Annotated in this window: 57 protein-coding genes and 2 pseudogenes (2 of these 59 only partly in view); 29 read left to right on the top strand and 30 right to left on the bottom strand. The window is 65.0% G+C overall.

Translation table 11 applies throughout. The features are described 5' to 3' along the window. Positions 1-1,119, bottom strand: the 5' portion of a protein-coding gene (locus QN413_RS11900; RefSeq protein WP_323496814.1) for an FAD-binding oxidoreductase. It extends 303 nt beyond the left edge of the window; the window shows 1,119 of its 1,422 coding nt (coding positions 1-1,119); the start codon lies at positions 1,117-1,119; its stop codon lies off the left edge, out of view. Positions 1,120-1,188: 69 nt separating this feature from the next. Here QN413_RS11900 and QN413_RS11905 point away from each other — a divergent pair, with 69 nt between their 5' ends. After that, positions 1,189-1,785, top strand: a complete 597-nt coding sequence (locus QN413_RS11905; protein WP_323496815.1) for a cob(I)yrinic acid a,c-diamide adenosyltransferase — start codon at positions 1,189-1,191, stop codon at positions 1,783-1,785. Here the strand turns inward: QN413_RS11905 and QN413_RS11910 are convergent. Continuing rightward, the gene (locus QN413_RS11910; protein WP_323496816.1) at positions 1,782-3,026 is read right to left on the bottom strand and encodes a D-amino acid dehydrogenase; all 1,245 of its coding nucleotides are present in this window, start codon (positions 3,024-3,026) and stop codon (positions 1,782-1,784) included. The two genes, QN413_RS11905 and QN413_RS11910, sit on opposite strands and share 4 nt — an antisense overlap. 186 nt (positions 3,027-3,212) lie before the next feature. Here QN413_RS11910 and QN413_RS11915 point away from each other — a divergent pair, with 186 nt between their 5' ends. Then, complete coding sequence (locus QN413_RS11915; RefSeq protein ID WP_323496817.1) at positions 3,213-4,109, top strand: transporter substrate-binding domain-containing protein; 897 nt, start codon at positions 3,213-3,215, stop codon at positions 4,107-4,109. 211 nt (positions 4,110-4,320) lie between these two features. Next, positions 4,321-4,431, top strand: a pseudogene (locus tag QN413_RS27340) (RcnB family protein); the annotation flags it as partial. 45 nt (positions 4,432-4,476) lie between these two features. Here QN413_RS27340 and QN413_RS11925 read toward each other — a convergent pair. From QN413_RS11925 to QN413_RS11955, 7 genes are all read right to left on the bottom strand, one after another. Further along, on the bottom strand, positions 4,477-4,731 hold the full coding sequence (locus tag QN413_RS11925; protein WP_187053792.1) for a hypothetical protein: 255 nt from the start codon (positions 4,729-4,731) through the stop codon (positions 4,477-4,479). 148 nt (positions 4,732-4,879) lie between these two features. Beyond that, positions 4,880-5,833 carry an ABC transporter permease gene (locus QN413_RS11930; protein WP_323496818.1) on the bottom strand — a complete coding sequence of 318 codons (954 nt, stop codon included), beginning with the start codon at positions 5,831-5,833 and terminating at the stop codon, positions 4,880-4,882. Then, positions 5,830-6,942, bottom strand: a complete 1,113-nt coding sequence (locus QN413_RS11935) for an ABC transporter permease (protein WP_323496819.1) — start codon at positions 6,940-6,942, stop codon at positions 5,830-5,832. The genes QN413_RS11930 and QN413_RS11935 overlap by 4 nt, the downstream gene beginning before the upstream one ends. Then, positions 6,935-8,467, bottom strand: a complete 1,533-nt coding sequence (locus QN413_RS11940; protein ID WP_323496820.1) for an ABC transporter ATP-binding protein — start codon at positions 8,465-8,467, stop codon at positions 6,935-6,937. Before QN413_RS11940 ends, QN413_RS11935 begins: the two co-directional genes overlap by 8 nt. Before the next feature lie 19 nt (positions 8,468-8,486). Continuing rightward, positions 8,487-9,575 (bottom strand): BMP family ABC transporter substrate-binding protein, encoded by a 1,089-nt coding sequence (locus QN413_RS11945; protein ID WP_409050846.1) that lies wholly within the window; start codon positions 9,573-9,575, stop codon positions 8,487-8,489. Between the two features lie 69 nt (positions 9,576-9,644). Further along, the gene (locus QN413_RS11950) at positions 9,645-10,031 is read right to left on the bottom strand and encodes a VOC family protein (RefSeq protein WP_323496821.1); all 387 of its coding nucleotides are present in this window, start codon (positions 10,029-10,031) and stop codon (positions 9,645-9,647) included. Between the two features lie 13 nt (positions 10,032-10,044). After that, positions 10,045-11,046 carry an isopenicillin N synthase family dioxygenase gene (locus QN413_RS11955; protein WP_323496822.1) on the bottom strand — a complete coding sequence of 334 codons (1,002 nt, stop codon included), beginning with the start codon at positions 11,044-11,046 and terminating at the stop codon, positions 10,045-10,047. 150 nt (positions 11,047-11,196) lie between these two features. Between QN413_RS11955 and rutR the strand changes: the two genes are divergently transcribed. Next, positions 11,197-11,964 (top strand): HTH-type transcriptional regulator RutR, encoded by a 768-nt coding sequence (gene rutR, locus QN413_RS11960; protein ID WP_323496823.1) that lies wholly within the window; start codon positions 11,197-11,199, stop codon positions 11,962-11,964. Positions 11,965-12,005: 41 nt separating this feature from the next. On the opposite strand, the gene rutF is transcribed toward rutR, so the two are convergent. The 9 genes and pseudogenes from rutF to minC form a co-directional block, all read right to left on the bottom strand. Next, positions 12,006-12,578, bottom strand: coding sequence for an NADH-dependent FMN reductase RutF (gene rutF, locus QN413_RS11965; RefSeq protein ID WP_323496824.1), 573 nt, complete (start codon positions 12,576-12,578; stop codon positions 12,006-12,008). A 4-nt stretch (positions 12,579-12,582) separates the two neighbouring features. After that, positions 12,583-13,173 carry a malonic semialdehyde reductase gene (locus tag QN413_RS11970; RefSeq protein ID WP_323496825.1) on the bottom strand — a complete coding sequence of 197 codons (591 nt, stop codon included), beginning with the start codon at positions 13,171-13,173 and terminating at the stop codon, positions 12,583-12,585. After that, on the bottom strand, positions 13,170-14,015 hold the full coding sequence (gene rutD / locus QN413_RS11975) for a pyrimidine utilization protein D (RefSeq protein ID WP_323496826.1): 846 nt from the start codon (positions 14,013-14,015) through the stop codon (positions 13,170-13,172). Before rutD ends, QN413_RS11970 begins: the two co-directional genes overlap by 4 nt. A 38-nt stretch (positions 14,016-14,053) precedes the next feature. Then, a complete protein-coding gene (gene rutC / locus QN413_RS11980) occupies positions 14,054-14,443 on the bottom strand; it encodes a pyrimidine utilization protein C (protein WP_323496827.1) in 390 nt (129 codons plus the stop codon). A 36-nt stretch (positions 14,444-14,479) separates the two neighbouring features. Further along, on the bottom strand, positions 14,480-15,232 hold the full coding sequence (gene rutB / locus QN413_RS11985) for a pyrimidine utilization protein B (RefSeq protein WP_323496828.1): 753 nt from the start codon (positions 15,230-15,232) through the stop codon (positions 14,480-14,482). A 48-nt stretch (positions 15,233-15,280) separates the two neighbouring features. Beyond that, the gene (rutA, locus tag QN413_RS11990) at positions 15,281-16,393 is read right to left on the bottom strand and encodes a pyrimidine utilization protein A (protein ID WP_323496829.1); all 1,113 of its coding nucleotides are present in this window, start codon (positions 16,391-16,393) and stop codon (positions 15,281-15,283) included. A 278-nt stretch (positions 16,394-16,671) separates the two neighbouring features. Beyond that, a pseudogene (minE, locus tag QN413_RS11995) lies at positions 16,672-16,923 on the bottom strand (cell division topological specificity factor MinE); the annotation flags it as partial. A gap of 2 nt (positions 16,924-16,925) precedes the next feature. Then, positions 16,926-17,741, bottom strand: a complete 816-nt coding sequence (minD, locus tag QN413_RS12000) for a septum site-determining protein MinD (RefSeq protein ID WP_323496830.1) — start codon at positions 17,739-17,741, stop codon at positions 16,926-16,928. A 25-nt stretch (positions 17,742-17,766) separates the two neighbouring features. Next, the gene (minC, locus tag QN413_RS12005; RefSeq protein WP_323496831.1) at positions 17,767-18,525 is read right to left on the bottom strand and encodes a septum site-determining protein MinC; all 759 of its coding nucleotides are present in this window, start codon (positions 18,523-18,525) and stop codon (positions 17,767-17,769) included. 225 nt (positions 18,526-18,750) lie between these two features. Between minC and QN413_RS12010 the strand changes: the two genes are divergently transcribed. Continuing rightward, entirely contained in the window at positions 18,751-19,140 is a 390-nt protein-coding gene (locus QN413_RS12010) for a hypothetical protein (RefSeq protein WP_323496832.1), read from the top strand. Positions 19,141-19,158: 18 nt separating this feature from the next. On the opposite strand, the gene QN413_RS12015 is transcribed toward QN413_RS12010, so the two are convergent. Beyond that, positions 19,159-19,614, bottom strand: a complete 456-nt coding sequence (locus QN413_RS12015; protein WP_323496833.1) for a hotdog fold thioesterase — start codon at positions 19,612-19,614, stop codon at positions 19,159-19,161. A gap of 84 nt (positions 19,615-19,698) precedes the next feature. On the opposite strand from QN413_RS12015, the gene QN413_RS12020 reads away from it, so the two are divergent. Beyond that, on the top strand, positions 19,699-21,018 hold the full coding sequence (locus tag QN413_RS12020) for a hypothetical protein (RefSeq protein WP_323496834.1): 1,320 nt from the start codon (positions 19,699-19,701) through the stop codon (positions 21,016-21,018). Positions 21,019-21,050: 32 nt separating this feature from the next. On the opposite strand, the gene QN413_RS12025 is transcribed toward QN413_RS12020, so the two are convergent. Genes QN413_RS12025 through QN413_RS12055 form a run of 7 tightly spaced genes read right to left on the bottom strand, consistent with a single transcriptional unit; the run spans position 21,051 to position 27,906 of the window. Continuing rightward, positions 21,051-21,752, bottom strand: a complete 702-nt coding sequence (locus tag QN413_RS12025; protein ID WP_323496835.1) for an ABC transporter ATP-binding protein — start codon at positions 21,750-21,752, stop codon at positions 21,051-21,053. Between the two features lies 1 nt (position 21,753). Next, positions 21,754-22,500: an ABC transporter ATP-binding protein gene (locus QN413_RS12030; protein WP_323496836.1), complete on the bottom strand. Its 747-nt coding sequence runs from the start codon at positions 22,498-22,500 to the stop codon at positions 21,754-21,756. A 13-nt stretch (positions 22,501-22,513) separates the two neighbouring features. Continuing rightward, on the bottom strand, positions 22,514-23,464 hold the full coding sequence (locus QN413_RS12035; RefSeq protein WP_323496837.1) for a branched-chain amino acid ABC transporter permease: 951 nt from the start codon (positions 23,462-23,464) through the stop codon (positions 22,514-22,516). Further along, positions 23,464-24,336, bottom strand: a complete 873-nt coding sequence (locus tag QN413_RS12040) for a branched-chain amino acid ABC transporter permease (RefSeq protein ID WP_323496838.1) — start codon at positions 24,334-24,336, stop codon at positions 23,464-23,466. The genes QN413_RS12035 and QN413_RS12040 overlap by 1 nt, the downstream gene beginning before the upstream one ends. Before the next feature lie 23 nt (positions 24,337-24,359). Beyond that, positions 24,360-25,538: an ABC transporter substrate-binding protein gene (locus QN413_RS12045; RefSeq protein WP_323496839.1), complete on the bottom strand. Its 1,179-nt coding sequence runs from the start codon at positions 25,536-25,538 to the stop codon at positions 24,360-24,362. Beyond that, complete coding sequence (locus tag QN413_RS12050; RefSeq protein WP_323496840.1) at positions 25,535-26,335, bottom strand: alpha/beta hydrolase; 801 nt, start codon at positions 26,333-26,335, stop codon at positions 25,535-25,537. Before QN413_RS12050 ends, QN413_RS12045 begins: the two co-directional genes overlap by 4 nt. Continuing rightward, positions 26,332-27,906, bottom strand: coding sequence for a benzoate-CoA ligase family protein (locus QN413_RS12055; protein WP_323496841.1), 1,575 nt, complete (start codon positions 27,904-27,906; stop codon positions 26,332-26,334). Before QN413_RS12055 ends, QN413_RS12050 begins: the two co-directional genes overlap by 4 nt. A gap of 132 nt (positions 27,907-28,038) precedes the next feature. Between QN413_RS12055 and QN413_RS12060 the strand changes: the two genes are divergently transcribed. From QN413_RS12060 to QN413_RS12120, 13 genes are all read left to right on the top strand, one after another. Further along, on the top strand, positions 28,039-28,968 hold the full coding sequence (locus QN413_RS12060; protein ID WP_323496842.1) for a helix-turn-helix transcriptional regulator: 930 nt from the start codon (positions 28,039-28,041) through the stop codon (positions 28,966-28,968). 147 nt (positions 28,969-29,115) lie between these two features. Next, positions 29,116-30,813 (top strand): 2,3-epoxybenzoyl-CoA dihydrolase, encoded by a 1,698-nt coding sequence (gene boxC / locus QN413_RS12065; RefSeq protein WP_323496843.1) that lies wholly within the window; start codon positions 29,116-29,118, stop codon positions 30,811-30,813. A 33-nt stretch (positions 30,814-30,846) separates the two neighbouring features. Then, positions 30,847-32,274, top strand: a complete 1,428-nt coding sequence (gene boxB / locus QN413_RS12070) for a benzoyl-CoA 2,3-epoxidase subunit BoxB (protein ID WP_323496844.1) — start codon at positions 30,847-30,849, stop codon at positions 32,272-32,274. Between the two features lie 6 nt (positions 32,275-32,280). Next, positions 32,281-33,579, top strand: a complete 1,299-nt coding sequence (boxA, locus tag QN413_RS12075; protein WP_323496845.1) for a benzoyl-CoA 2,3-epoxidase subunit BoxA — start codon at positions 32,281-32,283, stop codon at positions 33,577-33,579. 34 nt (positions 33,580-33,613) lie between these two features. Next, positions 33,614-34,057 carry a MaoC family dehydratase gene (locus QN413_RS12080; protein ID WP_323496846.1) on the top strand — a complete coding sequence of 148 codons (444 nt, stop codon included), beginning with the start codon at positions 33,614-33,616 and terminating at the stop codon, positions 34,055-34,057. Between the two features lie 97 nt (positions 34,058-34,154). Next, positions 34,155-36,170, top strand: a complete 2,016-nt coding sequence (locus QN413_RS12085) for an acetoacetate--CoA ligase (RefSeq protein ID WP_323496847.1) — start codon at positions 34,155-34,157, stop codon at positions 36,168-36,170. A 15-nt stretch (positions 36,171-36,185) separates the two neighbouring features. Then, positions 36,186-36,686 (top strand): ribonuclease HI family protein, encoded by a 501-nt coding sequence (locus tag QN413_RS12090; RefSeq protein WP_323496848.1) that lies wholly within the window; start codon positions 36,186-36,188, stop codon positions 36,684-36,686. 95 nt (positions 36,687-36,781) lie between these two features. Continuing rightward, entirely contained in the window at positions 36,782-37,858 is a 1,077-nt protein-coding gene (locus tag QN413_RS12095) for an ABC transporter substrate-binding protein (RefSeq protein ID WP_323496849.1), read from the top strand. A 9-nt stretch (positions 37,859-37,867) separates the two neighbouring features. Beyond that, the gene (locus tag QN413_RS12100; RefSeq protein WP_323496850.1) at positions 37,868-39,427 is read left to right on the top strand and encodes a sugar ABC transporter ATP-binding protein; all 1,560 of its coding nucleotides are present in this window, start codon (positions 37,868-37,870) and stop codon (positions 39,425-39,427) included. Beyond that, positions 39,424-40,341, top strand: coding sequence for an ABC transporter permease (locus QN413_RS12105; protein WP_323496851.1), 918 nt, complete (start codon positions 39,424-39,426; stop codon positions 40,339-40,341). The genes QN413_RS12100 and QN413_RS12105 overlap by 4 nt, the downstream gene beginning before the upstream one ends. Continuing rightward, positions 40,338-41,327, top strand: coding sequence for an ABC transporter permease (locus QN413_RS12110; RefSeq protein ID WP_323496852.1), 990 nt, complete (start codon positions 40,338-40,340; stop codon positions 41,325-41,327). Before QN413_RS12105 ends, QN413_RS12110 begins: the two co-directional genes overlap by 4 nt. Positions 41,328-41,366: 39 nt before the next feature. Next, positions 41,367-42,125 carry an alpha/beta hydrolase gene (locus QN413_RS12115; RefSeq protein ID WP_323496853.1) on the top strand — a complete coding sequence of 253 codons (759 nt, stop codon included), beginning with the start codon at positions 41,367-41,369 and terminating at the stop codon, positions 42,123-42,125. 41 nt (positions 42,126-42,166) lie between these two features. Then, positions 42,167-43,621, top strand: a complete 1,455-nt coding sequence (locus QN413_RS12120) for a coniferyl aldehyde dehydrogenase (RefSeq protein WP_416352173.1) — start codon at positions 42,167-42,169, stop codon at positions 43,619-43,621. Positions 43,622-43,669: 48 nt separating this feature from the next. Here the strand turns inward: QN413_RS12120 and QN413_RS12125 are convergent, their stop codons facing one another. Together QN413_RS12125 and QN413_RS12130 are read right to left on the bottom strand one after the other, a co-directional pair. Then, complete coding sequence (locus QN413_RS12125) at positions 43,670-44,056, bottom strand: phage holin family protein (protein ID WP_323496854.1); 387 nt, start codon at positions 44,054-44,056, stop codon at positions 43,670-43,672. A 49-nt stretch (positions 44,057-44,105) separates the two neighbouring features. Further along, entirely contained in the window at positions 44,106-44,816 is a 711-nt protein-coding gene (locus QN413_RS12130; RefSeq protein ID WP_323496855.1) for a 2OG-Fe(II) oxygenase, read from the bottom strand. Between the two features lie 162 nt (positions 44,817-44,978). Here QN413_RS12130 and QN413_RS12135 point away from each other — a divergent pair, with 162 nt between their 5' ends. The 4 genes from QN413_RS12135 to QN413_RS12150 all read left to right on the top strand — a co-directional run bounded on the left by QN413_RS12135 (position 44,979) and on the right by QN413_RS12150 (position 47,565). Beyond that, positions 44,979-45,692 (top strand): YebC/PmpR family DNA-binding transcriptional regulator, encoded by a 714-nt coding sequence (locus tag QN413_RS12135; protein WP_323496856.1) that lies wholly within the window; start codon positions 44,979-44,981, stop codon positions 45,690-45,692. A 113-nt stretch (positions 45,693-45,805) separates the two neighbouring features. After that, positions 45,806-46,660: an oxidoreductase gene (locus QN413_RS12140; protein ID WP_323496857.1), complete on the top strand. Its 855-nt coding sequence runs from the start codon at positions 45,806-45,808 to the stop codon at positions 46,658-46,660. Between the two features lie 78 nt (positions 46,661-46,738). After that, entirely contained in the window at positions 46,739-47,206 is a 468-nt protein-coding gene (locus QN413_RS12145) for an EVE domain-containing protein (RefSeq protein WP_323496858.1), read from the top strand. Further along, complete coding sequence (locus tag QN413_RS12150; RefSeq protein WP_323496859.1) at positions 47,203-47,565, top strand: acyl carrier protein; 363 nt, start codon at positions 47,203-47,205, stop codon at positions 47,563-47,565. The genes QN413_RS12145 and QN413_RS12150 overlap by 4 nt, the downstream gene beginning before the upstream one ends. Positions 47,566-47,601: 36 nt before the next feature. Here QN413_RS12150 and QN413_RS12155 read toward each other — a convergent pair whose 3' ends face one another. After that, a complete protein-coding gene (locus QN413_RS12155; RefSeq protein ID WP_323496860.1) occupies positions 47,602-48,504 on the bottom strand; it encodes a LysR substrate-binding domain-containing protein in 903 nt (300 codons plus the stop codon). A gap of 126 nt (positions 48,505-48,630) precedes the next feature. Between QN413_RS12155 and QN413_RS12160 the strand changes: the two genes are divergently transcribed. The 5 genes from QN413_RS12160 (at position 48,631) to QN413_RS12180 (ending at position 53,836) form a co-directional block, all read left to right on the top strand. After that, positions 48,631-49,830 (top strand): acyl-CoA dehydrogenase, encoded by a 1,200-nt coding sequence (locus QN413_RS12160; protein WP_323496861.1) that lies wholly within the window; start codon positions 48,631-48,633, stop codon positions 49,828-49,830. A 25-nt stretch (positions 49,831-49,855) separates the two neighbouring features. Continuing rightward, positions 49,856-51,088, top strand: coding sequence for a CaiB/BaiF CoA-transferase family protein (locus QN413_RS12165; protein ID WP_323496862.1), 1,233 nt, complete (start codon positions 49,856-49,858; stop codon positions 51,086-51,088). 2 nt (positions 51,089-51,090) lie between these two features. Beyond that, the gene (gene treF, locus QN413_RS12170; RefSeq protein ID WP_323496894.1) at positions 51,091-52,779 is read left to right on the top strand and encodes an alpha,alpha-trehalase TreF; all 1,689 of its coding nucleotides are present in this window, start codon (positions 51,091-51,093) and stop codon (positions 52,777-52,779) included. Between the two features lie 153 nt (positions 52,780-52,932). Continuing rightward, entirely contained in the window at positions 52,933-53,190 is a 258-nt protein-coding gene (locus QN413_RS12175) for a hypothetical protein (RefSeq protein ID WP_323496863.1), read from the top strand. A gap of 88 nt (positions 53,191-53,278) precedes the next feature. Next, complete coding sequence (locus tag QN413_RS12180; protein WP_323496864.1) at positions 53,279-53,836, top strand: DUF2867 domain-containing protein; 558 nt, start codon at positions 53,279-53,281, stop codon at positions 53,834-53,836. A gap of 37 nt (positions 53,837-53,873) precedes the next feature. Here the strand turns inward: QN413_RS12180 and QN413_RS12185 are convergent, their stop codons facing one another. Next, complete coding sequence (locus QN413_RS12185; RefSeq protein ID WP_323496865.1) at positions 53,874-54,365, bottom strand: hypothetical protein; 492 nt, start codon at positions 54,363-54,365, stop codon at positions 53,874-53,876. 37 nt (positions 54,366-54,402) lie between these two features. Here QN413_RS12185 and QN413_RS12190 point away from each other — a divergent pair, with 37 nt between their 5' ends. Beyond that, positions 54,403-54,865: the 5' portion of a DUF427 domain-containing protein gene (locus QN413_RS12190; RefSeq protein ID WP_323496895.1), read on the top strand. 83 nt of this gene lie beyond the right edge of the window; the window shows 463 of its 546 coding nt (coding positions 1-463); its start codon is at positions 54,403-54,405; the stop codon falls past the right edge of the window.

The raw sequence follows: 54,865 nt of genomic DNA on the forward strand, positions 1-54,865 counted from the left end.
CTCGGCCACCGACTCGAGCAGGCAGTCGGCCAGCCGGGAGATCGGCACGCAGGTATCGGTCGAAATCGCCCGACAGCCTGGCCGCGACTGAATCGCCGCGAAGTAGCTGTTGTGACGCGCCGCCCACAGCCGCGTGCGTTCTTCCGGCGTGCTGGCCCATTCGAAGGCATTGCCGCCGTGGCCGCTGGCGAGCTCCTGCACCGTCTCCGCCTGTTCTTTTACGCTGGCGGGGGAGCCATGAAATTCCATCAGCAGCAACGGCTCTTCGCGCAGCGTGAGCTTCGAGTACGCGTTGACCATGCGCACCGTGTTCACGTCGATCAGTTCGACCCGTGCGATCGGAACGCCCAGCTGGATGATCTCGATGGTCGTGCGCACAGCCGCCTCGATGCTCGGAAACGAGCAGATCGCCGCCGACACCGCCTCGGGCAACGGATAGATGCGTAGCGTGATTTCGGTGATGACGCCGAGCGTGCCTTCGCTGCCGACCATCAGGCGGGTGAGGTCGTAGCCTGCAGATGATTTCTTTGCGCGCGTGCCGGTACGAATGACCTCGCCACCGGCCGTGACCACTTCGAGCGCCAGCACGTTCTCGCGCATCGTGCCGTAGCGGACCGCGTTGGTGCCGCTGGCGCGGGTGGCGGTCATGCCGCCGATCGATGCGTCGGCGCCCGGGTCGATGGGAAAGAACAGGCCGGTGCTCTTGATCTCTTCGTTGAGCGCCTTGCGCGTGACGCCCGGCTGCACCGTCACCGTCAGGTCGTCAGCGTTGATCGAAAGCACCTTGTTCATGCGCGACACGTCGATGCTGATGCCACCCTGCACGGCGAGTAGATGGCCTTCGAGCGACGAGCCGACGCCGAACGGAATGACCGGCACGCTGTATTCGCTCGCGAGCGTGACTGCGTCGGCGACGTCCTGCGTCGATTCGGCGAACACCACTGCCGACGGCGGTGGCGCCTCGAACGACGACTCGTCGCGCCCATGTTGCGTTCGCACGGCGAGCGCCGTGGAACAGTTGGTGCCGAAGCGCGCCTTCAACGCGTCGATCAATGCGTCGGGTGTGTTGCGCAACGCCAATTCAGGCGTCAGATGGGCGAGGGCGGTGGGTGCGTTCATGGATGTCTCCGGAGGCGGTCTACCATTCTATGAACCTACCGCAAAACTCCACAGCAGAAAGACACGACCATGGGCAACCGCCTCACTCAGATCGCAACTCGCACTGGCGACGACGGCACCACCGGCTTGGGCGACAACACGCGCGTGCCCAAAGACCACCTGCGCGTGCACGCCATGGGCGACGTCGACGAGTTGAATTCGCAGATCGGCGTGCTGCTGTGCGAGGCGATGCCGGACAACGTGCGCGAACTGCTGGTCGACATCCAGCACCAGCTCTTCAACCTGGGCGGCGAGCTTTCGATGCCGGGCTACACGCTGCTGAAGCCGGAGGCACTGCTGCAGATCGACAACGCGCTGGTCGAGCACAACGCGGTGTTGCCACGATTGGCGGAGTTCATCTTGCCGGCGGGCACGCGCGCGGCCTCGCTGGCGCATGTGTGCCGCACAGTCGCGCGGCGCGCCGAGCGTGCGGTCGTTTCACTGGGTGCGGCAACCGAGATCAACGATGCGCTGCGGCAGTACCTGAATCGGCTCAGCGACCTGCTCTTCGTGCTGTCGCGGGTCTTGAACCGGATGGACGGCGGCGACGATGTCTACTGGAAGAGCGAGCGGATGGCGCGTGCGGCGGCGGATGGCGCAGCCGAAGATGGTGCGCCGACGGCTTAGCTTCTTGCCGCAGCCGCAGGAGACAGTCTCGACGCAAGTTCGGCCGCCGAGCCGAAAGCCAGCGTGAACCCCAACGCGCCGTGCCCGGTGTTGAAGAACATGTTGTCGGGTGCGCCGTCGACGCGGCCGATGATCGGCACGCCGGTCGGTGTAGCCGGGCGCATGCCGGTCCACGGCGCGAGTTCAAGAAAGTCGCTGCAGTGCGGGAACAGTGCTCTCGTCGCGGCGACCAGCATGTCGATGCGGCCTTCAGGAATGCGGCTGTCGTGGCCGACGATCTCCGCCATGCCGGCCACGCGCAGCCGTGAGCCGATGCGTGCGAACACCGTCTTGCGCGCGCTGTCGGTCACGTTCACTGTCGGCGCTGCGCCGGGCGAGTTGTCGACGTCGAGGGTGATGCTGTAGCCCTTCAGCGGGTACACCGGCAGGTAGGCGCCAAGCTGGCGCCCAAAGCGCGCCGAGGCGCTTCCCAGGGCCATCACGAAGGCGTCTGCCTGCACCGGGCCTCCGGCGGCTTGCACAGCCTGCACGCGGCCTTGCTGGCTCCCTCTATTCAGGTCGAAGCCTTCGATGTCCGCACCCAACGAGAAGACCACGCCACGCGCGCGAAGCACTTGTTCGAGCGCCCGGCATACCTTGAGGCAATCGGCCGCGCACTCACTGGGCGTGTGCACCGCCCCCGCGATTTGCCGGTGATAGCCCGCGAGCGCAGGCTCGATGGCGATGACCTCTTCGTTCGATACCAGCCGCTGTGGCGCCGAGCCCAAAGCGCGCTGCAGATCGATCTGGCGACGTGCGCCTTCGAGCGCATCTGCACTGCGGTACAGCACCAGCTTGCCGGTGGCAGAGAAGTCGATGTCGGCCGGCAACTCGGCGCGCACGCTGTCGAACACGGCGCGGCTCGCTGCGGCCAGCGCGAGCAGACGCGCAGTGCTGGCAGCGGCCATCGGGGCATTGCAGGCAGCCAGGAACGCGAGGCCCCAACGCCACTGCTGCGGATCGAGTTTCGGGCGCAGCTTCAGCGGCGACGAAGGCGAGAACAACAAGTGCGGCAACTGTCGCCAGATCGACGGATCGGCCAGCGGCGCCACATACGAGTAGCTCAGCTGCGCGCCGTTGCCGGCACTCGCGCCTTCGCCCGGCGCAGCACGATCGATCACCGTGACCTGATGGCCGTCGCGCTGCAGTTGCCAGGCCGTGGCCAGTCCGACGATGCCTGCGCCGAGCACGCAAATGTGCATGGATGTCCTCGTTCCTTCGTTCTGGAAAATGCCGATGCGCTCGACCTCGCGAGCTTGGCTAATGATGAGCTGCGACGCAGTGCGGATCTGGCGTGTGAAGTGTCACGGGACATGTTGGCACCCGCCTTGCGTACTGCCGAGCTCTTCCCAAGTTTCTTGTTCGTTCAATTTTCCAAAGAGGTCTCCATGAAACTTTCTGCCCTCACGACCGCCGTGCTGGCCGTTGCCGCCGCACTCGCCGCCACCACCGGCGCGCATGCTGCCGACACGCTTGCGAAGATTGCCGCAGCCAACAAGATGACTGTGGCCTACCGCGAATCGTCGGTGCCTTTCAGCTACCTCGACGGTCCTGAGAAACCCGTCGGTTTCTCGGTCGATCTGACGAACGCCATCGTCGCAGCGGTCAAGCAAAAACTGGGCAAGCCGAATCTGGAAGTCGGACTGATGGCGGTGACGTCACAAAACCGTATCCCGCTCATCACCAACGGCACGCTCGATCTCGAGTGCGGCTCCACCACCAACAACTCGGCGCGCGCCAAGGACGTCGCCTTTGCCATCAACCATTTCTATACCGGCACGCGGCTGCTCGTGAAGAAGGGCGCAGGCATCAAGGACTACCCGGACCTCAAGGGCAAGAAGGTCGCCATCACGACCGGCACGACCAACGTTCAGGTCGTGCGCAAATACAGCACCGACAAGAACCTCGACATCGACATCGTGATGGGCAAGGACCATTCCGATTCGTTGCTGCTGGTGGAGAGCGATCGCGCCACGGCTTTCGCGATGGACGACATCCTGCTCTACGGGTTGAAGTCGAACTCCAAAACCCCGGCCGACCTCGAAGTCGTCGGCGAAGCGCTGCAGGTCGAGCCGTACGCCTGCATGCTGCCCAAGGACGATCCGCAGTACAAGGCGCTGGTCGACGGCGTCATCACGGGCTTGATGAAGTCGGGCCAGTTCGACAAGCTCTACGACAAGTGGTTCATGCAGCCCATCGCGCCGAAGAACCTGCCCATCGGGCTGCCTATGAGCAAGGAACTGAAGGACAACATCAAGACGCCGAGCGACAAGCCGGCGACTTGACCGCGATCAGCAATACGAGCAACGGCAACGGCATCAGCCACGTGATCATTTCGACCGTCATGACGACGGCCGCTACGGACATCAGGACTATCGCCCCGGCAGCCAGTTCGATCGCGGCGGCTTCCCGCAGCCGCATGCCGACTGGCGTCGCGGTGGCCGCGTACCGACGGAGTACCGTGGCCGCAATTACGTAGTCAACGACTGGCGCGGCAACCACCTTAATGCGCCTCCGCGCGGTTACCAGTGGGTCGGTGTCGGCGGTGACTTCGTGCTCGCAGCCATCGCGACCGGGCTGATCGCGCAGATCATCTCGAATCAGTAGTCGCAACGGTGTGCGGGCAGTGGACCGTATCCACTTCAAGCTGCGCTAATCGGCGACAGCAGCCGGCGCCATCTGCGCGCAGACGTTCTTGCCGGTGATCGTCAGCCGGAGGCCGCCACCCTGCCACTCGAGCCAGTTGAGAGCGACGTAGGCTTCGATGTCGTCGACGTCGATCTGGTCGGCGTGCCGCTCACGGAGCATGGCGACAGTTGCCGGCAAAGCCAGCCTGAGACGGTCACGCCGGATGGTTTCGGCAGAAACGAAATCCTTCGGGGCAACGAGAGGGCGGCGCAGTGGCATGACGATCCATTTCGGGAGCAGTACTGTGTACCAATGTACGCTTGACTTAGCGGCTGACGCGGACTTATTTGGCGCTGCAGTGTCCGCAACGCGGCACTGTGCCAATGGGCCCACAGATCCCGTGATTCCATGTGATCTCTCGCGGTAGTCATCGTCTTTCTTCCCGCAAATAAGGCTCGCCCAATGCACCGGGTTCGCCATCGTTGGTCCCGCCGCCCTCGACACTTTTTTGTGCAACCGCGACCCAGATCATCACGGCGAGCGTGATGGCGTACGGCGTCATCGACACGAAGTACTGCGGCAGCTGCACCCCGGCCGCGGCGAGCTGCGGAATCAACGCTTCGATGCAGCCGAACAGCACCGCGCCAGCCAGCGCTTTCCATGGCGACCAGCGCGCGAAGATCACGAGGCCGACTGCGATCCAGCCGCGCCCACCGGTCATGCCGGCGATCCAGAGCTTGGTGCTCACGACAGAGATGTAGGCGCCCGCTAACCCGACCAGCGCCGCCCCAGAGAGCACCGCAGCGAAGCGCCATGCCCCGACGCTGATGCCGGCCGCATCGGCCGCCTGCGGGTTCTCGCCGACCGCGCGCATGCGCAGTCCGGCGCTGGTGCGCGTGAGGTACCAGACGACCGCCATGAAGATCGGCAGCGTGAGGTACACGACGATGTTCTGCGTGAAGAGCCGGCCCACCAGCGGCAGCTCCGACAACGGCCACAACGGCAGCGCACTGAAGCTGGTCACCGCCACATTGGTCCAGCCGAACAGCGTGCCGACGAGACTGGTCAAGCCCTGGCAAAAGAAGACCAGTGCCAGCCCGGCGATGACCTGGTTCACGCGCAGCAGGATCGTCATGGCGGCGAACAGGATCGACACCGCGCTCGCCGCCAGCATCGCAATGACGAGCGAAAGAGCGGGATGCCCGAAGGCGATCTGCGCGCCGATGCCGGCCAGCGCACCGACCAGCATCAAGCCTTCGGCGCCGAGCGACAGCACGCCCGATCGCTCGGTGAGAATGAGCCCGAGTGCGGCCAACGCATACGGCACTGCAAAGTCCGGCGCATTGCCTAACCAATTGGTGGCGATCGCAAAAGCACTCATCGAACGCGCCGTATCCGGTGTCGGATGAAGAAGTCCGACGAAGCCACGCAGATCACCACGATCGCCTGGATCAGCTGCACCATCGAGAACGGGATTTGATAGAACACCTGCAGGTTGCGCCCCGCCACGAAGAGCGCTGCGACCAGCACCGCAACCACCGTCGCGGCCAACGGATTGTTGCGCGCGAGGAAGGCGATCAGGATGCCGGAGAAACCGTAGCCCGCGTAGAAGGCCTGCGTCAGCCGGCCCTCCTGTCCCGCCACCACCACGAACCCCGCGATGCCCGACAGCGCGCCCGACACGAGCACCGCCGACAGGATCATCCGGCGCACCGGCACGCCCACCGCGTCGGCCATGCGCGGGTTGGCATAGACGAAGCGCAGGTACAGCCCCGCACGGCTGATGCCGACGAACCACCACGCCAGCACGGCAACGATCAGCGCGAGGCCGATCGCCGCGGTGCTCACATTGCCGAACCATTCGGGCAACCGCTCGAAGGCGCGGAACTGCTGCGAATACGGGAACGAATCCTTCGGGTCTTTCCATGCGCCGTAGACGAGGTGCAGCAGGAAGTAGCCGGCGATGTAGTTGAGCATCAGCGTCGAGATGATTTCGTTGACGCCGAGCTTCAGCTTGAGCAGCGCGGGTGCCACTGCCCACGAGAGCCCGAGCCCGATCGCCATGAGCAGCATCAGCGGCAAGCGCAGGGTCGGCGGCCCGAGGTCGAAGAACGAGATGGCCGTCGCACCGATGGCGCCCCAGATCATCTGGCCTTCGAGCCCGAGGTTCCAGAAGCGCGCACGAAACGACATCGAGGCCGCGATGCCGACGAGGACCATCGGCGCCGCCTGGAACAGCACCGCCATCAGGCTTTGCTTGTCGAACAGCGTCTGCAGCACGAACTCGTTGAGCAGCTCGTTCGCGGGCACGCCCGCCGCGACCAATATGGCCGCGGAGATGCCCATGCCGATGGCGAGCGACACAACGAGGATCGCGGCCTGCGACAGCCATCCCATCTGCTGCCGGCTCTCCAATGCGAAGCGCCGGCTTGCGAACGGCTGCCGTGCCACGGTCGTGGCGGTCGATGCGTCCACCGCGAGCTCAGCCATGGTCGACCATTGCCTGTCCCACGGCTTGCCGATCGGCCGGCTGATCGAACTCCGCCACGATGCGCCCGCGCGTCATCACGCCGACGCGATCGGCCAGCGCCAGCACTTCGTCCAGGTCTTCACTGATGAGCAGCACCGCTGCGCCGGCATCGCGCGCGGCCAGCAGCCGCGCATGCACCTCGGCACCGGCGCGCACGTCGAGCCCGCGGCTCGGGCTGTGCGCCAGCACGACGCGCGGCGTACGGCCGAACTCGCGCGCCAGCACGAGCTTCTGCGCGTTGCCACCCGAAAGCAATGCCGCCTTCTGGTCCAGGTTGCGGACGCCCTGCACGTCGAACTGTTCCACGGCGGCCTTCGCATCGGCTTGGAGTTGCGTGGTGTCGAGCCGCCACGGCGAGCCGTAGCGCCCGCCATGCACCTGGCCGATGCCGAAGTTCTCCGCCACCGACAAGGCGCCGGCCAATGCGAGCCCATAGCGATCGGCCGGGATGGCGGCGAACTGCAACGCGCGCCGTTGCGAATTCGAGGCGGCCTTCAAGTCGCCGAAATCCTCCAGCGTGATGTCGCCATCGATCGTCGAGTCGAGTCCCATCAACGCGGCGGCGAGTTCACTTTGACCGTTGCCGCCGACGCCGGCCAGACCGTAGATCTCGCCGGCGTGCAGCGTGAGGTCGACGCCATCGAGGGCAGGCCGCGCATCACTGACGACCTTGGCCGCAGCCGTGCGCAAGGCGCGCACGGTAAGCCGCGCCGCACCGGCCTGCGAGCGCTGCGGTCGCAAGGTCGAGTGCGCGATCGAGTCGCCGACGGTGAGCTGCACCAGCTCGGCCACCGCGGTCTGCTTCGGGTCGACGGTCTTCACCGTGCGGCCACCGCGCATCACCGTCACGCGGTCGGCATAGCGCCTCACGTCGGCCATCTTGTGCGTCACCAGCACGACGGCAGAACCGCTGCGCGCCAGCGCCTGCACCGTCGACAGCAAGCGTTTGGCTTCGCGGTCGGTCAGCACCGCGGTCGGCTCGTCGAGGATCAGGATGCGGGCGCCCGCGAGCAGCACTTTCAGGATCTCGACGCGCTGCTGTTCGGCGATCGACAGCCGCTCCGTGCATTGCCGCGGATCGATGGCGAAGCCGAGCTCGTCGGCCTTCGCGCGGATCTGCGCTTCGAGCATGCCGAGCCGCTTGCGATGACTGCCTTCACTCGATGCGAGCGGATGCCCGAGCAGGATGTTCTCGGCCACGGTGAAAGGCTTCACCAGCTTGAAGTGCTGGTGCACCATGCCGATGTGATGCCGCGCCGCATCGCGTGGGCCGTCGAGCCGCACTGCGTTGTCGTCGACCAGCAGCTGGCCCGACTCCGGCGCATAGAGGCCGGCCGCGATGTTCATCAGCGACGACTTGCCAGCGCCGTTCTCGCCGAGCAGCGCATGCACCTCGCCCCAGCGCGCGCTGAAGTCCGCGTCGATCAGCGCCTTGAAACCGTCGAACGATTTGCAGATGCCGGTGAGCTGCAGCGCGGTCGCCATGACGCTGAATGTCCTGCGCTTACTTTTGCGTGACCACACCCTTGACGTACCAGTCCATCTTCCACAGGTCGGCATCCGACAGCGTGCCGCCCGCAGCCACGCGCTCCTTGCCGTCGCGGTCTTTCAGCGGGCCGGCGTAGATCTGCTTGCCCTTGAGGATAGCGTCGCGCTCTGCCGTGATCATCGCGGCCTTGTCCTTGGGCACGCCCGCGCCGAAGCCTGCGATGTCGGTGCCGCCGTCCTTCATCTCGATGAAGGCGCCGTATTGCGAAGGCGTCCAGTTGCCGGCCATGATCTTCTTCAGCTCGGGCGTCAGGAACTTGTCCCAGACCCAGACCGACGAGCACAGCGTGGCCTTGGGCGCGAACTGGCGCAGATCACGATGGTGGCCGGTGCCGTACACGCCGCGCTCCTGCGCGACGATCTGCGGTGTCGGCGAATCCACGTGCTGGCCGATGACGTCGGCACCCTGGTCGATCAACGCCATGGCGGCCGCGCGCTCCTTCACCGGGTCGTTCCATGCGCCGGTGTAGATCACGTTGACGGTGGCGTTCGGGTTCATCTTTTGCGCACCGAGCGCAAAGGCGTTGACGGTCCAGTTCACCACGCCGAAGGGGTTGGCCGCCACGAAACCGAGCTTGCCCGACTTGGATGCCGCGCCGGCCGCCATGCCGCACAGGTACTGGCTCTCGTAGGTGCGGCCGTAGAACGATTCGAGGTTGCTGCCGTTGGTGGTGCCCGAGCCGTTGAGGAACGCGACGTCCGGGTACTTGGCAGCCAGTTCCTTGAAGGTGTCGGAGTAGCCGAAGGCGGTGCCGATGATGATGTTCGCGCCGCGCGAAATGAAGCGCTCGGCCGCCGGCTTGATGGCCGACGCGTCTTCGGGCACGTTCTCGACGAACTGGATCTTCTTGCCGGTCGCAGCCTCGACCTTGATGCGCGCCTCGTCGAAAGCCTGCGTCCAGCCGCCGTCGTTCTTGGGGCCGAAATAGATCATCGCGATCTTCGGCTCGCCCTTGAGCGTGAAGCCGTCGGCCATGGCCGGCGCGACGAGAACGGTGCAGGCGGTCAGCGCCACGAGGGCGTACGGGGCGGTTTTGCGGAACATGGTCAGGCCTTTGGTGATGAGCGTTGAAGACATCGAAAAGAGAAGAAGGGGACAGTCGCCGAGGGCGCGTCACATCATGAAGTTGATGCGGAAGACGTTGCCTTCCGGGTCGAGCAGCACCGACTGGTACCAGTGGTAGTAAGTGACGTAAGGCGCCTTGATCAGCGTCGCGCCGGCGGTTACTGCGATCGGCACCATGCGGTCGACATCGGCCTGGCTGTCGACGTCGATGTTGAGCAGAAACTTGACGCCGCGCGTGTCGGAGAACTCGGCTAGGTGCAGCAGCTCGTACGCTTCGAGCGCGTTGAAGCCGAGGCTCGATTTGCCGGTGTCGAGCCCACGAAAAATCGGCGAGCGAATCGCCTCGATTTCAGAGAAGCCGAAGACGCGTTGATAGAAGCCGCTGAGCGCGAGAACGTCTTTCGCAAAGACGTTGACGTAGGAAAGATGGGCCATCGAAACGTGTGCCTCAGGCCGCGACCTTGGTACCGCCGAAGGTCGTCTGTTTCACGAACTTCGACATCAGGTGGTCGCCTGAAGAAATGGGCGCGTACGTCGGCTTGGCGCCCGGTGCCAGACAGCTCGGCAGGCACTCGACCATCGCGTCGTAGTTGGGCTGGTGAAAGAACACCAGCGACTGGCGGCGGTTGGTGCTGGCTGCCTCGAAAGGTGGGTTGATCACGCGGTGCATGGTCGATACCCACTGGTCATTGGTCCACTGCATCATCAAGTCGGCGATGTTGACGACGAGGCCACCTTCGATCTGGGGCACGTCGACCCACTGGCCGGCCTTGTTGAGCACCTGCAGTCCCTTGTCGTCGGGCAGCACCACCGTCAGGCTGCCGTAGTCGCTGTGCGCACCGGCACGCAACTGGCCCGGCAACGGGGCTTCTTTCTGCGGCGGGTAGCTCAGCACGCGGAACATGCTGATGTGTTCGTCGATCTTGTCGTCGAAGAAACGCTCCGGCAGCTTCAGGCCCAGCGCGAAGATGCGCATCAGCGAGCGCGAGAGTTCGCTCATCGCCTCGAAGTATTCCTCGTACGCTTCGCGGAAGCCCGGGATGTCGGGCCAGCTGTTGGGCTCGAAGTGCGGGCCGGCCGCCTTGCCGCGGTGGTACTCGTCGTCCTGCACGTTCGACGGACCGACCGAGAACGACTCCTTCAAGTCGCCGGGTGTCGCTTCTTCCAGGCTGTACGACAAACCTTCTTCGCCGACCGCGCTGTAGCCGCGCACCGCGTCTTCGCGCGGCCGGTCGACGCGGCGCTTGTCGGCCAGCGGCAACGCGAAAAACTGGCGCGACAGCTCGGACACGCGTGCGATCAATTCGGGCGAAATGCCGTGGTGCGTGATGACCAGAAAGCCGATGCTGCGCGAAGCCTCGTCGACCTTACGTGCGACCTCGGCGCGGCCTTGTTCGGTGCCCTCGAAGTAGGGCGCGAGATCGATGATGGGTACGGTCAGCAGGGTCATGCTTCGAATCCTTTTGAAGAGCGCGAACCGGTGCGCTGCAGCGGCAGTGACATGCAACGTTTGTGCCAGTTGGACCAAATGGACAAATGCGGCAAACTGGCCCGCGTCATGCAAGCAGCACGGCATGCAGAAACAAGAAAGCAGCAGCCCATGCCGAAGACATCCGGAGGAGCGGTGAAGGCGGCCAATGCCAAGATGACCAAGACGGCCAAGGTCGTCAAGTCGACGCCCGCCACCAAGCCGTCGCAGCGCGGGCAAGCGCTGCGCACACCCGGCGTGCGCAGCGTGGCCGCGGTGAACCGCCGGCTGCGCCAGATCGAAGACAAGCGCAGCGTGATCCTTGCTGCCGCATTGGGGCTGTTCTCGCGCTTTGGCCTGCATGGCACCAGCGTCGATCAGGTGGCAGCGCGGGCCGATGTCTCCAAGAGCAATCTGCTCTATTACTTCGCCAACAAGGAAGAGCTGTACGTGAGCGTGTTGCGCGAACTGCTTGCCGTATGGCTCGAACCCTTGCGCGGTTTCAGCGCCGAGCAAGACCCGCGTGAAGCCATCGGCCACTACATCCGACGCAAGCTGGTGATCTCGCGCGATCAGCCCGACGCATCGCGGCTGTTCTGCCTCGAAATGATTCAGGGCGCACCGTTATTGCGCGACGAACTGGGGCGTGAACTGCGCGATCTGGTCGACCGCAAATCGGAGGTCATCAGGGCGTGGGTCGCGGCCGGCAAGCTGGCGCCGGTCGACCCGCATCACTTGATCTTCGCGCTGTGGGCGACCACGCAGCACTACGCCGATTTCGGAGTGCAGGTGCAAGCCATCACCGGTCGCACGCTCGACGATCCGGCGTTCTTCGAAGAGACGGTGGAGAACGTGCAGCGCATCGTGCTGCAGGGCATCCTGTCGGCCGCGAAGAACTGAACGGACGCGAAATCGGACTTGGCCTTTTGTCCCGAGCCGGCTCAGTGGGCCGGTGGCGTCACGATGTCGTGATAGCGACGATCGAAGTAGATGAGCCCATGCGCCGCTTCGCCCATCGCCACCGCCACGACCTCGCAGAACAGCACGTCGTGCGTGCCGACGCTGGTGCTGCTGGTGACGCGGCAGTCGAAGGACACGGAGGCGCCTTCGAGCACCGGCGAACCGGTGGCGCCTCGCTCCCACTGCGAGCCGGCAAAACGTTCGTCCATCGGCGTCTTGCCGCCAAAGACACTTGAGAGCGCTCGCTGTCCCGCGCCCAGTACGTTGACGCACAGCACGCCATTGGCCCGGAAGGCCGGGTACACCGAGGCGGTGCGATTGAGGCAGATGAGCAGGGTCGGCGGCTCGTCCGTCACGCTGCACACTGCCGATGCGGTGAACCCCGCGCGGCCTGCAGGGCCATCGGTGGTGATGATGTTCACCGCTGCGCCGAGCCGTGACATCGCATTGCGAAAGTCGCTGCGCTCGAGTGCTGCCTCGCGCTCGGACGGTGCTGGCACCTCGGACAAGGGCACGGGCACGGGCACGGGCACGGGCATGGTCGTGCAAGGCATGACGTCAGGCCAGCACGCAGGCTTCGTCGAACGCCAGGCGCGGCAAGCGGCCGAACACCTTGCTCGCATCACCGTGGCCGAGGTTGATCAGCAGGTTGACCGACCAGCTCGTGCCTTCGAAGAACGCGGCGTCGACCACGGCCTTGTCGAAGCCCGACATCGGACCGCAGTCGAGCCCGAGCGCACGCGCTGCCAATAAAAAGTAGCCGGCCTGCATCGAGGCATTGCGGAACGCGGTCTCGTGCGCGGCTTCGGCGCTGCCGGTGAACCAGGCGCGTGCATCGGCATGCGGAAACAGGGCAGGGAGCTTGTCGTAGAAAAGCTTGTCCCACGCACAGATCACCGTGACCGGTGCGCTCATCGTCTTGTCATGGTTGGCTTTGGACAACGACGGCGAGAGCTTCGCCTTGCCTTCGGGCGTGCGCACGAACACGAAGCGCGCTGGCGAGCAGTTGGCCGACGTCGGCGCCATGCGGGTCAGGTCGTAGACGCTCTTCAGCAACTCGTCGGACACCGGTGCGTCGGTCCAGCCGTTGTGGGTGCGGGCCTCGGTGAAGAGGGTGGCCAGTGCGGCGTGGTCGAGGGTCTGTGTCATTTGCGTTGTCCGCTGAAAGTCGCGTCAGGTTGGTTATGCGTTGGCTGTTCTTGCTGCTGCGTTTGTTGCGCGAGGAACTTCAGCAGCACCGGATTGAAGGCGTCGGCTTCGGTCACGTTGTGCGCGTGGCCGCCATGTACGACGCGCTCCATCGTCGCGTTCGGCAAGCCATCGGCCAGCCGCTGCGAGCAGGTCCACGGCACGAGTACGTCGTCGGTAGCGGTCGCGACCAGGGTCGGTACGCCGATGTCACCCAGCCGCGCATCCACATCGAACGCGCGCAACGCGCCGATGCGCGCAAGCAGGTTGGCGTCGCCCGGAAAGTTGTCGTAAGCGTGATCGACTTCGGCGGCCACGTGCTCCGCATGCGCCGCGCTCCATGCGGCCGGGTACAAAAAGATCGGCTGTGCTTCGACATAGGCGCGTCGGCCCGAGCCGGCGAGCAAGGCGATGCGGGCATCGAAACAACGCGCTGAATGTGGGTTCGGCTTCGACCACGCATTGATGAGCACCAGACTGGCGACACGCCCTGGCGCATCGAGTGCCAGCTGCAAGCCGACAAGCCCGCCGAGCGCATGCCCGACGAGGTGACAGCGTGCCGTGCCGCTGGCATCCAGCACCTCGACCACGTCGCGTGCCATGTCGGCGATGGCGTAGTCGTCGGGCAGCACACCGGGGCTGCGGTTGGTGCCGCGCTGGTCGTACACCACCACGCGCCAGTCGGCGGCGACCAGGCCGGGCAACTGCGGACGCCAGAAGCCAGCCGAACCACCGAGGCCGGACGACATCAGCACACTGGGTGCGTCCGAGTCGACGCCGTGGACTTCGAAGTGCAAAGTCATTTCAGGGGCATGGAAAATTCATGTGAGCCGGACGGCAGTCAGGGCTTGCCGACGTGCGCGATGGACGCGATCTCGATCAGCGCCTCCGGCTTGACCAGGCCGCACTGAATGCAATAGCGCGCTGGCTTCACGCCCGGAAAGTACTCGGCGTAGACCGCATTGACCTTGGCGTAGTCGGCCCAGTCCTTGATCATGATCATGTTGAAAGTCACGTCGTCCATCGTGCCGCCGGCCGTGCTGATCACGCTCTTGATGGTCTCCAGCACATGGCGCGTTTGCAGCGTAGCGTCGCCCACGTGGACCACGTTGTTGTCCTTGTCGAAGGGCAGCGTGCCCGACACGTAGACGATGCCGTCGGCCATGGTGCCGGGCACGAAAGGCGCGATCGGCGTGGTGGTGCCGGGCGGGATGATGGCTTGCTTGGGCATGGATGCTCCTGGGGATAAGTCGGATCTAAGGCACTCTCAGGCGCTGACGGTCTTGCAGAAATCTTCGACGGTGGAGACCCAGCCGAAGAAGGTCTCGACGTTGTAGACCGTCGCCTTCTGGATCGCCGCGCCGCCGAGTTCGTGCGTTGCGTCTTCCAGCATCACGCTGAAGTATTCGAGGTGGAAGGCGTCGCGCAAGGTCGACTCGACGCACACGTTGGTCGCGATGCCGGTAAACACCAGATTGCGAATGCCGCGAGCCCGCAGCGTGCTGTCGAGCGTGCTGTTGAAGAAGCCGCTGTAGCGTGTCTTGGGGATGACGATGTCGCCGGCCTGCGGCTTCATCGCGTCGATGAGCTCGTAGTCCCAGCCGCCTTTTGCAAGGAACTTGCCTTGCAACTCCGGCTTTTTGCGCATGGTCTTGAGTGCGTTCGATTTGTAGAAGTTGGGCGAGCCTGGACCACCCGCTTCGACGTAGCCTGCATCCCAGCCGTTCTGCAAGAACACGACGAGGATGCCGGCCGCGCGTGCCGCCTCGATGGTGCGTGCGATGTTGGCGATGGTGCCCTGCGCGCCCGAGATGTCGAAGCCCGCCGAGTCGACGTAGCCGCCGAGCGACGCATAGGCGTTCTGCATGTCGACCACGATGAGTGCCGAGTTGGCCGCGTGCAGCGCGACCGGTTCGGGCCGCGCGGGCAGCACCAGCGGTGCCGGCGCGCCGGGGAGGCTCGGCACGCCGACCGGCGTGGTCGACGTGATCGTGGTGTTCTTCGGGGCGACGGTGGTCATGGCGATGTCCTTCGGATCCTGGGTGATGCAGTGGCAGCGCGATTCAATTCAAGCAGCGATCGCTTCATCCTGCACCGCGGAGGGAACCGGCGTATCGACGTCGATGCGGCTCTTCATCAGCGGCTGAATGCGCTGGCCGAAGGCCTCGATGCCTTCGACGAAATAGTCGAAGGTCAGCAACACGCCTTCGGTGCCGGGCACTTCCGCCATCTCGTCGAGCATGCGCGCGACGGTGGCGTACGACCCGACCAAAGTGCCCATGTTGAGATTTACCGCCGAGGTCGGATCGGCCATCTGGCGCACGTTGGTGTCGGCGCCCGACTTGGTGTCGGCCGCGCCCTGCACGCCGAGCCACTGGATCGCGCCTTGGTCGGCGCCGGCCTTGTAGTGTTCCCACTTGGCACGCGCCGCTTCGTCGGTTTCGTCCGCGATGATCATGATGAGCACGTAGGTCGTCACGTTGCGGCCGGTCTTGGCGGCCGCGTCGATCAGTTTCTGTGCCGAAGGTGCGAACGCCTTGGGTGTGTTCACGCCTTTGCCGAAGCAGAAGTTGTAGTCGGCATGCGCGGCCGAGAATTCCATGCCGGCGTCGCTCTGGCCGGCGCAGATCACCTTCATGTCGGCTTGCGGCTGCGGGCTCAGGCGGCAGTCGTCCATCTTGAAGTGGTCGCCCTTGAAGTCGGACTGCCCGGTGGTCCACAGTTCGCGCAGCACCTGGATGTACTCGGACAGGTACTGGTAGCGCGTCGCGAAGAACTCGTCGCCCGGCCACAGGCCCATCTGCGAATACTCCGGCTTCTGCCAGCCGGTGATCAGGTTCACGCCGAAGCGCCCGCCCGAGATCGAATCGATGGTCGACGCCATGCGCGCGACGATAGCGGGCGGCATCACCAGCGATGCGGCGGTGGCGAACAGCTTGATCTTGGTGGTCACCGCGGCCAACCCGGCCATGAGGGTGAACGACTCCAGGTTGTGGTCCCAAAACTCGGTCTTGCCGCCGAAGCCGCGCAGCTTGATCATCGACAGCACGAAGTCCAGGCCGTAGTGCTCAGCCTTCAGCGTGACCTCTTTGTTGAGCGCGAAGCTCGGCTTGTACTGGGGTGCGTTCTCGGACAACAACCAGCCGTTGTTGCCGATGGGAATGAAGATGCCGACTTTCATTGGAATGGTCCTCGCCGCAGCAGGATGAACATGGGAAACGCTACATGCATGCAGCGTGCCAAGTCATAAAACCAATGAAATCAACGACCTACGTCAAGCCAGCCTGATCAATTTGTCCAAATGGTCCAAAGTGGATCGTTTGGCGCACGCCGGTTGTGCAGCCACGCACTGGCGCCGCCCGACCCCTTTTTGGATCAGCGCGCCTTGGGAGCGGGCGCAGCGACAGGTGCCGCTGCGACAGCAGGCGCGGCCGGCCGCGTGACCGCCTTCTTCACCGCATCGGGCAACTCGATCTTCACTTCGAGTACTTCGAGGTTGTCCTGCCTCTCGACATGCACCTTGAGGTCTTCGGGGCGGATCGACACATATTTGGAGATCACTGCCAAAAGCTCGCGCTGCAGCTCGGGCAGGTAGTCGGGTCGCTTGCTGTTGAGGCTGGAGCGCTCGTGCGCCAGGATGATCTGCAGCCGCTCCTTGGCGACGTTGGCAGTCTTCTTTTTCTCTCCGAGGAGAAACGAGAAAAGCGACATGCTTACTTTCCTCCGAAGATGCGTTTGAAGAAGCTCGGTTTGTCAGCGTCGATGAAGCGCAGCGGACGGTCTTCGCCCAGAAAACGGGCGACCACGTCCTGGTAGGCCTCGGCCACGTCGGTGCCCTTGTCATGGATGGCGGGCACGCCCTGGTTGGACGCGTTGAGCACCGTCTCGGATTCGGGGATGACGCCGATCAGCTTGATGCGCAGGATGTCCTTGATGTCGTCGAGCGACAGCATCTGGCCGCCGGCTACGCGGTTCGGGTTGTAGCGCGTGATGAGCAGATGCTCCTTGATCGGGTCACCACCGTCGATCGCGCGCTTGGTCTTGCTGCCGAGCATGCCCAGGATGCGGTCGGAATCGCGCACCGAAGAGACTTCGGGGTTGGTCACGATGAGCGCTTCGTCGGCGAAATGCATGGCCATCATGGCGCCGGTCTCGATGCCGGCCGGCGAGTCGCACACGATGTAGTCGAAGTCCATGTCGGACAGGTCCCTGAGGACCTTCTCGACGCCCTCTTGCGTCAGCGCTTCCTTGTCGCGCGTTTGCGAGGCAGCCAGCACGAACAGGTTCTCGCACTGCTTGTCCTTGATCAATGCCTGGTTGAGGTTGGCCTCGCCCTGAATCACGTTGATGAGGTCGTACACCACGCGGCGTTCGCAACCCATGATGAGGTCGAGGTTGCGCAGGCCGACGTCGAAGTCGATCACAGCCGTCTTCTTGCCGGCCAGCGCCAGGCCGGATGCAAAGCTGGCGCTCGTCGTCGTCTTGCCGACGCCGCCCTTGCCCGAAGTCACCACCACAATTTTGGCCATGGCCATTCCTCTTTTATGTTTCTGTTCAGGCGATCGGATCGATCACCAATTTTTTGCCGTCCAGGCGGATGGTCGCCGGCTTGCCGAGCACGTTGGCGGGCAGCGGAACCTCCGCGGTGCGGTAGATGCCCGCGATGGCCACCAGTTGCGCTTCGAGGCAGGTCGAAAAGATGCGCGCATCGATGTTGCCGCGAGCGCCCGCAATGGCTTTGCCACGCAACGGTGCATACACATGGATGTTGCCATCGGCGATGATCTCGGCACCGAAGCTCACGACCGCGGTGACGATGACGTCGCCACCGCGTGCATAGACCTGCTGGCCCGAGCGCAGCGGCTTGTCGATGACGAGCGTGCCGTTGGCAGGCACGGGCACCTCGCGCACGATCTGCGGTGCTTCCGGTGCAGCGGCAACCGCTTCTTGCGTTGGAGCCCGAGGCGCCGGGGACACCGGCATGGCCGCCAGCGACAGACCGGCCGCGCGTGCCGCGATGTTTTGCAGCTCGCTGCCACCTCGTACGGCAATGGGCTGCGTCTGGTGGCGCGCCAGCAGGCTGCGCAGCCGGGCGAAGTCGATGTCGGGTGCCGTACCGGTTTCTTGCAGCACAGACAGGTCGATCACCACCGGCTCTTGCTCGAAGAAGTCGGGTGAGTCGGCGAGCTGCGCATCGAGCGCTTCAGCCAGCACCGCGAGGTCGGCGGTCTTGAGGATCACCGCGATCAGCGGGAGCGTGGCGCTCTTGAATTCGAAAACCGCCTTGGTGCGCGCGGCGGATGAATCGGCCATGGAAAACGTTCGTTCGAAAAGCTGGCGAGTCTACCGGGCTCGCTGCGACTGCCCGGCAAAAAGCAGGCCCGATGACCGGGACGATCTACACCTCTTGCATGCGGTTGCACTTTTTCAGCCGTCAGGCAAAGGCGACGCACTCCTACAGCGAAGCGTTTTCGCAGCGGCAAACTGCTTCACTTGGAAAAAAATACTTCTTCGACCATTGCGCAGTCAAGCATTGCCTTGCAGCCTATTCTGGATGTGCGGAAGGCACATCCCGGCGGCGTGCACTTCACTTACTCGGTGAGCGCCGTTGTGGTTCCGGAACAGGGATCTCCCGGCGAGTTGTTCGACTCGGTCGAGCGCTGTCTTTACGACGCCGGGCTCGCGCTCCAGCACTACTTCGACGGCGTGCAAATTCGCTACGAAGGCATTGCACTCGGAACATACGCCGTGTCGCGTTTGGTCAACGATCCGCTCGGTTTGTTCGATGATCTGCTGCAGCGCCTGATTGCGACTTTCCGCATGCGAACCAGAGGCTACGTCACGACGCCACGCGCATCGGGATTGGGTACCGTTTCCATGGCGGTTCCATCGACAGGCACGCCCGCGGTCGAACGAGTCGATTCGTAAGTCGCCGGGCGGGTCGCGTCAGCTCTTCGCCCCGTTCGCGTGGTTGGCGCCACCACGCGGCTGCAGCACCGCCATCGTGATGCGCGAGACGCAGGTCAATTCGCCAGTGTCGTTCTTCATGTCGATCTGCCACACCTGCGTGGTCCGACCACGGTGAACAGGGCGCGCCGTGGCCGTCACCCAGCCGCTGGTGGCAGAGCGCAGATGGTTGGCGTTGATGTCCAACCCCACCGCGCGGTCGCCTTCCGGGGCTGAATAGTGGGCACCGCAAGATCCCAGCGTTTCGGCCAGCACCACCGACACGCCGCCGTGCAGCAGGCCATACGGCTGGCGGGTGCGCACGTCGACCGGCACGCGACCGGTGATGAAGTCGTCGCCGACCTCGGTGAACTCCATGCCGAGGTGCTCGACCGCAGTGCCCACGTGGCTCTGGGTCAGTAGTTCTATCGAGATTTCTTTCTTCCAGATCCGCATGGGTGTTGCTCCAGTGAACGATTGCCGAAACTATAGCGACGGCGGCTGACAGGCCGCGGAGCCACCGCGCGCTAAGCTGAAACGATGACCCGCACCCAACGTTGGCTGACCGGAATCGCCGTGGCGTCGGGCGTGGTGGTGAGTGCGTTGGTCGTCACCGCCAGCGCGCTTTTGCCGAGCGACGAAAAGATCGCAGCCGAGCTCAGCGCACGCTTCGAAGAGAACTTCGGCATCGGTCTCAAGATCGGTAGCGCGCACCGCACGCTGTGGCCCATGCCGACCTTGGTGCTGAACGAGCTGGCGACTGCGCAAGCGCAGCCCATCGCCGCCAGGCGCGTGATGCTCCGGCTGCGCGTCGCACCGTTGTGGCACCGCGAGATCGCGTTCGACGCGGTCGATGTCGAAGGCGCCGTTTTTCCCAGTGCGTCGGTGCGGGCGTTTCGAGGGCGTGGCGGTGCCGGCAAACCAGACGACCTGGCGAAGAAACACCTGCCCAGCAAGTGGACGTTGGCATCGACACCGGTCGAGCAATTGCGCTGGCGCGACGTCCGCTGGATCGACCGGCGCGACATCGAACTCGCCTATGACGGCGAGGTCACCTTCGACGCCAGCTGGCGACCGCGGGTGGCGGCGATTCGCCGGCTGGGCGTCGAGCCTGTGACGCAAGCCCGCGCCGAGCGCGTCGGCAGCAACGAAGACCGATGGCGCGTTTTTATGGAAGCCGGTGGCGGCACGTGGAACGGCGAAGCCAGGCTCGACACCACGCCCGCCGGACTGCTGCGTGTCACAGGTCGATTCGAAGCAAAGGCGATCGACATCGAAAGCCTGGTGAAAGCATTCGACCGGCGTGCGCCACTGGCCGGCAAACTGTCGGGCACGACCGAGATCGATGTCGAGGGCGAGCAGGTCACCGAGTTCGCCCGAAAGCTGCACACGCGCACGCGGTTCTCGGTCAAGCCCGCAGCGCTGACACGAATCGATCTCGCCAAAGCAGTCAGCACCGCCGGCACCAGCCGCGGCGGTCGCACGCCGCTCGATGAGCTCAGCGGCACGCTCGACACCCAAGGCACCGACGACGGCGTCGTCCTCAAGTACACCAACCTCAAGGCACGCTCCGGCGTACTTACCGCCACGGGCAACGTGCGCTTGTTCAATCGCAAGATCGATGGCGATGTGGCGGTCGACATCGTCGACGGCGTGGTGGGCGTGCCATTGAAAGTGGCTGGCACGGTCGATGAACCGGAGGTGTCGCTGACTGGCGCTGCGCTCACCGGGGCTGCGATAGGCACCGCGGTGCTGCCGGGCGTGGGAACCGCGATCGGAGCGCGCATCGGGCAGCAGGTCGAGCGGATGTTCGGTGGGAAGAAGGACGGTAAAGCGAAGGCCGGGGTGGGGCGGCCTTAGCTGCTTGGCGGGTTGTGTGCCGTTGCAGGAAATCAGACCCCCAGCCACCCAGCCAGTTCATCAGGCGCCGCACTCAATTCAGCGGAAGAAGACGCCAGCACGATGCGACCCTTCTCCATCACCACGGCAAGATCGGTATGCGCCAGCACACGGCGCCAATCGCGGTCCACGATCAGCGTCGCGATACCGGTGGCTCTGATGTCGCCGATCACGCGCCAGATCTCCGCGACCACCAGCGGCGCGAGTCCTTCGGTCGCTTCGTCGAGCACCAGCAGGCGTGGGTTCGTCATCAGGGCCCGGCCGATCGCGAGCATCTGCTGTTCGCCGCCCGACAGTTGCTGCCCGCCGAAATTGAGCCGCTCGGACAGCCGCGGAAAGGTCGCCATCACGCGATCGAAAGTCCAGTCGCGTGCGCCGCCGATGCCCGCCCGTTCGCTCATCACCAGGTTCTCTCGCACCGACAGGTTGGGGAAGATGCCGCGGCCCTCCGGCACGTAGCCGATGCCGCGTCGCGCGATCTTTTCCGGTGCGCTGCCGGTCACGTCGATGCCGTCGAGCAGTAAACGGCCCGACGCCGGCCGCACGTAGCCCATCAGCGTGCGGATGAGCGTGGTCTTGCCCATGCCGTTGCGCCCGAGCAAGCCGAGCGACGTGGCGGCAGGGAGTTCGATATCGACACCGCGCAGGATGTGGCTGTCGCCGTAATACGTGTTGATGGCTTCGATCTGGAGCACGTCAATGTCCTTCGCCGAGGTAGGCGGTGCGCACATCGGCGTTGTTGCGGATCGCGGCCGGATCGCCAGTCGCGATGACGGTGCCGTTCACCATCACCGTGATGCGATCGGCGATGCGAAACACCGCGTCCATGTCGTGCTCGACCAGCAGGATCGCATGCGTCATTTTCAGACGCGTCAGCAAGGCGAGCATGCGTTCGGTTTCTTCAGCGCCCATGCCCGCGAGCGGTTCGTCGAGAAGCAGCACGCGCGGCTTCGTCGCCAGGCACATCGCGACTTCGAGCTGTCGCTTGGCCCCATGGCTCAGCGTGCCGGCAATGCGCCCTGCATCGGCCTCGAGGCCGGCGGCAGCGAGTGCTTCTCCCGCCGCTGCATTGCTCGCCGCGCAAGTGCCCGATGCCTGCCAGACCGCCCATGGTCGTGCCGTCGCGGCCTGCGCCGAAAGCCGGCAGTTCTCGTGCACGGTGAACTCCGGAAAGATCGTGGTGCGCTGGTAGCTGCGACCCACTCCGTCACGCGCGCGGCGCGACTGCGCGCGCGTCGTGATGTCGACACCATCGAGCACCACGCGCCCGCTCGATGCGGCGATCTCGCCCGACAGCATGTTGATCAAAGTCGACTTGCCGGCGCCGTTGGTCCCGATCACCGCGTGGATTTCGCCACGGTGCAGGTCGATGCTGACTGCGTTGACGGCGACGAGCCCGCCGAAGCGGCGCGTCAATGCATCGACGGACAACAGCGCGCTCATGCTGGCGCCCTCGTCATGTCGACGCCCTCGGCGAGAGCCGCGCCGCGATGCCGATGATCCCCTTGGGCAGCAGCGCGACGAACGCGATGATCGACAGGCCCAGCGTCAGCTGCCAGTGATCCGCCAGCGGACCGACCACGGCGTGCGTCGACAACAGCTCCTTCAGCAGCGTGAAGGCGACCGCACCGATCACTGCGCCGCGCAGGTGGCCGAGACCACCGAGGATGATCATCAACAGCACCTCGCCGGAGTTGTGCCATGCCAGCAGTTCAGGATTGACCACGCCGTCGCGTGCGGCCAGCAAGAAGCCCGCGAGGCCGGCCAGTGCGCCGGCAATGACGAAGGCCGCGAGCTTGTAGCCATACACCGGAAACCCGGCCGCGCGCATGCGCTGTTCGTTGACGCGGATGCCGGCCAATGCCGCGCCGAACCGCGAGCGGCGGATCAACGCCAGCAAGCCGAAAGTGAACACCAGCGCCGCCAGCACGAAATAGAACTGCACGCTGCGGTTCTCCATGTCGAGAGCGCCCAGCGCGGGCCGCACGTACATGTAGATGCCATCGCTGCCGCCGCCGATCTTGGTGTCGTGGAACACGAAGAACGCCATCTGCGCAAAAGCCAGCGTGACCATGATGAAGTACACGCCGCGCGTGCGCAGGCTCAACGCACCGACCACCAGCGCATAGGCCGCGGCCGAGCCCATCGCGAGCGGCAGCAGCCATGCGATGGAGCCGCCTTCGGCGCCCGAGCCGAGCACCGTCGCGTAGGCACCGATGCCGTAGAACGCCGCGTGGCCAAGGCTCACCAAGCCCGTCATGCCGACCAGCAGTTCGAGACTCAGCGCAAAGATCGACAGGATCATCACCTTGACGATGAAATCCGAAACGTACGGGCTCAGCAGCGGGCCTAGCAGGGCCAGTGCAATGGCACAGGCGAGCGGAAGAAATCGGTTGAACTGGCTCATCAAGCCCTGCGCCCCATAAGACCTTCAGGCCGCCAGATCAACACGATCGCCATCAGCACATAGATACCCATGCCGCTCACTTCGGCAAAGAGCACCTTGCCGAAGGTGTCGACGAAGCCGACCAGAAGCGATGCCACCAGTGCCCCGGTGATCGAGCCGATACCGCCGATCACCACGACCACGAAGCAGACGATGAGCACGCTGGCGCCCATGCCGGGATAGACCGACGACATCGGCGCCGCGATCATCCCTGCGAGCGCGGCCAGCGCCACGCCAGCCGCGAAGACGATGCGATAGAGCTTGCGGATGTCGATGCCCAGGCCGCGCACCATGTCGCGGTTGCTGGCACCGGCGCGGATCATCATGCCCAGCCGCGTGCGGTTCACGACCCAGTACAGCGCGATCGCCAGCACGATGCACGCAGCCGATGCGAAGAGCCGATACCACGGGTAGCTCATGAGGTCGCCGAGCGCGAAGCTGCCTTCGAGCCACGGTGGCGCCTTGACGCCGTGGACGTCGTTGCCGACGAAGATCGAGCGCACCTCTTCGAACACCAGGATGAGGCCGTAGGTCATCAGCACTTGCTGCAAATGGTCGCGCTGGTACAGGTAGCTGAAGAAAGCCCATTCGAGCAGATAGCCGAACACCGCAGCGAGCACCACGCCGGCCAGCAGCATGACGATGAACCGGTCGCCGAAGAGCGGCGCCAACGCGAACGCCATGTAGGCGCCCAGCATGTAGAAGCTGCCGTGCGCCAGGTTGATGACGCCCATGATCCCGAAGATCAACGTCAGCCCGGACGCCACCAGAAACAGCAGCAAGCCGTACTGCACGGCGTTCAGGCACTGAACGAGAAAGGTCCCCAATTCCACGCGGTCGATCTCGCTTCAGGCCATCACATGCGGCAGCCGCGGGCCGGGTCGGCCAAAGACTTGCTGGCGATGCTCACCATCTTGTTTTCCTTGCCGTCGACCTTGCGCAGATAGATGTCCTGCACCGGGTTGTGCGACTTGCTGATCGAGAACGCACCGCGCGGGCTGTCGATCTTCGTCTTCTCGATGGCGGCAGCGAACTCGGCCTTCTTGGTGATGTCGCCCTTGACCGCGGCGAGGCCGATGCCGAGCATCTGCGCGGCGTCGTAACCCTGTACGGCATAGACGTCGGGCTGCAGCTTGAACGCCTTGGCGTAGGCGGTGCGAAAGCTGGTGTCGCGCGGTGTGTTGAGTCCGTCTGCGTAATGCAGCGTGGTCAGCATGCCTTGGGCGGCTTCGCCTTGCGCATCGAGCGTGCCGTCGGTGAGGAAGCCGGGGCCGTACAGCGGGATGGTCTTGTTGAGGCCGGCCGCGGCATAGTCCTTGACGAACTTCACCGCGCCGCCGCCGGCGAAGAAGGCGTACACCGCATCGGGCTTGGCCGCGGCGATCTCTGTCAACAGCGCCTGGAACTCGACGTTGGGGAACGGCACGTTGAGTTGCTTGGTGACCTGGCCGCCGTTCTTCTCGAAGCCGTCCTTGAACCCGTTGACGGACTCGTCGCCGGCCGCGTACTTCCAGGTGATGGTGATCGCCTTCTTCTTCTTTTCCTGCTTGGCCGCGACCTCGCCCATGGCGTAGGCCGGTTGCCAGTTGCTGAACGAACTGCGAAAGATGTTGGGTGCGCACATCGGGCCCGTCACCGCATCGGCGCCGGCGTTGGGCACGATCAGGATCGTGCCGCTTTCCTTCGCCGCCTTGGCCATCGCCATCGCCACGCCCGAGTGCACCGTGCCGACGATGACATCGACGTTGTCGCGCTTGATCAGCTTGTTGACGTTGTCGGTGGCTTTGGAGGGGTCGGACTCGTCGTCGACCTTCACGTACTCGATCTCGCGGCCGCCGAGCTTGCCGCCTTGTTCTTCGACGCGCAGCTTGAAGCCGTTTTCGATCGCGACACCGAGCGCGGTGTAGGTGCCGCTGTAGGGCAGCATCAGGCCCACCTTGAGCTTGGCTTGCTGCGCATGGCCGAGCGTGGCTATGCAGGCCAGGGTCAATGCCGTGAACGTCGCCAGGGCACCGCGTGTGAAGCGAGGGGTCATGAAAGTCTCCTTTGATTGATGAACGAAACGGTCGCCAATATGGCTTGTTCCGGCTGATCGCGATGCGGGGAATGCCCGCAGTCGGCGAGCTCGAGCAACTCGCTTTGCGGCAAGCGTCGCTGAATGCCGCGAATCTGTTCCAGCGTGCCGTATTCGTCGTCGACACCCTGCATCGCCAGCACCGGGCAGCCGATGCCGGTCAGCTCGGCCTCGATGTTCCAGTGCTTGAAGGGCGGGTGCAGCCAGATGCGGCTCCATCCCAGAAAAGCCGAGTCGGCGCTGTCGTGATAGCGGGCTAGCTTCTTCGGCAGGTCGGTGGTCTCGTAGGCCGTGCGCGCCTGTTCGATGGCTTTGACCGTCTTGTCTTCGACAAAGATGTGCGGTGCCGCGACCACGATGCCCGCGACCTGATCGGGCGAGTGCGCCGCGAAAAGCAAGGCGATGGAGCCGCCGTCGCTGTGGCCGAACAGCCAGATCGGCTCGTTGATGCCGAGTGCGCCAAGCAGTTTGGGCAAGACCTCTTGCGCTTGGCGGTGCATGAAGTCGAGCTCCCATTTCTCGTTGACGCTGCGCGGGGTCGAGCGACCGTAGCCGGGGCGCGAAAACACCAGCCCCCGAAAGCCGCCCGCGTCGCACAGCCGCTGCGGGAATTCCTTCCACATCGCGACCGAGCCGAGGCCTTCGTGCAGAAACACGATCAACGGTACGCCGACGCGCTCGGGCGCGATGCGCACGACCTCGATGCGCACCTCGCGCTCGCGCCACTGCAGCGTGGCGAATTCGCAATCCGACGTCACGTGGCCTGTTCCCGCTCGCGCAGGCGGAAGCGCTGGATCTTGCCGGTTGCGGTCTTGGGCAGCTCGTCGACGAACTCGATGAAGCGTGGGTATTTGTAGGGCGCCAGTCGGTTTTTGACGAAGGCCTTGAGCTCGTCGTCGCTGGCGGTCTGGCCGGCCTTGAGCACCACGTAAGCCTTGGTCTTGGTCAAGCCGTCCGCATCCGGTTTGCCGATCACCGCGGCTTCTAGCACGGCCGGGTGCAGCATCAGCGTCGACTCGACCTCGAAGGGCGACACGTAGATGCCGCTGACCTTCAGCATGTCGTCGCTGCGGCCGGCATAGGTGTAGTAGCCGTCGGTATCGCGCGAGTATTTGTCGCCGCTCTGGGTCCAGCCGTCCTTGAAGGTAGCGGCTGTTTTTTCGGGATTGGCCCAGTACATCAGCGCGGCGCTAGGGCCTTTGATGTAGAGGTCACCGACCTCGCCGTCAGCCACGGCTTTGCCGTCTTCACCGCGCAGCTCGATCACATAGCCTTCGACCGGCTTGCCCGTGGTGCCGTAGCGAATGTCGCCCGGCCGGTTCGAGATGAAGACGTGCAGCATCTCGGTGGAGCCGATGCCGTCGATGATTTCGCAGCCGTAGTGCGCCTTGAAGCGCTGCGCGATCTCGCCCGGCAAAGCTTCGCCCGCAGACGAGCACATGCGAAGTGCGACGGTGTCGGCCATGGGCAATGCAGGCGAGGCGAGCATGCCCGCGAAGCCGGTTGGCGCGCCGAAGAAGACGGTCGGCTTCATCGCCGCAGCTACGCCGTGCGCGGCATTGCCGGTCCAGCGCTTGAACGTGGCATCGGGCGTCGGGCGTTCGGCCATCAGCACCACGGTCGCACCCACCGACAGCGGAAAGGTCAGTGCGTTGCCCAGCCCATAAGCGAAGTACAGCTTGGCGGCCGAGAAACACACGTCGTCTTCGGTCAGCGCCAGCACCGGCTTGCCGAACAGTTCTGCCGTCCACCACAGGCTGCCGTGCGCATGGACCGTGCCCTTGGGGCGCCCGGTCGAGCCGGAGGAATAGAGCCAGAAGGCGTGGTCGGTCGGCTTGGTTGCCATCGGCTCGGCCATCGGTGCGTGGCTGGCGATCATCGAATCGAAATCCAGTGCGCCGTCGGGCAGTGTGGTGATCGGATGCGATACGAAGAGCCGACGCAGCGCGTGCGGTGCGCGCGACATGCCGTCCTGCAATACCGGCAGCAACGCGCCCGACACCAGTGCCGCGACCGAGCCGCTGTGGTCCAGCATGTAGGCGTAGTCGTCGGCCGTGAGCAGTGTGTTGACGGCCACCGGCACCACGCCGGCATACAGGCAACCGAGGAAACTGACGGGCCAGTCGATGCTGTCGAGTTGCAGCAGCAGCACGCGCTCCTCGCGCTGGATTCCCGCAGCGTGGAGTGCGGCGGCAAAACGACGTGCCCGATCTTCGAGCTGGCCGTAGCTGAGCGCGCCATGGTCGTCGAGGTAAGCAGTTTTTTGCGCACGTCCGCGGTTCAGTGCAAACAGGTGCTCTGAAAAATTGAAGGGGCTCGGCAGGCTCATCGTGGGTCTCCGTCTCGATCACTTGCGGTATCAGTGCATGTGCAGTATCTTGCTTGTGCACGCACCATAAGCACGGCCCCATAGGGTGTCAAGCAATATAGTGCATGTATGGTGTTTACCCCGAGGGATGGAATGAACGAGCAAGTCGAGGCGGTGCTGTTGGCACCCGCAGAGATCGCGGAGAGCGAGGAAAAGAATCCACTGCTGGTCGCGCTGGGCGACCGGGTGCGCAACCTGCGCGCCCAACGCGGTCTCACGCGCAAGGCGGTGGCGAAGACAGCCGGCGTGTCGGAGCGGCACCTGGCCAACCTCGAATACGGCACCGGCAACGCATCGATCCTGGTGTTGCAGCAGGTCGCGACCGCACTGCACTGCCCGCTGGCCGAGCTGGTCGGCGACTTCACGACGAGTTCGCCTGAATGGCTGTTGATTCGAGAGCTGCTGGAGCACCGCGACGAGGCCGATCTGCGCCGCGTGCGCGTGGCCATCGGTGAGCTGCTCGGCACCGCGGGAGTCGACGCGGCACGGCACCGGCGCATCGCGCTCGTGGGCCTGCGCGGCGCAGGAAAATCCACGCTCGGCCAAATGCTCGCGGACGAGCTGGAACTGCCCTTTGTCGAGCTCAGTCGCGAGGTCGAAAAGCTGGCCGGCTGCAGCGTGCGTGAGATCCACGATTTGTACGGCACCAACGCCTATCGCCGCTACGAGCGGCGTGCGCTGGAAGAGGCGATCCAGATCTACGGCGAGGTGGTCATCGCGACGCCGGGCGGCATCGTGTCGGATCCGGCCACCTTCAATGAACTGCTGGCGCACTGCACCACCGTGTGGCTGCAGGCCGCGCCCGAAGAGCATATGGGCCGGGTGGTCGCGCAGGGCGACACGCGGCCCATGGCGGCCAGCAAGGAAGCGATGCAGGACCTCAAGCGCATCCTTGACGGACGGGCGGCTTTCTATTCGAAGGCCGACCTGACGATCGACACGCACGGCCAGACGCTGCAGCAAAGTTTCGACGCGCTGCGCAGCGCGGTGCTGCCTGTGGTCGGCGCGCAAAACGGCACCTGAGGCCGATTCTGAAATAAAGCATTCCAGTCGTCGGGCGGTCTTGACTCGCTCCGTTGCATGCACGATCATGCATGCGATCGGAGAAAGACGGCGCAGAGACATGCACTATCTTTCATGTTTGCCAAAGCCTTCAGGAGATAACCCACCATGAGCGACCTTTCTCAGCCCCTGCAGCCCCACCTGGCTCCGCAATCGCCCCGCGTCGATTACCGGACCGACCCCACCCAGTACCGCCACTGGAAGCTGGACGTCGAAGGCGCCGTGGCCCGCCTGTCGCTCGACATCGCCGAGGACGGCGGCATCCGCCCCGGCTACAAGCTCAAGCTCAACAGCTACGACCTGGGCGTCGACATCGAACTGAGCGATGCGCTGAACCGCGTGCGCTTCGAGCATCCGCAAGTGAAGTCGGTCATCGTCACCAGCGCCAAGGACCGCATCTTTTGTTCGGGCGCCAACATCTTCATGCTGGGCGTGTCGAGCCATGCCTGGAAGGTCAACTTCTGCAAATTCACCAATGAGACGCGCAACGGCATCGAAGACACGTCGAAGCATTCGGGGCTCAAGTTCCTGGCGGCCGTCAACGGTGCCTGCGCCGGTGGCGGCTATGAACTGGCGCTAGCCTGCGACGAGATCGTGCTGGTCGACGACCGCTCGTCTTCGGTGTCGCTGCCCGAGGTGCCGCTGCTCGGCGTGCTGCCCGGTACCGGCGGCCTGACGCGCGTAACCGACAAGCGCCATGTGCGGCACGACCTGGCCGACATTTTCTGCACCAGCGTCGAAGGCGTGCGCGGCCAGCGCGCGGTCGACTGGCGACTGGTCGATGCGATCGCCAAGCCGGCACAGTTCGCGGCAGCGGTGCAGGAGCGGGCTGCGAAGTTGGGCGAGGGCAGCCTGCGTTCCGGCGTTGCAGGCCAGGGCGTACTGCTGACCCGCATCGAGCGCACCGACAGCGCCGACGGCATCGCGTACGAGCACGTCACGGTCGTCATCGACCGCACGCGCCGCACCGCGACGCTGACGGTCAAGGCGCCGATTGCGGCCCAGCCGACCGAAATCGCAGGCATCGAGGCGGCAGGTGCTGCGTGGTGGCCATTGGCGATGTGCCGCCAGCTCGACGACGCGATCCTCAACCTGCGTACCAACGAACTCGACATCGGCACCTGGCTCCTGAAAACCGAAGGCGACGCGCAAGCCGTGCTCGCCAGCGACGCGACATTGCTCGCCCACAAAGACCATTGGCTGGTGCGCGAAACCATCGGTGCGCTGCGTCGTACGCTGGCGCGGCTCGATGTGTCGTCACGCAGCCTGTTCGCTCTGGTCGAGCCGGGCTCATGCTTTGCCGGCACTCTTGCTGAAATCGCATTCGCCGCCGATCGCAGCTACATGCTGGCGCTGCCCGACGATGCCGACAAGGCACCCAAGCTCACGCTCAACGAATTCAACTTCGGCTTCTATCCGATGGTGAACGACCAGAGCCGCCTGCAGCGCCGCTTCTATGAAGAGGCTGCGCCGCTCGAAGCGGTGCGCGGCGCGGCGGGTCAAGCGCTCGATGCCGACGCTGCACTCGCGCTCGGACTGGTCACCGCCGCACCGGACGACATCGACTGGAACGACGAAATCCGCATAGCGATCGAAGAGCGCGCCGCCATGTCGCCCGATTCGCTGACCGGCCTCGAAGCCAACTTGCGTTTCGCCAGCAAGGAGAACATGAACACGCGCATCTTCGGCCGGCTCACCGCCTGGCAGAACTGGATCTTCCAGCGGCCCAACGCCGTCGGCCCCAAGGGCGCGCTGAAGGTCTACGGCACTGGCGAAAAGGCCGGCTTCGACACGACCCGTGTCTGAACTACATCAACACAGACAACCCAAGGAACAACGATGAGCACCGTCAACTACAGCGAGAAGATCCCGAACAACGTCAACCTGGGTGAAGACCGCACGCTGCAGCGCGCGCTCGAAGGCTGGCAACCCAACTTCATCAACTGGTGGGACGACGTCGGCCCGGACGGATCGACCGACCACGATGTGTACCTGCGCACGGCCGTGAGCGTCGACCCGCAGGGCTGGGCGCAGTTCGGCCACGTCAAGATGCGCGACTACCGCTGGGGTATTTTCCTGAATCCGGGCGATGCCAACCGCGAGATCCACTTCGGCGACCACAAGGGCGAGAAGGCCTGGCAGGATGTCCCTGGCGAGCACCGCGCCAACCTGAAACGCATCATCGTGACGCAGGGCGACACCGAGCCCGCATCGGTCGAGCAGCAGCGCCACCTGGGGCTGACCGCGCCGTCGATGTACGACCTGCGCAACCTCTACCAGATCAACGTGGAAGAAGGCCGCCACCTGTGGGCGATGGTCTACCTGCTGCACAAGCACTTCGGCCGCGATGGCCGCGAAGAAGCGGATGCACTTTTGCAGCGCACCTCCGGCGACGTCGACAACCCGCGCATCCTGGGCGCCTTCAACGAGAAGACGCCCGATTGGCTGGCGTTCTTCATGTTCACCTACTTCACCGACCGCGACGGCAAGTTCCAGCTGTCGGCGTTGGCCGAAAGTGCCTTCGATCCGCTGGCACGCACGACCAAGTTCATGCTGACCGAAGAAGCGCACCACATGTTCGTCGGTGAGAGCGGCGTGTCGCGCGTGCTGTCGCGCACTGCCGCCGTCATGAACGAGCTGAAGACCGACGACGCGCAAAAGGTGCGTGCGGCCGGCGCCATCGACTTGGGCACGATCCAGCGCTACCTCAACTTTCATTACAGCGTGACGATCGACCTGTTCGGCGCCGACCAGTCGAGCAACGCCGCCATCTTCTACAGCTCGGGCTTGAAGGGCCGCTACGAGGAAGGCAAGCGCACCGACGACCACGTCCTCAAGGGCCAGAGCTACAAGATCCTCGAAGTGCAGAACGGCCAGCTGCAGGAGAAGGAAGTCCCGATGCTCAACGCACTGAACGAAGTGCTGCGCGACGACTTCATCAAGGACTCGGTGGCCGGTGTCGGCCGCTGGAACAAGGTGCTGGAAAAGGCTGGCATCGTGACGCGACTGGTGGTGCCGCACAAAGCTTTCAACCGGCAGATCGGCGCACTGGCAGGCATCAAGATGTCGCCGCTGGGCGCGGTCGTGAACGAAGTCGAATGGGCTGCCAAGAAAAACGAGTGGCTCCCGACGCCTGATGATTTCGCGTTCGTCGCATCGCTGATGGGCCGCGTGGTCGATCCTGGCAAATTCGCGGGGTGGATCGCGCCGCCGGTGATGGGTGTGAATCGCCAGCCCGTCGACTTCGAGTACGTGCGCTTCAACTGAATCGCCATGAACATGGTCGTTGAAGCCGGCGTCATCAAGCAGCACCTGATCGACCCGGAGATCTGCATTCGCTGCAACACCTGCGAAGCGACGTGCCCGATCGGCGCGATCACGCACGACGACAACAACTACGTCGTGCGGGCGGACGTGTGCAACGGTTGCATGGCCTGCATCTCGCCATGCCCGACCGGCTCGATCGACAACTGGCGCACCATGCCGACGGCACGCGCGTACTCGATCGAAGAGCAACTGACTTGGGAAGAGTTGCCAGCAGAAATGTCAGCCGACCAGCTTGCCGCCGAAGGTGTTTCGCCGACCGAAGCCGATGCGGCGGAAATGCCCGCGGTCGTCGTCGCGTTGGACACCGCCGCTTCCCTTTCAGCCGCAGAACCCGGAACCGTGCCCTTCAACTCCTCGGCCTACGGCGCGACGATGCCGCCCTGGTCGGCCGCGCACGCTTACACCAATCTGTTCTCGCCGAAGAAGGCAACCAGTGCGACGGTGGTCGGCAACTTCAATTGCACCGAGGCCGGCTTCGACAGCCAGACGCACCACGTCGTGCTGGACTTCGGAACGATGCCGTTTCCCGTGCTCGAAGGCCAGTCGATCGGCATCGTGCCGCCGGGAACCGACGCGATGGGCCGCGTCCACCAGCCGCGCCAGTACTCGGTCGCGAGTCCGCGCAACGGCGAGCGACCCGGCTACAACAACGTCTCGCTCACGGTGAAGCGCGTCACCGAAGACCACATGGGCAACGCCGTGCGCGGCATCGCGTCCAACTACGTTTGCGACCTGAAAGTCGGTGACAAGGTCACGGTGGTCGGCCCGTTCGGCTCGACCTTCCTGATGCCGAACCACCCCCGGTCTCACATCGTGATGATCTGCACCGGCACCGGCAGCGCGCCGATGCGCGCCATGACCGAATGGCGCCGGCGCCTGCGCAAGAGTGGCAAGTTCGAAGGCGGCAAGCTGCTGCTGTTCTTCGGCGCGCGCACGCAGCAGGAGCTGCCGTACTTCGGCCCGCTGCAGTCGCTGCCGAAAGATTTCATCGACATCAACTTCGCCTTCTCACGCACGCCGAACCAGCCCAAGCGCTACGTGCAGGACCTGATGCGCGAGCGCGCCGCCGACCTGGTCGCGCTGCTGAAAGACGAGCAGAGCCACTTCTACGTCTGCGGCCTGAAGAGCATGGAAGAGGGTGTGGTGCTGGCCTTGCGCGACGTGGCGCAAGAGGCCGGGCTCGACTGGGAAACCGTGGGTGCCGGTCTCAAGCGCGAAGGCCGCCTGCACCTCGAGACCTATTGAGCGTGCCGAAGATCGATCCGCGACAATCCGGCGCATGAAGTTCGCCGAGTTCCACGCAGGCCAGCGCATCGAGGCAGGGCCACATCAGGTGACCGAAGCCGAGGTGCTGTCGTTCGCCACCGCATGGGACCCGCAGTGGTTTCACACCGACGCCGAGGCCGCGGCCGAAGGCCCGTTCGGTGGCCTGATCGCCAGCGGCTGGCATACCTGCGGCATCGCGATGCAACTGGTCGTCGGCGCGGCGCTGGCCGGCTCGGAATCCTTCGCCTCGCCGGGGCTGGCCTACGTGCGCTGGCCGAATCCGGTGCGTCCTGGCGATGCGCTGAAACTCGTCGTCGACGTGATCGAGGTGCGTCGCTCCGAGAGCAAGCCGCGGCTGGGGATCCTGCGCTGGCGCTGGCAACTCTTCAACCAGCGCGGGCTCGAGGTGCTGGACCTCGAAGCGACCAGCCTGTTTCGCCTGAACCCGATGCTGTGAGGCCGATGAAGCGCGCCGTCGCACTGGCGACCTCGCGCCTTCGTCACCGGGCATTCCCGCTGGATTTGCACCAGCTCAGCCGATACGCTCAGGCCCCATGACTGCCCCTTTCGTTCCTCAGATCCGTATCTATCAAAACTGGCTGCGCGACACGCTCGGCATCGCCTTCGATTCGTACGATGCGCTGTGGCGCTGGTCGGTCACTGACCTCGATGCTTTCTGGCAAAGCATCTGGGACTTCAGCCGCATGCAGTCGCCGACGCCGCATACGGCCGTGCTGGCCGAGCGCCGGATGCCGGGTGCCGTCTGGTTCCCCGGCGCCAAGGTCAACTACGCGCGCGAAGTGCTGCGCCACGTCAAGGCGGCGCACGCGGCCGGCATGCCCGCGATGGTCACGGACAACGAGCTCGGCGAAGTGCGCGAGATGTCGTGGCCCGAGCTCCAGCGCCAGGTCGCTTCGGTCGCGCTCACGTTGCGTGGCATGGGCGTGCAGCGCGGCGATCGGGTCGCCGCCTACCTGCCGAACGTGCCCGAAACGATGGTGGCCTTCCTCGCGTGTTCGAGCCTCGGGGCCGTGTGGAGTGTGTGCGCGCCCGACATGGGCACAGCCGCGGTGGTCGACCGCTTTCGACAGATCGAACCCAAGGTGCTGATCGCGGCCGATGGCGTGCACTACGGCGGCAAGCCGATCGACCGCAGCATGGTGGTGCGCGAGTTGCGCGATGCGCTGCCGAGCGTGCAAAGCCTGCTGGTCTTGCGCACGCCGTTCGCGGCCGAGGCGGTCGCGGCAGAAAGCGACTGGGCCACGGCCACGGCGCGCGACGATGCCGAGGTCCACGCCTTCGAGCCCGAGTGGCTGCCCTTCGATCACCCCATCTGGATCCTGTATTCGAGCGGCACCACCGGCCTGCCCAAGCCGATCGTGCATGGCCACGGCGGCATCATCCTCACGATGTACGCGTGCGGCCTGCACAACGATGTCGGCGCCAGCTACAGCGCCAACAACTTGGGTGAGCGCTACCACTGGTACAGCTCGACCGGCTGGGTCATGTGGAACGCGCAGCTGTCGGGGCTCGCCTTCGGCGCGACCATCTGCATCTACGACGGTCATCCGGCCGGCAGCAAGGACAAGCCCGACTGGAGCGTGTTGTGGCGCTTCGTGGTGCGGCACAAGGTCACGTTCTTCGGCGCGGGCGCCGCCTATTACGCCAACTGCATGAAGTCCGGCATCGAACTCAAGGACAGCGGCGACCTGTCACGTGTGCGGGCGCTCGGCAGCACCGGCTCGCCATTGGCCGAAGACGTGCAGCGCTGGGGCACCTCGCAGCTGAAGGCGGCCGGTGCGGAACACGTGTGGTGGTGCAACATTTCCGGCGGCACGGATTTTTGCGGCGCCTTCGTCGGCAGCCACCGCGAATTGCCCGAAGTGCCCGGCCAGATGCAATGCCGCCAGATCGGCCATGCGGTCGAAGCGTGGAACGAGCAAGGGCTGCCGGTCATCGGCGAGGTCGGCGAGCTGGTCTGCGTGCAACCGATTCCTTCGATGCCGCTCTACCTGTGGGGCGACACCGACAACGCGCGCTACCTGTCGAGCTACTTCGACACCTATCCCGGCGTGTGGCGACATGGCGACTGGCTCAGGATCGGTCTCGATGGCGGCTGCATCATCTACGGCCGCAGCGACGCGACCATCAACCGGCAAGGCCTGCGCATGGGCACCAGCGAGATCTACAGCGCGGTCGAAGGCCTGCCGGAAGTGCTCGATTCGATGGTGGTCGACCTCGAGTACCTGGGCCGCGACAGCTACATGCCGTTGTTCGTGGTGCTGCGCCCTGGCATCGCGCTCGACGATGCGATGCGTGCCAAGCTCAACCACGCGATCAAGACGCAGTTGTCGCCCCGTTTCCTGCCGAACGACATCTTCGAAGTACCGGAGATTCCGCGCACACTGTCGGGCAAGAAGCAGGAACTTCCGATCAAGAAGCTGCTGCTCGGCCAGCCGCTCGAGAAGGTGGTCAACAAGGAAGCAATGGCTAACCCCGGCAGCCTGGATTGGTACTTGGCGCTCGCGGTGGACGAGCGCATTCAGCGGCTGCGCGCGGTGACCGCCTGAGCCGCTGTGATGCCAATGCAGGCTGGATCTTTGAGCGCGTTGCCGTGGACCATCTACTGCGATGGCAGTGCCATGCCCAATCCGGGTCGCATGGGCATCGGTGCGGTGGTCACCGAGCCCGACGGCACGCGGCATGAACTCTCGGTCGCCACGCACTCCATCGGGTGCAACAACGAGGCGGAACTGAAGGCACTCACTCATGCGCTCGAAGATGCGAAGGGGCGCGGCGCGACGACTGTTCGAGCCTTCAGCGACAACAGCGTGCTGGTCGAACAACTCGGCGCGAATGTGGTCAAGCCGATTGCACGCCTCGCGACCTTGTTCGACGTCGCGCGCACGTTGCTGCAGTCGTTCGACAGCGCCAGCGTCCACTGGATTCCGCGCCGTCGCAATGCCGAAGCCGATGCACTGGCCCGCTCGGCCCTTGGGCTGGAGCCGAAGCGCGTGGCGCGCTTCGGAAAACGGGGAGCTGATCGAATTCGCAACAAAGCGAACTCACTTCAGGGAAAGCACTGATTAATTCCACGCGGCAGCGCGTAAGAATGAATCGATAGGAACACAAGCGAACTGTTCGCTTTGTTCACTCAGTGCTCTGTCCAAGGAAAACTTCCATGTCCCGAACCATCAGTAGAACCACGCGTTGGGTGGCTGCAGCGGCCGCCACCGTTGCCATGTCAGGTGCGGCGCTGGCCGCCGATGTCGAGATCCTGCCGAACGGGCTGATGGCGCCGACCACGACAGAGCAAACCAAGCCCGACCAGTTCAAGAAGGCGCCTCCGTGGCGCATCGGCGTGTCGTTCGGCGGTGTGGGCAACACATGGATCGTCCAGATGATCCAGGAGATGAAATACGAAGCATCGCTGCACAAGGAAGTCGGCGAGTTCATCTTCGTGGAAGCTAACTGGCAACCTGCCAAGCAGGTCGCCGACGTGGAAGACCTGCTGACCAAGAAAGTCGACGCCATCATCATCGGGCCAATTTCCGCCGCCATCGGCGCGCCGTTGTCCGCCAAGGCCGTCAAGCAGGGCATCCCGGTCGTTGTCTTCGGTGCTTTCGGTAAGGCGATGCAGTCGACCACCGAGATCGGCGCGGGGGGCGAAGTGTTCGGCCGCCAGGGCGGCGAATTCCTGCGCAAGGAACTCAATGGCAAGGGCAGCGTCTGGGCCTTCCGCGGCGTTGCCGGTGTCGATGAAGAGACGCTTCGCTATGAGGGCTTTCGCAAGTCGCTGGTCGGCTCCGATATCAAGATCACCAACGAGGTGTTCGGCGATTGGGGCTATGCCAAGGGCAAGCAGCTCTGCGAGAACCTGGTGTTGTCAGGCAACGCGGTCGACGGTATCTGGTTCTCCGGTGCCGAGATGACCCGGGCCTGTCTGGACGTGTTCAAGGAAAGCGGCAAGGCACTCGTGCCGATGACCGGCGAAGGCAACAACGGTTTTCTGCGGGCCTGGAAGCAGACCGGCGTGAAGAGCGTCGCCCCGCTGTTCACGCCCGGACTCGGCGCCGCGGTGGTGCGTGCGTCCGTCGCCTTGCTCGAAGGCAAGCCGCTCTACAAGTCGTACTTTTCGGCGCCCGCTGCCGTGCAACAGGGCGATCTCGACAAGTTCTACCGGCCCGACCTGAACGACGCCTACTGGCTGCCTTCGACCTTGCCCGAAGCCAAGCTCAAGGAAATGTTCCACCGCTGAGTCAGCGTCATGTCCACGAACACGGCACAGCCGCCGAGGACCGGCGACGGGGCGGTGCGCGACCTGATCGTGGTGCGCGGGGTCTCGAAAGCGTTCGGATCCACCGCGGCACTTCGCGATGTCAGCCTGGTCGGCCGCTCGGCTTCCATCCATGCCATCACCGGCGAGAACGGGGCGGGCAAGTCGACCCTGATGAAACTGCTGGCTGGCGTGCACCGGCCCGATGCGGGGGAGCTCGTGGTCGACGGCCAGTCGCTGCGGTTGAACAGCCCGACCGCTGCGCGCCACGCCGGCATCTCCACCGTCTTCCAGGAGCTGACCGTGTTGGCCAACCTCACGGTCGGCGAGAACCTGATGCTGGGGCGGGAGCCGACGTATTTCGGCATGCTCGACCGCTCCCGCATGCTGCGTGAAGCGCGCAATGTCTTGCGCCGCATCGGCATCGACCTCGATCCGGATCGTCTCTGCGGCAGCCTCACCGTCGGCGAGCAGCAGCTGGTCGAGGTCGCCAAGGGCGTGTCGACCGACGCCAAGGTCTTCATATTCGACGAGCCCACGGCTGCGCTGAACCGGGCCGAGGTCGACAAGCTCGAAGCCCTGCTCACCGACCTGAAGGCGCAAGGGAAACTGGTTTTCTACATCAGCCATCGGCTCGACGAGATCTTCCGACTCTGCGACACCGTGACCGTCCTGAAGGACGGACAACTCGTCGTCACCGAACCCACCGCTGCGCTGACGTCCGAGCGGCTCATCACGTTGATGGTCGGGCGTCCGCTGCAGGCGTTGTTCCCGCCGCATGACGGCAGCGATTCAGGTGCACTCGCGCTCGATGTCCGGTCGCTCACGCCGCGCGCCGGTGGGCCGGTTGCGCGCTTCGCACTGCGGCATGGTGAGATCGTCGGCTTGGGCGGGCTGGAGGGCCAGGGCCAGCGCGAGATCGTGCGCTCGCTGGCTGGCGTGATGCTCCCGGCGCACAGCGATGTCTGGAGAAGTCGGGCGGGCGAACAGCCGGTGCGCTTCGACCCGCGCGACGGCGTCGTACGCGTCGTGGAGAAGGGCATCGGCCTGATTCCGGAAGACCGAAAACTGGAGGGCCTGTATCTGGAGCTGCCGATCATCGACAACGTCTGGTTGGGTGGGCTGCGCGGCATGGGGTTGATGCGCAAGGCGCCGCGCGATCGCTCGGTCGTGACACGCATCGCCGAGCGCATGCAACTGCGTGCACGCGACCTCGCTCAAGAGGTGGGTGCGCTGTCGGGCGGCAACCAGCAAAAGGTGATGCTCGGACGCTGGCTCGCGGCCGGCGTCGACACCCTGTTGGTCGAGCAGCCGACCCGTGGCGTCGACGTGGGTGCGAAGGCCGAGATCTACGCTCTGCTGCGCGAGTTCGTCCAGCAGGGCGGCGCGGTGCTCGCGGTATCGAGCGACCTGCTCGAACTGATCGGCCTGTGCGACCGGATTCTCATGGTGCGCGGCGGAGAGATCGTCGGCGACATCCAGGCAGAAGCGGCCACCGAAGAATCGCTGTTGGCGCTCGCGCTTTCCGGCGCGTGCGAGGCGGTCGCATGAGCAAGACGCGCTCCGGCCTCAGCCGCTACACGATCGGCCTGCCGATCCTGCTGTTTATCGTCCTGGCAGTGGCGGTGCCAAATTTCACTGAGACACGCAACCTGGCCAACATCAGTGCGCAAATCACGGCGCTGCTGATCGTCACGCTGGGGCAGCTCGTGGTGGCGCTCATCGCCGGAATCGATCTGTCGGTTGGCTCGGTGATGAGCCTGGCGAGCTGCATCGTCGCGACGCATGCCGATCCGGTCTGGGGCATCACTCTGGCGTTGGCACTCGGCGTGATCGTGGGCCTCGTCAACGGCATCGGCGTGGCATTCGCCAACATCCACCCGCTGGTGATGACGCTCAGCTCGATGACATTTTTGCAGGGCCTCGCCTACCTGATCCTCCCGATCCCTGGCGGCCAGGTCGCAGCCGGCCTGGGCGTGCTTGCGAACGGTAGCCTGTGGGGCATTCCTCAATCCCTGTTCTGGTGTGCGCTGTTCACCGCGCTGGTGGCGTGGCTGCTGCATCGTTCGCGACTGGGCCTGCACATCTTCGCCGTGGGCGCCAATGCCCGCAGCGCCAATCTCAACGGGGTGCGGACCCAGGGTGTGGTGGTCGCGGCTTACGTCATCTGCAGCCTGCTCGCCGTGGTCGCGGGCGTGTACCTGGCCGCGCGTGTCGCGTCGGGTGACCCGAGCATGGGCGCCTCTTTCAGCCTGGAGTCGGTGACCGCCATCGCGCTCGGCGGCGTTCAGCTCACGGGCGGCGTCGGCAGCATCGTCGGTGTCGTCACCGGGGCGCTCAGTCTCGGCTTGATCACCAACGGCATCAACCTCTTCGGCATCTCGCCGTTCCTGCGCGGCGCGATCACTGGCGTTCTGTTGCTGGCGGCTGTGTGTTCGCAGCGTCGCACGGCGGTAGGCCTGTGAGCACGCCCGCCGACTCCCTTGCGGGCTTGACGGCGCCGCGCCGTATCGCATCGCGATGGCGCGCCATCGCTGCAGCGATCGTCGCCGTGCCGCCGGCCTATCCTGGCACCGTGATCCTGCTGCTGCTGGCGGCATTCATGCGGCCCCAATTGCTGTCGCTCACGCTGCTCCCGCTGATCGTGCGTCAGGCCGCGCCGCTCGGCCTTGCCGTGATCGGGCAATCGCTGGTGATGCGGTCGCGGTCGATCGACCTGAGCTCCGGCGGCGTGATCGTCGCTGTGTCGTACATCCTTACCAGTGGCTTTTTTCAGGTGCCGGATGCCGTCGCGATGGCGATGTGCGTGGTGCTGGGATTGGGGGTCGGAACAATTAACGGGATCTTGATCGTCCGTGCGAGGGCGTCGTCGATGATCGTGACGCTGTCCGTCGCGATGATCCTGCTCGGCGTGGTGATCGCGTTGTCGCAGTTTCGTGCACCGGGCGAAGCCCCGGAGTCCCTGCGGGCGCTGGCACGAATGCGATTGAGCGGCTTGCCGGTGCCGGTGCTCGTTTGGTTGGCCCTCCTTGTTCCAGCGGCGCTGTTTCTCCGGACGACGGTGTTCGGGCGCTACCTGGACGCCGTCGGCGCCAATCCGCAGGCCGCGGCGCTGTCAGGAATTCCGTACCTGCGCGTGATCTTCGTGGGGCATGTCGCCTCGGCACTGATCTCGGTGCTGTGCGGCTTCATCCTCGTCGGATTCGTCGGCTTCGGAAGCGTCACGCTCGGGCAGGAACTGGCGCTGAATTCACTCGCCGCGGCGATCCTCGGTGGCGTGAACTTCGGCAATGGCAAAGGCGGCATGGTGGGCCCGGCGGTGGCCGCTTTCATGCTCACCTTCCTGTTCAACTTTCTGACCAGTCTCGGCCTGGGCGAGCCCGGTCGACTGATGTTGCAGGGCGCCATCATTGCGGGCGCCGCGCTGATCTACAGCATCGGAAAACGTTGACCCGGCCTCGACCCGCTTTTTCTTCACCAAAGGCAAACCATGACAGACGAAACCATCCTGGCCGGTGCCGAACCCTTCTTCTTCAAGGGCAACGACATCGGGGTGCTGCTGTGCCACGGCTTCACCGGCACCACGCAAAGCATGCACTATCTCGGCGAGCAGTTGCACGGTGCCGGCTACACCGTCATCGGTCCTCGCCTCAAAGGCCACGGCGTATCGCCGCAGGCGATGGCCAAAACGACGGCGGGTGACTGGATCGATTCGGTCGATGAGGCACTGGTCGAGTTGCGCAAGACGTGCTCGCAGATCTTCATGGCGGGGCTCTCGATGGGCGGCACGCTGACGCTCTACACCGCTGCGAAGCACGCCGATGTCATCAAAGGGGCGATCCCTATCAACGCGGTGGTGCACATCGGCAAAGCCGAGATGGCCGGGGTGGCGTTCGACCGCTCGATGCCCGAGATGCTTCCGGGCATCGGCTCGGATGTGAAGGACCCGAAGGTCACGGAGCTCGCGTACAAGGAGGTGCCGGTGACGGCCTTCAGTCAGGTCTATGCGCTGGCGGCGGTCACGCAAGACCTGCTGCCGCTCATTAAATGTCCGACGCTGGTCATCCAGTCACGCGAGGACCATGTCGTCAATCCGGCCAACGGTCCGCGCATCGTCGGCGGAGTGGGTTCCGGGCGCGCCGAATTGCTGTGGCTGGAAGACTCGTATCACGTCGCCACCATCGACAACGACAAGGACCTGATCGCGCGCGAGACCATTGCCTTCATCCGGTCGATCGCGGGCGACTGACAGGGCCGGTGCGGCTTGCAGCGCGGGTTCGTGAGCAAGATATGAATGCAGGTTTAAACCCGATGGCGTCGATCGAAGCGGCCAGCCCCAAAGACGCCATGCGCCGCATCTTCGACGTGCAGCGCGCCGCCTTCGCCGCCGACATGGCGCCGTCGTACGCGATGCGGCTCGACCGGCTCGATCGCCTGTTCGCCATGACCGAGCGCATCGCGCCAGCCCTCGAAAGCGCCGCCTCTGCCGACTTCGGCCATCGGCCGGTGCAGGTCACGCGACTGGCCGATGTGATGATGGTGCTGTCCGCCATCAAGCACGCGCGCCGCCATCTCAAGTCGTGGATGAAAGTCCGCCGCGCGCCGACGGCGATGGCGTTCTGGCCGGGCGCCAACCGCATCGTTGCGCAACCGCTCGGCGTCGTCGGGGTGGTGAGTCCGTGGAACTACCCGTATCAGCTGGCGATGGGACCGGCGATCGCCGCATTGGCAGCCGGCAACCGCGTGATGATCAAGCCATCGGAATTGACGCCGCGCGCCTCCGAGCTGATGCGGCAGGCTGTCGCCGAGACCTTCGCGCCCGACGAGATGACCGTCGTCACCGGCGACGCCGACATCGGCAGCGCATTCGTCGCGATGCCGTTCGATCATCTGCTCTTCACCGGCTCCACTGCGGTGGGCCGCCACGTCGCGCTGGCGGCCGCGGCCAACCTCACGCCGGTCACGCTCGAACTCGGCGGCAAGTCGCCGGCGTTGTTGAGCCCCGACGTCGACATGACGTACGCCGCCGTGCGGCTGGTCATGGGCAAGTTGTTCAACGCCGGCCAGACCTGCATCGCGCCCGATTACGTGGCGGTGCATCGACCGGCGATCGACGCGTTCGTGGACGCGATGCGCCTCGCAGTGCCGCTGCAATACCCGACCATCGCCGGCAACGCCGACTACACCGGCATCGTCAGCGAGCGTCACTTCACGCGGCTGCAGGCGCTGGTCGACGATGCGCTTTTGCGCGGCGCTCGCGTGGTGCCGCTGCATCCGGAAGGCCTCGTCGCGCACGCCGACACACGCACCTTTCCGCCAATGCTCATCCTCGGCGCGACCGACGACATGCGGGTCATGCAGGAAGAAATCTTCGGCCCGTTATTCCCCGTGCTGGCCTACGACGCGCTCGACGATGCCATCGGCTACGTCAACCGGCACGAGCGTCCGTTGGCCCTCTACTGGTTTGGCGCCGACAAGGCCGACCGCGACAAGGTGCTGGCTCGCACCATCTCGGGCGGCGTTACGGTCAACGATTGCATGTGGCACTTTGGGCAAGAAGATTTGCCCTTCGGCGGCGTGGGCGCCAGCGGCATGGGGGCGTACCACGGCGAGTACGGCTTTCGCACGTTCAGCATGAACAAGCCCGTGTTCTTTCAGTCGCCGCTGTCGGGCACGCGGCTGCTGTTCCCGCCTTACGGAAAGACATTCGAACGGATGACGCGGCTGCTCAAGATCATCACCTGAGCTTGGCCGGCGAGGCGCGCTGCGCGGCAGCCAGGCAGGGTGACAGGGCTATAGCCAGTTGCCGCCGCTCGGCATCTGGATCGTCGTTTCCGGCGTGCCGCTGTCGACCAGCGAGCCGACCGCGATGCTCAGGATCGAGACGAAGATGCTGGCGAAAAAGGCGGTCCAGAAGCCCGACACCTTGAAGCCGCGCACCAGCGCCGACACCAGCAACACCATCAGCGCGTTGATCACGAGCAGAAAAAGCCCGAAGGTCAGCAGCGTGAGAGGCAAGGTCAGCACGATGAGCAATGGCTTGACCAGCGCGTTGGCCAGGCCGAGCAGCAGGGCGGAGACGACGAGCGCCGAAGTGCTTTCGAACTTCAGGCCCCGAAAAATCAGGCTGGCGACCCAAAGCGAGAGCGCCGTGATGGCCCATTGAACGAGAAAAGGCATCAGGTTTTGCATCGATCGATCATAGGGCGATCAGCCGGTGTGCCACCGTTCAGCGCGCGTCGTGAAAGATCAGCCCCATCGTCTCGCGCCGACCCGATCGCACGCGGCTGACGCCGTGCCGCATCGTCACCCGATAGATGCCGCGCGTCCCCGTCACCGGCCGTTGGTTGACCGCGAAGATCACCGCTTCCCCTTGCGCCAGCGGCACGACCTCGGCGCGCGACTGCATGCGCGGTCGTTGCTCGGTCAGGACGAACTCGCCGCCGCTGAAGCTTTGCGGTGCACTCAGCAACACGGTGAGTTGCAGCGGAAATTGCAGGTCGCCGTACAGATCCTGGTGCAGACAGTTGTAGTCGCCGGCGTCGTAGCGCAGCAGCAGCGGCGTCGGGCGAAGTTGACCGGCGGCATGACACCGTGCGAGGTAGCTGGCGTGGTCGAGCGGATAGTCGGCAGGCATCTTCATCGCGCTCGCCCAGGCATTGGCGAGCGGCGCGAGGCGCGTGTACATCGCGCTGCGCAACCCGACGATGGCCTCCGGCAGCGGGTTGTCGAAGTACTGGTACTCACCCTGGCCGAAGCCGTAGCGCTGCATGACGACGCGGCTGCGAAACAGCGCGGGGCGGTCGTACAGGGCGGTGAGCGCGTTGCATTCGGCGGCGGTGAGCAAGGGGCCGGTGGCGGCGCAGCCGCGTGCGGCGAGATCGTCGAACAGGCGTGGCCAGTCGAGCCGGTCCAGGCGGTCCGTGGGGGTTTGAGTCATGGGTCGGAGCAGAAAAAGCAGCAGCGTGTGCCGCAGGGAAAGCGGAAAGGGCGGGGTGGCTTTGGTCGATTGCGCAGCCTGCTGCTGCTCGCTGCAAGGTGCACGCCGTTTCCGGACCCGTGTTTGCAGAATAATCGGGGCCGGCAGCAACAAGGAGACAGCATGGGCGCGCAGTGGAAAGCAAAACACAAGGACCTGGCGGCCAACGCCCGAGGTCGGGTCTTCGGCAAATTGGCGAAGGACATCATGATCGCGGCGCGCGGCGGTGCCGACCCGGCCTCGAACGCCCGGCTGCGGCTGGTGGTCGAGCAGGCACGCAAGGTGTCGATGCCCAAGGAAACGCTCGACCGCGCCATCAAGAAGGGCGCCGGCCTGACCGGCGAGGCGGTGCACTTCGATCACGTGATCTACGAAGGCTTTGCGCCGCATCTCGTGCCGTTGATGGTCGAGTGCCTGACCGACAACGTGAACCGCACCGCATCTGAAATGCGCGTGCTGTTTCGCAAGGGCCAGCTCGGATCGTCGGGCTCGGTGGCGTGGGATTTCGACCACGTCGGCATGATCGAGGCCGAGCCTTCGACCAAGGATGCAGACCCGGAAGTGGCCGCCATCGAAGCCGGCGCGCAAGACATGGAACCGGGCGCGGAAGACGGCACGACGATGTTCCTGACCGATCCGGCCGACCTCGATCTGGTGAGCCGTGCGTTGCCGGCGCAAGGCTTTTCGGTGCTGTCGGCCAAGCTCGGCTACAAGGCCAAGAACCCGGTCGACCCCGCCACGTTGAGCGCCGAGCATCTGGAAGAGGTCGAAGCGTTTCTGGCGGCGATCGATGCCAACGACGATGTGCAGAACGTGTTCGCGGGCTTGGCGGGCTAGACCTACAAAGCAGGAACGGCGCGCTGTCCGATTGCCATGTGGCACGGCGGGCGTCAGCATCTTCGCCAGTGCACGTATACCGCGCAACGTAACCCGAACCCAAAGGACATTGCATGGCATCCCCTTCCGACAATTCTCCCGTCTGGTTCATCACCGGCTGCTCCACCGGCTTCGGCCATGAACTCGCCTCGCTCGTGCTCGCGCGCGGTGGACGCGCAGTGGTCACCGCACGCGACAAGGCAAGGCTGGCTCCCTTGATCGAAGGCGCTGGCGATCGCGCACTGGCACTCGATCTCGATGTGACCGATGCGGCGCAGATCGCATCGGCTGTCGCGGCCGCCGAGTCGAAGTTCGGCCGCATCGACGTACTGGTCAACAACGCGGGCTATGGCTATCAATCGTCGGTGGAAGAAGGCGACGAGTCCGAGATCCGCGCGCAGTTCGATGCCAACGTGTTCGGTCTCTTCGCGATGACGCGCGCGGTGCTGCCCGGCATGCGGGCACGGCGCAAGGGCCATGTGCTCAATGTCACCTCGGTGGCAGGCTTCCTCGGCTTTCCGGGCTCCGGCTACTACGCGGCGAGCAAGCACGCGGTCGAAGGTTTCTCGGATGCGCTGGCATTCGAAGGCGAGCCGCTGGGCATCAAGGTGACCTGTGTGGCACCGGGTCCGTTTCGCACCGACTGGGCCGGTCGCTCCCTGAAGCAGACGCCCAACCGCATCGCCGACTACGCCGAGACCGCTGGCGCACGCATGAACACGACCGCGACCAAGACCGGCACGCAGCCGGGCGATCCGGCACGCGCCGCGGCCGCGATGATCCACATCACCGAGATCGACAATCCGCCGCGGCATCTGGTGCTCGGCGCCATCGGTTTCGAGAACGTGACCAAGACGTTGAAGAAGAGCCTGGCGGAAATAGAGCAGTGGAAAGAAACCAGCGTGGGCACCGACTTTCCGAAGTCTTGATGGCGGTTTGACGACAACGCGATCGATGGTTCGTCGATGACTTGAACAAGCAGCCGACCGGCCTGTTATTTTCTCGCCATGCGTCAATACTGGCTGATGAAATCCGAGCCCGACGAGTGCTCGATCGACGATGCGCTCGCCGCGCCCGTTGCCACCGTGTCATGGACCGGTGTGCGCAACTATCAGGCGCGCAACTTCATGCGCGACGCGATGCAGGTCGGCGACGGCGTGCTGTTCTATCACTCGAGTTGCGCCCAGCCCGGCGTTGTTGGCATCGCGCGCGTCGCCTCCGGCACGCGGCCTGACCCGACGCAATTCGATGCGGCATCGCCGTATTTCGACGCGGCCTCGAAGCCCGACGACCCGCGCTGGCTGCTGCTGGATGTGCAGGCGTTGCGCAAGACGCGGGTGCTCGGCTTGCCGGAGCTTCGTGCGGCGCCCTCGCTGGCCGAGATGGTGGTGCTGCGCAGGGGTAACCGGCTGTCGATCACACCTGTGACGACGGCGGAGTGGGCGTTGATCGATGGGACATTGCTTTCGCGATGAGTGCACGTACGCTCTTAGCCTCTTTGCTGTTCGTCACTTGCAATCCATTGGCGGCAGAGAGTGGCGCTCAACCGAAGGTCGACGCCGTCTGCACCGGTGATACCCGCGATGCCGTAGAGAAGGTCAGGAACACCGTAGCCCGCATCCTCAAGAAGCCGCCAGCGCAAATCGATGCGTCGAAATTACTCGTCGAACAAGGCGCCGATGAGTTGGACATCATGGAAGTCGTGCTCGATATCGAAGAAGAGTTCAAGGTTCGAATACCGGACAGTGCCATCGGCAGCACGCCGCACCAGATCGGCAAGGTGCTGACGGTCGAGAAGCTGGTGCAGGTCGTGTCGGGGCTTCCAAGGAAGTAGCGGATAGCGGGCAGCGGAAGCTGCGCAGCGAGCACATCACTCCGGCTGCGCCTGGCCCACCAGCCACTTCCCGAACGACTTCAACAGCGGCCGTTCGTCGCCGCGGTCCGGCATGACCAGGTAGTAGTTGCGTTCCCCGGACAGCGGCCTGGCACACGCAACGACCAGGTCGCCACGACGCAGCTCATCTTCGACCAGCATGGTCGGCATCAGCGCGACACCGAGGCCGTGCGTGGCAGCCCCGGCGAGGATCGAGAACAGCTCGTAGCGCGGGCCACCGCGCGCACTGGGCGCTTCGATTTGATGCGCATCGAACCACTGACGCCAACCGTCGGGCCGCGTGCTGAGTTGCAGCAGCGGCAGCCTGGCGATCGCGGCGGGCGTCACGGCCGTGCCGCGCGGCAGCAGCCGCGGGCTGCAGACCGGCACCACGTCTTCGTGCATCAGCAACAGCGCGCGCGTGCCGGCCCAGTTGGCGACCTGCGCGGGCGTGCCGGCATACAGCGCGGCGTCGAACTCGGCGTCGGCGAACAGAAAGGGGCGCGTGCGGGTTTCGATGTGCACGACGACGTCGGGCTGCAGCCGCGCGAAGTCGGGCAGGCGCGGTACGAGCCAGCGCGTGGCAAAGGTCGGCACTGCGGCCAGCGCCAGGGAGCCGCCCTCGCCCTGGTGCGCCATGGCGTCGAGCGTGTCGCGCTCCATGGCTTCGAGGCGCTTGGTGATCTGGCGTGCGTAGGCAGCACCGCTGGCGGTGAGCGCCACGCCGTGCCGGGTGCGGCGAAAGAGTGCGACGCCGACGAAGGCTTCGAGCGTGGCGATCTGGCGCGAGACCGCGCTTTGCGTCAACGCCAGCTCTTGTGCGGCGCGCGTGTAGCTTTCGTGGCGTGCCGCGGCGTCGAAGCAGACCAGTGTTTGAAGGGGCGGAATCTTGCGGCGCATTCAGGGCTTTCGGCGGTTCATGTATTCCATCGACGCATATCTGACTGAGTATTGCTCGTTTGCGCCAGGCTGCGTGCGTCGCTACGATCGGCCTATTCCCCTCACCTCATTTCCGGAGACAGCCTCATGGCCGCCAAAGCGCAATTTCACTGGGACGACCCGTTTTTGCTCGACCAGCAACTTACCGAAGACGAACGCATGGTGCGTGACGCGGCCAATGCCTACTGCCAGGAACGCCTGCTGCCGCGTGTGGTCGAAGGCTTTCGCTCGGGCGAGACCGACCCGGCGATCTTTCGCGAAATGGGCGCACTGGGCTTGCTTGGTCCGACGATCCCTGAAGAGTACGGCGGCCCCGGCCTCAACTACGTCTGCTATGGCCTGATTGCGCGTGAAGTCGAGCGCGTCGACTCGGGCTACCGCTCGATGGCCAGCGTGCAAAGCTCGCTCGTCATGGTGCCGATCTACGAATTCGGCACTGAGGCGCAAAAGCAGAAGTACCTGCCCAAGCTGGCCACCGGCGAATGGATTGGCTGCTTCGGCCTGACCGAACCCGACCACGGCTCCGACCCCAGCAGCATGGTCACGCGCGCCAAGAAGGTGCCGGGCGGTTATTCGATCAGCGGCGCCAAGATGTGGATCAGCAATTCGCCGATCGCCGATGTCTTCGTGGTGTGGGCCAAAGAGGTGAGCGAGAGCGGCACGGTCGGGCCGATTCGCGGCTTCGTGCTTGAAAAGGGCATGAAGGGTTTGAGCGCACCCGCCATCCACAGCAAGGTCGGCCTGCGTGCCAGCATCACCGGCGAGATCGTGATGGACGGCGTGTTCTGCCCTGAAGAAAACGCCTTTCCAGAAGTGCAGGGGCTGAAGGGCCCATTCACCTGCTTGAACAGCGCACGCTACGGTATCTCCTGGGGCGCGCTCGGTGCGGCCGAAGACTGCATGCACCGCGCGCGCCAGTACGTGCTGGACCGCAAGCAGTTCGGTCGCCCGCTCGCCGCCAACCAATTGATCCAGAAAAAGCTGGCTGACATGCAGACCGAAATCGCGCTCGGCCTGCAAGGCTGCCTGCGCTTGGGCCGCATGAAGGACGAAGGCACGGCCTCGGTCGAGATCACCTCGATCCTGAAGCGCAACTCGTGTGGCAAGGCACTCGACATCGCCCGCCTGGCGCGCGACATGATGGGCGGCAACGGCATCAGCGACGAGTACGGCGTCGCGCGGCACCTGGTCAATCTCGAAGTGGTGAACACGTACGAAGGCACGCACGACATTCATGCGCTGATCCTCGGCCGCGCGATCACCGGCATTGCTGCTTTCGCGAACTGATCCGACCAGACTTCATTGGGTAGACATGGCGCAAGCAGCCCTCGACGGCATCAAGGTTCTCGATCTTTCGCGCGTGCTCGCGGGCCCGTGGTGCACGCAGATCCTGGCCGACCTGGGGGCCGACGTCGTCAAGATCGAGCGGCCCGGCGTGGGCGACGACACACGCACCTGGGGCCCGCCATTCCTGAAAGACGCGGAAGGCAACACGACCAACCAGTCGACCTACTACACCGCGTGCAACCGCAACAAGCGGTCGGTCACCATCGACATGACGACGGCCGAAGGCCAGGCGCTGTTGAAGCGCATGGCGGCGCAGAGCGACATCCTGGTGGAGAACTTCAAGACCGGTGGCCTCGCGCGGTACGGGCTCGACCAGGAGAGCCTGCGTGCCGCCAATCCACGGCTCATCTACTGCAGCGTGACCGGCTTCGGTCACGATGGCCCGCACGCCACGCGCGCCGGCTACGACCTGATGATCCAGGCGACCAGCGGCATGATGAGCATCACCGGCCGGCCCGACGAAGTGCCCGGTGGCGGACCATTGCGCGTAGGTGTGGCGCTCACCGACCTGTTCACCGGCGTCTATGCGAGCACCGCCATCCTCGCCGCGCTTGAGGTGCGGCACCGCACCGGCGAGGGCCAGCACATCGACATGGCGTTGCTCGATGTCGGCATGGCGATCCTGGCGAACCAGGCCAGTGCGTTCCTGAACACCGGCGTGGCGCCGCATCGACAGGGCAACAGCCATCCGAGCCTGGCGCCGTACCAGGACTTTCATACGCAAGACGGCTCGATGCTGCTGGCGATCGGCAACAACGGCCAGTTCGCGCGCTTCTGCGAGGCCGCCGGCCATGCCGAGTGGGCCAGCGATCCGCGCTACGCCACCAACACGTTGCGCGTGAGACACCGCGAGGTGTTGATCCCCGACATGGAAGCCGTCACGCGCACGCGGACCACCGCCGCGTGGATCGCGCTGCTCGAAGACAAGGCCGTGCCCTGCGGCCCGATCAACGACATCGCGCAAGCCTTCGACGACGAGCAGGTGAAGTCGCGTGGCCTCGCCGTGACGATGCAGCGCGATGCCGGCGACGGCATCGAAAGCATCGTGGGCGTCGCGAGCCCATTGCGCCTGCAGGCCACGCCACCGGTGTTGCGTCATGCGCCGCCCGCGCTAGGTCAGCACACCGACGAGGTGCTGGCCGAACTCGGCATGGGCGCGGCGCAGATCGCGGCACTGCGAACGGCGGGCGTGCTCTGACGCTGCACCGGCGCTCGAGCGAAGAGCGTGCAGAGCGCGCAGCGGCCGTGCCTGCGCCCGATACGCTGACGCCGGCCGATCGCTACGCCGAGCTCTTTGCGGCGGTGCAGGGCGCGCGCGTCTTCGCCGACAGCAAGACTTTCGTCGATTGCGCGCCGCGCATCGATCCTGCAGCGATCCTCGCGGCGTACCGCGCGCAACGCGACCGGGCGGACTTCGATCTGCCGGCTTTCGTCGATGCGCATTTCGAGGTGCTGCAGCCGACCCCCAGCGATTACGTGTCGGTGCCGGGCCAGCCCATCGCCGATCACATCGACGACCTGTGGCGCGTACTGACGCGGGAGCCGCTCGACCATCCGCCGCGCGGCTCGTTGCTGCAGGTGCCGCACGCCTACGTGGTCCCGGGCGGCCGCTTCGGCGAGCTGTACTACTGGGATTCGTACTTCACGATGCTGGGCTTGTCGGCGAGCGGCAAGGCCGGGTTGCTGCACGACATGGTCGGCAACTTCGCGCACCTGATCGACACCTATGGCCATGTGCCGAACGGCACGCGCACCTATTACCTGACGCGGTCGCAGCCACCGTTGTTCGCCTTCATGGTCGAGTTGGCGGAACAACTCGACGGTGTCGACGGCATTGATTTTTTACGGCAGTTGAAGCGTGAGCACGCGTGGTGGATGAGCGGCAGAGACGCGCTCGAATCGGATCGGACAAGCCAAACTGGCGCGGCGAACCGCCGTGTCGTGCGCTTGCCCGATGGCGCATTACTGAACCGCTATTGGGACGAGCGCGACACGCCGCGCGAAGAAGCCTGGCTCGAAGACGTCACCACCGCCAAGGCCGCGGAAGCGCAGGGGCGCGACGCTTCGGAGGTGTATCGGCACCTGCGCGCGGCGGCCGAATCCGGTTGGGACTTCAGTTCGCGCTGGCTGACCGAGCCGTTGCAGTGCGATGCAGATGCGGCCGTGAAGGGCGGCGCGGCCGACGCCGCATCGCTGGCGGGCATCTGCACCACCGACATCGTGCCGGTCGATCTCAACGCCCTTTTGTACAAGCTCGAATCGGTGATCGCGACCGTGTCTGCACGTGCCGGCGATGCGGTCGGCGCAAGCGACTTCGCGCATCGCGCTTCCGTGCGCAAGGCGGCCGTCGTGAAGTGGCTTTGGGACGATGCGCAGGGCGCGTTCTTCGATCACGACTGGCGGCTCGCGCGTCGCCGCAGTTGCCTGACGGCTGCCGGCATCTCGACGCTGTTCGCCGGCCTCGCCGATCCGGCGCAAGTCGAAGCGATGGCGGCAACCGTTTCGCGCAGGCTGCTGGCCCCCGGCGGCCTGTCGACCACCGCATGCACCAGTGACCAGCAGTGGGACCAACCCAATGGATGGGCCGCGCTCCAGTGGATGGCGATCCAGGGCTTCGCACACTACGGCGAGATGGCACTGGCACGCACCATCGCGCACCGCTGGCTGGCCACCGTGGCCGCGGTGTACGAGCGCGAAGGCAAGCTGGTCGAAAAGTACACGCTGCGCCAGCAAGAACACGACGCATCGGCTGGCGGCGGTGGTGGCGAGTACCCGTTGCAGGACGGCTTCGGCTGGACCAACGGCGTCACGCGGGCGTTGCTGGCAGCGCATCCGGCGCACACCGCCAACGACTGCGTCTCGAACGCACCGGTGCCGAAGCACCGTTAGCCCGCGACCGGAAAGCGGTCCTGCCCACGCGTGGTGTGGGCGACAAATCGCGGCATCCAGGCGTTGGCACGGCCTGGAACGAAGATTGCAGTAAAGGAAGTAATCGACACTTTTGTCGGTATTTTCCCCTGACCCGCAGGCATCGCCGATCCCATGAAAGCCCTCGACCAACTCATTCGCGACGTGCCGCCCGGACGCACGATCGTCGTGCGTGCGCAGGCGCTCGGCTTGAGCGAGGGCGCGTTCGTCAGGTTCGTGAACGAAATCAAGGAAGACGAAGGCATCGACGATTTCGATCTGGTTCAGCTGCACCGTTTGGGCGACAGCGGATGGCAGTCGCTCGACCTGCTGGCCGCGGGTGGCGCTAGCGGCGCAGTCGACGCGGTCTCGCTGCGCCGACGCAAGGCCTAGACGCGGTCGGGCGACTGAGGTCGCCGGGGGGGTCGTCAGGGGATAAGCTGCGCCGGTCTGCTTTTGCGAGTAAACCGAGGAATCCGCCATGTCGAATCGCCCGTCCGTTCCCCTCGCTGAACGCGCGCATGCCGTGGCGCTCCCCAAGTCGGGCCGAATCGCCGGCCTCTACGACGGTGCCTTTCTGGCAGACGCCTTCGCGATTCGCCTGCCGGCCGGCGCAACGCACGACCCGCTCGCACTCGCGCGCTTCGCCCTCGAACGCCCGGCTCCATGGGTCGATCGCCTGATGCGTCTGCGCGACGGGCTGGTGTCGCTGTTCGGCCTCAAAACCGCCAAAGCACTGCGTGCCGACACGTCGACTCGCACGCCGCGCGTCGGCATCTTTCGGATTTACGAAACGCATGCCGATGAAGTCGTGCTCGGCGAGGACGACCGGCATCTGGATTTTCGCGTGTCGGTGCGGCGCGGACCGTCTGCGACGGCGGGTGAGGGCGACGAGCTGGTGGCGGTGACAGTGGTGCATTGCCACAACCTGCTGGGTCGCAACTACATCCGTTTGATCGCGCCGTTCCATCGCATGGTGGTGCGGTCGGCGCTCGACCGCGCGGCGCGATCAGGCTGGCCGATGGCAGTGCCGGCCTGACTTGGGTGATCACCTGCGCGATGGCCTGCGTGGCTGATCAGCGCACCTTCGACGCGTACCCGCCCTCGATCCAGGCCCCCGCGCTGGCCGACGTCAGCTTGAAGGTCGGTGGCACACGCGCCTCGCCCAGTTGCACGCCGGACTCGTCCTGCGCAGTGAGTACGGCGTAGGGGTTGTCTTCGTCCGGCACGATCTGTAGCGCGACGCGTATGCGCCCCGAGCCGTCGCCGATGTTGACGTGCTTGTTGAGTTGCCCGTGGAGCTGCTGCTCGTGGCGCCGCAGCACTTCGGCAGCCGTTTTGACGAGCGTGTGAAAGGCAGAAGGGTCCAGCGGCTTCGGATTCTTCTTGTCGCGTCCCATGGTCCACGGGCCGACCAGTGCCGGCTCGGGGTCGCCGTGGCGTGTCATCTCGACCGCCCAGCCGTCGTCGTCTTCGTTCTTCACCACCTTGGCGGTCCAGACCTCGTCGCGCCAAAGCCTTGGTTCCTGAATGGGGAGGTTCTCTTCGCTATCGTTGTTGTCGTTCATGCCTGAAGTTTTGCACAAGGAGCCCATCGTGAATCCAATGTCCGATCGTTTGCGGCAGGCGCGCGCCCAGTGGCACCACGTGGGCGACGAGCGCCCGGCCTTCGCCACTCCGCCGCAGCCGGGTCAGGAATCGGTCTGGGACTATCCCCGGCCGCCGCGCATCGCGGCTGATGCACGTGAGGTCGTCGTCACATTCGGCGCGCTGGAGATCGCCCGCACGCGGCAAGCTTTGCGGGTGCTCGAAACAGCGAGTCCGCCCACCTTCTACCTGCCGCAAGCGGACGTGCAGATGGCACTGCTCGTTGCGGTCGCTGGCAATTCGTTCTGCGAGTGGAAGGGCGATGCGCGTTACTGGTCGGTGGTGGCCGGCGCCGATCGCCTCGACGCGGTCGGTTGGTCGTACCCGGCGCCGTTCGATGAGTTCGACGCGCTGCGCGACCACATCGCTTTCTATCCGCAGCAGCTGGTGTGCACCGTCGATGGCGTGCGGGCACAGCCGC

The organism is Variovorax sp. LG9.2, assembly GCF_035018885.1.
Classification (GTDB): domain Bacteria; phylum Pseudomonadota; class Gammaproteobacteria; order Burkholderiales; family Burkholderiaceae_C; genus Variovorax.

What these genes read in the sequence shown, in the direction of transcription:
- QN413_RS11905 (WP_323496815.1), top strand. Translation starts at nt 1,189, where the DNA reads ATGGGCAACCGCCTCACTCAGATCGCAACTCGCACTGGCGACGACGGC.
- QN413_RS11910 (WP_323496816.1), bottom strand. Translation starts at nt 3,026, where the DNA reads ATGCACATTTGCGTGCTCGGCGCAGGCATCGTCGGACTGGCCACGGCC.
- QN413_RS11915 (WP_323496817.1), top strand. Translation starts at nt 3,213, where the DNA reads ATGAAACTTTCTGCCCTCACGACCGCCGTGCTGGCCGTTGCCGCCGCA.
- QN413_RS11925 (WP_187053792.1), bottom strand. Translation starts at nt 4,731, where the DNA reads ATGCCACTGCGCCGCCCTCTCGTTGCCCCGAAGGATTTCGTTTCTGCC.
- QN413_RS11930 (WP_323496818.1), bottom strand. Translation starts at nt 5,833, where the DNA reads ATGAGTGCTTTTGCGATCGCCACCAATTGGTTAGGCAATGCGCCGGAC.
- QN413_RS11935 (WP_323496819.1), bottom strand. Translation starts at nt 6,942, where the DNA reads ATGGCTGAGCTCGCGGTGGACGCATCGACCGCCACGACCGTGGCACGG.
- QN413_RS11940 (WP_323496820.1), bottom strand. Translation starts at nt 8,467, where the DNA reads ATGGCGACCGCGCTGCAGCTCACCGGCATCTGCAAATCGTTCGACGGT.
- QN413_RS11945 (WP_409050846.1), bottom strand. Translation starts at nt 9,575, where the DNA reads ATGTTCCGCAAAACCGCCCCGTACGCCCTCGTGGCGCTGACCGCCTGC.
- QN413_RS11950 (WP_323496821.1), bottom strand. Translation starts at nt 10,031, where the DNA reads ATGGCCCATCTTTCCTACGTCAACGTCTTTGCGAAAGACGTTCTCGCG.
- QN413_RS11955 (WP_323496822.1), bottom strand. Translation starts at nt 11,046, where the DNA reads ATGACCCTGCTGACCGTACCCATCATCGATCTCGCGCCCTACTTCGAG.
- rutR (WP_323496823.1), top strand. Translation starts at nt 11,197, where the DNA reads ATGCCGAAGACATCCGGAGGAGCGGTGAAGGCGGCCAATGCCAAGATG.
- rutF (WP_323496824.1), bottom strand. Translation starts at nt 12,578, where the DNA reads ATGCCTTGCACGACCATGCCCGTGCCCGTGCCCGTGCCCGTGCCCTTG.
- QN413_RS11970 (WP_323496825.1), bottom strand. Translation starts at nt 13,173, where the DNA reads ATGACACAGACCCTCGACCACGCCGCACTGGCCACCCTCTTCACCGAG.
- rutD (WP_323496826.1), bottom strand. Translation starts at nt 14,015, where the DNA reads ATGACTTTGCACTTCGAAGTCCACGGCGTCGACTCGGACGCACCCAGT.
- rutC (WP_323496827.1), bottom strand. Translation starts at nt 14,443, where the DNA reads ATGCCCAAGCAAGCCATCATCCCGCCCGGCACCACCACGCCGATCGCG.
- rutB (WP_323496828.1), bottom strand. Translation starts at nt 15,232, where the DNA reads ATGACCACCGTCGCCCCGAAGAACACCACGATCACGTCGACCACGCCG.
- rutA (WP_323496829.1), bottom strand. Translation starts at nt 16,393, where the DNA reads ATGAAAGTCGGCATCTTCATTCCCATCGGCAACAACGGCTGGTTGTTG.
- minD (WP_323496830.1), bottom strand. Translation starts at nt 17,741, where the DNA reads ATGGCCAAAATTGTGGTGGTGACTTCGGGCAAGGGCGGCGTCGGCAAG.
- minC (WP_323496831.1), bottom strand. Translation starts at nt 18,525, where the DNA reads ATGGCCGATTCATCCGCCGCGCGCACCAAGGCGGTTTTCGAATTCAAG.
- QN413_RS12015 (WP_323496833.1), bottom strand. Translation starts at nt 19,614, where the DNA reads ATGCGGATCTGGAAGAAAGAAATCTCGATAGAACTACTGACCCAGAGC.
- QN413_RS12020 (WP_323496834.1), top strand. Translation starts at nt 19,699, where the DNA reads ATGACCCGCACCCAACGTTGGCTGACCGGAATCGCCGTGGCGTCGGGC.
- QN413_RS12030 (WP_323496836.1), bottom strand. Translation starts at nt 22,500, where the DNA reads ATGAGCGCGCTGTTGTCCGTCGATGCATTGACGCGCCGCTTCGGCGGG.
- QN413_RS12035 (WP_323496837.1), bottom strand. Translation starts at nt 23,464, where the DNA reads ATGAGCCAGTTCAACCGATTTCTTCCGCTCGCCTGTGCCATTGCACTG.
- QN413_RS12045 (WP_323496839.1), bottom strand. Translation starts at nt 25,538, where the DNA reads ATGACCCCTCGCTTCACACGCGGTGCCCTGGCGACGTTCACGGCATTG.
- QN413_RS12055 (WP_323496841.1), bottom strand. Translation starts at nt 27,906, where the DNA reads ATGAGCCTGCCGAGCCCCTTCAATTTTTCAGAGCACCTGTTTGCACTG.
- QN413_RS12060 (WP_323496842.1), top strand. Translation starts at nt 28,039, where the DNA reads ATGAACGAGCAAGTCGAGGCGGTGCTGTTGGCACCCGCAGAGATCGCG.
- boxC (WP_323496843.1), top strand. Translation starts at nt 29,116, where the DNA reads ATGAGCGACCTTTCTCAGCCCCTGCAGCCCCACCTGGCTCCGCAATCG.
- boxB (WP_323496844.1), top strand. Translation starts at nt 30,847, where the DNA reads ATGAGCACCGTCAACTACAGCGAGAAGATCCCGAACAACGTCAACCTG.
- boxA (WP_323496845.1), top strand. Translation starts at nt 32,281, where the DNA reads ATGAACATGGTCGTTGAAGCCGGCGTCATCAAGCAGCACCTGATCGAC.
- QN413_RS12080 (WP_323496846.1), top strand. Translation starts at nt 33,614, where the DNA reads ATGAAGTTCGCCGAGTTCCACGCAGGCCAGCGCATCGAGGCAGGGCCA.
- QN413_RS12085 (WP_323496847.1), top strand. Translation starts at nt 34,155, where the DNA reads ATGACTGCCCCTTTCGTTCCTCAGATCCGTATCTATCAAAACTGGCTG.
- QN413_RS12090 (WP_323496848.1), top strand. Translation starts at nt 36,186, where the DNA reads ATGCAGGCTGGATCTTTGAGCGCGTTGCCGTGGACCATCTACTGCGAT.
- QN413_RS12095 (WP_323496849.1), top strand. Translation starts at nt 36,782, where the DNA reads ATGTCCCGAACCATCAGTAGAACCACGCGTTGGGTGGCTGCAGCGGCC.
- QN413_RS12100 (WP_323496850.1), top strand. Translation starts at nt 37,868, where the DNA reads ATGTCCACGAACACGGCACAGCCGCCGAGGACCGGCGACGGGGCGGTG.
- QN413_RS12105 (WP_323496851.1), top strand. Translation starts at nt 39,424, where the DNA reads ATGAGCAAGACGCGCTCCGGCCTCAGCCGCTACACGATCGGCCTGCCG.
- QN413_RS12115 (WP_323496853.1), top strand. Translation starts at nt 41,367, where the DNA reads ATGACAGACGAAACCATCCTGGCCGGTGCCGAACCCTTCTTCTTCAAG.
- QN413_RS12120 (WP_416352173.1), top strand. Translation starts at nt 42,167, where the DNA reads ATGAATGCAGGTTTAAACCCGATGGCGTCGATCGAAGCGGCCAGCCCC.
- QN413_RS12125 (WP_323496854.1), bottom strand. Translation starts at nt 44,056, where the DNA reads ATGCCTTTTCTCGTTCAATGGGCCATCACGGCGCTCTCGCTTTGGGTC.
- QN413_RS12130 (WP_323496855.1), bottom strand. Translation starts at nt 44,816, where the DNA reads ATGACTCAAACCCCCACGGACCGCCTGGACCGGCTCGACTGGCCACGC.
- QN413_RS12135 (WP_323496856.1), top strand. Translation starts at nt 44,979, where the DNA reads ATGGGCGCGCAGTGGAAAGCAAAACACAAGGACCTGGCGGCCAACGCC.
- QN413_RS12140 (WP_323496857.1), top strand. Translation starts at nt 45,806, where the DNA reads ATGGCATCCCCTTCCGACAATTCTCCCGTCTGGTTCATCACCGGCTGC.
- QN413_RS12145 (WP_323496858.1), top strand. Translation starts at nt 46,739, where the DNA reads ATGCGTCAATACTGGCTGATGAAATCCGAGCCCGACGAGTGCTCGATC.
- QN413_RS12150 (WP_323496859.1), top strand. Translation starts at nt 47,203, where the DNA reads ATGAGTGCACGTACGCTCTTAGCCTCTTTGCTGTTCGTCACTTGCAAT.
- QN413_RS12155 (WP_323496860.1), bottom strand. Translation starts at nt 48,504, where the DNA reads ATGCGCCGCAAGATTCCGCCCCTTCAAACACTGGTCTGCTTCGACGCC.
- QN413_RS12160 (WP_323496861.1), top strand. Translation starts at nt 48,631, where the DNA reads ATGGCCGCCAAAGCGCAATTTCACTGGGACGACCCGTTTTTGCTCGAC.
- QN413_RS12165 (WP_323496862.1), top strand. Translation starts at nt 49,856, where the DNA reads ATGGCGCAAGCAGCCCTCGACGGCATCAAGGTTCTCGATCTTTCGCGC.
- QN413_RS12175 (WP_323496863.1), top strand. Translation starts at nt 52,933, where the DNA reads ATGAAAGCCCTCGACCAACTCATTCGCGACGTGCCGCCCGGACGCACG.
- QN413_RS12180 (WP_323496864.1), top strand. Translation starts at nt 53,279, where the DNA reads ATGTCGAATCGCCCGTCCGTTCCCCTCGCTGAACGCGCGCATGCCGTG.
- QN413_RS12185 (WP_323496865.1), bottom strand. Translation starts at nt 54,365, where the DNA reads ATGAACGACAACAACGATAGCGAAGAGAACCTCCCCATTCAGGAACCA.